43 protein-coding genes and 1 pseudogene (2 of these 44 only partly in view) are annotated in these 57671 nt (G+C 72.0%); 20 read left to right on the top strand and 24 right to left on the bottom strand.

Annotation, left to right across the window (positions count from 1 at the left end):
* Positions 1-522, bottom strand: partial view of a condensation domain-containing protein gene (locus AW270_RS18650; RefSeq protein ID WP_169807332.1) — the start only. 795 nt of this gene lie to the left of the window's left edge; only the first 522 of its 1317 coding nucleotides appear in the window; it begins with the start codon at positions 520-522; its stop codon lies beyond the left edge, outside the window.
* Between the two features lie 65 nt (positions 523-587).
* Between AW270_RS18650 and AW270_RS18645 the strand changes: the two genes are divergently transcribed.
* Together AW270_RS18645 and AW270_RS18640 are read left to right on the top strand one after the other, a co-directional pair.
* Complete coding sequence (locus tag AW270_RS18645; protein WP_061295929.1) at positions 588-6905, top strand: non-ribosomal peptide synthetase; 6318 nt, start codon at positions 588-590, stop codon at positions 6903-6905.
* Positions 6902-12229 carry a non-ribosomal peptide synthetase/MFS transporter gene (locus AW270_RS18640; RefSeq protein ID WP_061295926.1) on the top strand — a complete coding sequence of 1776 codons (5328 nt, stop codon included), beginning with the start codon at positions 6902-6904 and terminating at the stop codon, positions 12227-12229. Before AW270_RS18645 ends, AW270_RS18640 begins: the two co-directional genes overlap by 4 nt.
* Here AW270_RS18640 and AW270_RS18635 read toward each other — a convergent pair.
* The 3 genes from AW270_RS18635 to AW270_RS18625 form a co-directional block, all read right to left on the bottom strand.
* Positions 12220-12840, bottom strand: coding sequence for an HNH endonuclease family protein (locus AW270_RS18635; protein WP_061295923.1), 621 nt, complete (start codon positions 12838-12840; stop codon positions 12220-12222). The genes AW270_RS18640 and AW270_RS18635 overlap by 10 nt on opposite strands.
* 182 nt (positions 12841-13022) lie before the next feature.
* Complete coding sequence (locus AW270_RS18630; RefSeq protein WP_061295920.1) at positions 13023-14372, bottom strand: condensation domain-containing protein; 1350 nt, start codon at positions 14370-14372, stop codon at positions 13023-13025.
* A gap of 55 nt (positions 14373-14427) precedes the next feature.
* A complete protein-coding gene (locus AW270_RS18625; protein WP_061295917.1) occupies positions 14428-17436 on the bottom strand; it encodes a glycoside hydrolase family 48 protein in 3009 nt (1002 codons plus the stop codon).
* A gap of 281 nt (positions 17437-17717) precedes the next feature.
* On the opposite strand from AW270_RS18625, the gene AW270_RS18620 reads away from it, so the two are divergent.
* Genes AW270_RS18620 through AW270_RS18610 form a run of 3 tightly spaced genes read left to right on the top strand, consistent with a single transcriptional unit; the run spans position 17718 to position 20578 of the window.
* Entirely contained in the window at positions 17718-18461 is a 744-nt protein-coding gene (locus tag AW270_RS18620) for an NUDIX hydrolase (protein WP_061295914.1), read from the top strand.
* A 42-nt stretch (positions 18462-18503) separates the two neighbouring features.
* Entirely contained in the window at positions 18504-19334 is an 831-nt protein-coding gene (locus AW270_RS18615) for a hypothetical protein (RefSeq protein ID WP_061295911.1), read from the top strand.
* Between the two features lie 17 nt (positions 19335-19351).
* The gene (locus tag AW270_RS18610) at positions 19352-20578 is read left to right on the top strand and encodes an adenylosuccinate synthetase (RefSeq protein WP_061295908.1); all 1227 of its coding nucleotides are present in this window, start codon (positions 19352-19354) and stop codon (positions 20576-20578) included.
* A 9-nt stretch (positions 20579-20587) separates the two neighbouring features.
* Here AW270_RS18610 and AW270_RS18605 read toward each other — a convergent pair whose 3' ends face one another.
* Complete coding sequence (locus AW270_RS18605; protein ID WP_082801642.1) at positions 20588-22453, bottom strand: S41 family peptidase; 1866 nt, start codon at positions 22451-22453, stop codon at positions 20588-20590.
* A gap of 87 nt (positions 22454-22540) precedes the next feature.
* Positions 22541-23191, bottom strand: coding sequence for an endonuclease V (locus AW270_RS18600; protein ID WP_061295898.1), 651 nt, complete (start codon positions 23189-23191; stop codon positions 22541-22543).
* A gap of 22 nt (positions 23192-23213) precedes the next feature.
* Between AW270_RS18600 and AW270_RS18595 the strand changes: the two genes are divergently transcribed.
* The 3 genes from AW270_RS18595 to AW270_RS18585 are packed head-to-tail and all read left to right on the top strand — an operon-like array spanning position 23214 to position 27217.
* On the top strand, positions 23214-23795 hold the full coding sequence (locus AW270_RS18595) for a TetR/AcrR family transcriptional regulator (protein ID WP_063819247.1): 582 nt from the start codon (positions 23214-23216) through the stop codon (positions 23793-23795).
* Positions 23796-23828: 33 nt separating this feature from the next.
* On the top strand, positions 23829-26345 hold the full coding sequence (locus tag AW270_RS18590; protein ID WP_061295891.1) for a molybdopterin-dependent oxidoreductase: 2517 nt from the start codon (positions 23829-23831) through the stop codon (positions 26343-26345).
* Positions 26342-27217: an FAD binding domain-containing protein gene (locus tag AW270_RS18585; RefSeq protein ID WP_061295888.1), complete on the top strand. Its 876-nt coding sequence runs from the start codon at positions 26342-26344 to the stop codon at positions 27215-27217. The genes AW270_RS18590 and AW270_RS18585 overlap by 4 nt, the downstream gene beginning before the upstream one ends.
* On the opposite strand, the gene AW270_RS18580 is transcribed toward AW270_RS18585, so the two are convergent.
* From AW270_RS18580 to AW270_RS18565, 4 genes are read right to left on the bottom strand one after another with little or no spacing between them, the layout of a single operon-like run.
* Complete coding sequence (locus tag AW270_RS18580; RefSeq protein WP_061295883.1) at positions 27205-28497, bottom strand: AAA domain-containing protein; 1293 nt, start codon at positions 28495-28497, stop codon at positions 27205-27207. The two genes, AW270_RS18585 and AW270_RS18580, sit on opposite strands and share 13 nt — an antisense overlap.
* Complete coding sequence (locus AW270_RS18575; RefSeq protein ID WP_061295881.1) at positions 28494-29951, bottom strand: hypothetical protein; 1458 nt, start codon at positions 29949-29951, stop codon at positions 28494-28496. Before AW270_RS18575 ends, AW270_RS18580 begins: the two co-directional genes overlap by 4 nt.
* On the bottom strand, positions 29948-31021 hold the full coding sequence (locus AW270_RS18570) for a hypothetical protein (RefSeq protein ID WP_061295879.1): 1074 nt from the start codon (positions 31019-31021) through the stop codon (positions 29948-29950). Before AW270_RS18570 ends, AW270_RS18575 begins: the two co-directional genes overlap by 4 nt.
* Positions 31018-31740: a hypothetical protein gene (locus AW270_RS18565; protein WP_061296186.1), complete on the bottom strand. Its 723-nt coding sequence runs from the start codon at positions 31738-31740 to the stop codon at positions 31018-31020. Before AW270_RS18565 ends, AW270_RS18570 begins: the two co-directional genes overlap by 4 nt.
* 137 nt (positions 31741-31877) lie before the next feature.
* On the opposite strand from AW270_RS18565, the gene AW270_RS18560 reads away from it, so the two are divergent.
* From AW270_RS18560 to AW270_RS18550, 3 genes are all read left to right on the top strand, one after another.
* The gene (locus AW270_RS18560) at positions 31878-32732 is read left to right on the top strand and encodes a DUF6119 family protein (RefSeq protein WP_061295877.1); all 855 of its coding nucleotides are present in this window, start codon (positions 31878-31880) and stop codon (positions 32730-32732) included.
* Positions 32733-32802: 70 nt separating this feature from the next.
* Complete coding sequence (locus AW270_RS18555) at positions 32803-32997, top strand: hypothetical protein (protein ID WP_061295874.1); 195 nt, start codon at positions 32803-32805, stop codon at positions 32995-32997.
* Between the two features lie 92 nt (positions 32998-33089).
* On the top strand, positions 33090-33281 hold the full coding sequence (locus AW270_RS18550) for a hypothetical protein (RefSeq protein ID WP_061295871.1): 192 nt from the start codon (positions 33090-33092) through the stop codon (positions 33279-33281).
* Between the two features lie 31 nt (positions 33282-33312).
* Here the strand turns inward: AW270_RS18550 and AW270_RS18545 are convergent, their stop codons facing one another.
* Complete coding sequence (locus AW270_RS18545) at positions 33313-36357, bottom strand: AfsR/SARP family transcriptional regulator (RefSeq protein ID WP_061295865.1); 3045 nt, start codon at positions 36355-36357, stop codon at positions 33313-33315.
* Between the two features lie 193 nt (positions 36358-36550).
* Between AW270_RS18545 and AW270_RS18540 the strand changes: the two genes are divergently transcribed.
* Positions 36551-36823, top strand: coding sequence for a DUF2087 domain-containing protein (locus AW270_RS18540; protein ID WP_061295861.1), 273 nt, complete (start codon positions 36551-36553; stop codon positions 36821-36823).
* A 28-nt stretch (positions 36824-36851) separates the two neighbouring features.
* Positions 36852-37796: a YihY/virulence factor BrkB family protein gene (locus tag AW270_RS18535; protein WP_063819246.1), complete on the top strand. Its 945-nt coding sequence runs from the start codon at positions 36852-36854 to the stop codon at positions 37794-37796.
* Here the strand turns inward: AW270_RS18535 and AW270_RS38845 are convergent.
* The 10 genes and pseudogenes from AW270_RS38845 to AW270_RS18485 form a co-directional block, all read right to left on the bottom strand.
* The gene (locus tag AW270_RS38845) at positions 37714-38070 is read right to left on the bottom strand and encodes a hypothetical protein (protein ID WP_157522187.1); all 357 of its coding nucleotides are present in this window, start codon (positions 38068-38070) and stop codon (positions 37714-37716) included. The two genes, AW270_RS18535 and AW270_RS38845, sit on opposite strands and share 83 nt — an antisense overlap.
* A 20-nt stretch (positions 38071-38090) precedes the next feature.
* A complete protein-coding gene (locus tag AW270_RS18525) occupies positions 38091-38909 on the bottom strand; it encodes an SMP-30/gluconolactonase/LRE family protein (RefSeq protein WP_061295855.1) in 819 nt (272 codons plus the stop codon).
* Positions 38902-39828 (bottom strand): ABC transporter permease, encoded by a 927-nt coding sequence (locus tag AW270_RS18520; protein WP_061295852.1) that lies wholly within the window; start codon positions 39826-39828, stop codon positions 38902-38904. The genes AW270_RS18525 and AW270_RS18520 overlap by 8 nt, the downstream gene beginning before the upstream one ends.
* Entirely contained in the window at positions 39825-40751 is a 927-nt protein-coding gene (locus tag AW270_RS18515) for an ABC transporter permease (protein WP_063819259.1), read from the bottom strand. The genes AW270_RS18520 and AW270_RS18515 overlap by 4 nt, the downstream gene beginning before the upstream one ends.
* Positions 40752-40756: 5 nt before the next feature.
* A complete protein-coding gene (locus AW270_RS18510) occupies positions 40757-42205 on the bottom strand; it encodes a sugar ABC transporter ATP-binding protein (protein WP_061295844.1) in 1449 nt (482 codons plus the stop codon).
* Positions 42202-43284 (bottom strand): sugar ABC transporter substrate-binding protein, encoded by a 1083-nt coding sequence (locus AW270_RS18505; protein WP_082801641.1) that lies wholly within the window; start codon positions 43282-43284, stop codon positions 42202-42204. Before AW270_RS18505 ends, AW270_RS18510 begins: the two co-directional genes overlap by 4 nt.
* Positions 43285-43370: 86 nt before the next feature.
* Entirely contained in the window at positions 43371-44531 is a 1161-nt protein-coding gene (locus tag AW270_RS18500; protein WP_061295838.1) for an ROK family transcriptional regulator, read from the bottom strand.
* Between the two features lie 181 nt (positions 44532-44712).
* Positions 44713-45933 carry a glycoside hydrolase family 16 protein gene (locus AW270_RS18495; protein ID WP_061296183.1) on the bottom strand — a complete coding sequence of 407 codons (1221 nt, stop codon included), beginning with the start codon at positions 45931-45933 and terminating at the stop codon, positions 44713-44715.
* Positions 45934-46024: 91 nt separating this feature from the next.
* Positions 46025-46399: pseudogene (locus tag AW270_RS18490) on the bottom strand (phosphotransferase); the annotation flags it as partial.
* A gap of 37 nt (positions 46400-46436) precedes the next feature.
* Positions 46437-46766 carry a cupin domain-containing protein gene (locus tag AW270_RS18485; RefSeq protein ID WP_061295834.1) on the bottom strand — a complete coding sequence of 110 codons (330 nt, stop codon included), beginning with the start codon at positions 46764-46766 and terminating at the stop codon, positions 46437-46439.
* A 156-nt stretch (positions 46767-46922) separates the two neighbouring features.
* Here AW270_RS18485 and tnpA point away from each other — a divergent pair, with 156 nt between their 5' ends.
* The 3 genes from tnpA (at position 46923) to AW270_RS38840 (ending at position 48757) form a co-directional block, all read left to right on the top strand.
* Positions 46923-47345, top strand: a complete 423-nt coding sequence (gene tnpA / locus AW270_RS18480; protein WP_061295830.1) for an IS200/IS605 family transposase — start codon at positions 46923-46925, stop codon at positions 47343-47345.
* Positions 47346-47361: 16 nt separating this feature from the next.
* Positions 47362-48528 (top strand): RNA-guided endonuclease InsQ/TnpB family protein, encoded by a 1167-nt coding sequence (locus AW270_RS18475; RefSeq protein ID WP_245674757.1) that lies wholly within the window; start codon positions 47362-47364, stop codon positions 48526-48528.
* 70 nt (positions 48529-48598) lie between these two features.
* Positions 48599-48757, top strand: a complete 159-nt coding sequence (locus AW270_RS38840; RefSeq protein ID WP_157522184.1) for a hypothetical protein — start codon at positions 48599-48601, stop codon at positions 48755-48757.
* On the opposite strand, the gene AW270_RS18470 is transcribed toward AW270_RS38840, so the two are convergent.
* Both AW270_RS18470 and AW270_RS18465 read right to left on the bottom strand, forming a co-directional pair.
* Complete coding sequence (locus AW270_RS18470) at positions 48732-50336, bottom strand: arylsulfatase (RefSeq protein WP_061295827.1); 1605 nt, start codon at positions 50334-50336, stop codon at positions 48732-48734. The genes AW270_RS38840 and AW270_RS18470 overlap by 26 nt on opposite strands.
* A 184-nt stretch (positions 50337-50520) precedes the next feature.
* On the bottom strand, positions 50521-52959 hold the full coding sequence (locus AW270_RS18465) for a M14 family zinc carboxypeptidase (RefSeq protein WP_061295824.1): 2439 nt from the start codon (positions 52957-52959) through the stop codon (positions 50521-50523).
* A gap of 195 nt (positions 52960-53154) precedes the next feature.
* On the opposite strand from AW270_RS18465, the gene AW270_RS18460 reads away from it, so the two are divergent.
* From AW270_RS18460 to AW270_RS18450, 3 genes are all read left to right on the top strand, one after another.
* Complete coding sequence (locus tag AW270_RS18460) at positions 53155-53631, top strand: low molecular weight protein-tyrosine-phosphatase (protein WP_061295819.1); 477 nt, start codon at positions 53155-53157, stop codon at positions 53629-53631.
* 62 nt (positions 53632-53693) lie between these two features.
* Positions 53694-55388, top strand: a complete 1695-nt coding sequence (locus AW270_RS18455; protein WP_061295816.1) for a VanW family protein — start codon at positions 53694-53696, stop codon at positions 55386-55388.
* Between the two features lie 118 nt (positions 55389-55506).
* Positions 55507-56430, top strand: a complete 924-nt coding sequence (locus AW270_RS18450) for a helix-turn-helix domain-containing protein (protein WP_061295812.1) — start codon at positions 55507-55509, stop codon at positions 56428-56430.
* Between the two features lie 89 nt (positions 56431-56519).
* On the opposite strand, the gene AW270_RS18445 is transcribed toward AW270_RS18450, so the two are convergent.
* A complete protein-coding gene (locus AW270_RS18445) occupies positions 56520-56777 on the bottom strand; it encodes a DUF397 domain-containing protein (RefSeq protein ID WP_063819245.1) in 258 nt (85 codons plus the stop codon).
* A gap of 265 nt (positions 56778-57042) precedes the next feature.
* Here AW270_RS18445 and AW270_RS18440 point away from each other — a divergent pair, with 265 nt between their 5' ends.
* Positions 57043-57671, top strand: the 5' portion of a protein-coding gene (locus tag AW270_RS18440; RefSeq protein ID WP_061295809.1) for an AfsR/SARP family transcriptional regulator. The gene runs 358 nt beyond the window's last position; the window shows 629 of its 987 coding nt (coding positions 1-629); its start codon is at positions 57043-57045; its stop codon lies off the right edge, out of view.

Below are 57671 nucleotides of genomic sequence, written 5' to 3'. Positions count from 1 at the left end.
GGCGACGATGCCCAGCGAGCCGCCGTCGGCGGCGATGTGGTGACAGACCAGGAACAGCCGGTGCTCCTCGTGGCCCACCCGGAAGACGGTCAGCCGCAGCAGCGGCCCGGTCCCGACCGGGAAGCGCTCACCGCTCCTGGCCAGCGCCAGGTCCAGGGCCGCCTGTTCGGGCAGCCCGGCGAGGTCCAGGTACTCCAGCGGCGCGGGCAGCGCCGCGTGGACCACCTGCTCGGGCACCTCCGTGTACGTCGTCCGGAACACCTCGTGCCGCCGGATCAGCGCGGCGAACGCGCCGGCCAGCCGGGCGAGGTCCAGCGGCCCCGAGAGGGCCACGCCCAGCGTCACGTTGGGCGCGGCGCCCGGGTCGGACTGCTGGGCGAGCCAGATGCGGCGCTGTTCGTGGGAGCAGGGGAGCGGGCCGCCGTCCCGCGGAACCGGGGTGACCCCCTGCGGGGCGGCCTTGCGCGCCAGCAGCTTGGCCACGAGGGCGCGGCGCTTGTCGGCCTGTTCGGGCACTGTCATCCCGCGATTGTGGCCCACGTCCATGATCGCGGAGAAGTCCTGTTTCATCCCTGGGAGATGGCTGCATGATCGATACCACCCTGACGGACGTCCCGGCCTTCCTGGACCTCTTCGAGGCCCACGCGGAAGCGTCGCCCGGCCGGGTCGCGGTGGTGTGCGGGGACCGCACGCTGACCTACGGCGACCTCGACGCCGCCGCCCGAGGCGTGGCCCGGCGCCTCGCCGACGCCGGCGTGAACCCCGGCGACCTGGTCGCCCTCTACGTCGACAGATCGGCGGAGATGGTCGTCGCGTTACTCGGCGCGCTCAAGGCCGGAGCGGCCTACTTACCCATCGATCCGGGCTACCCCGCCGCCCGGATCGCGATGGTCCTGGAGGACTCCGGGGCTGCGGCCGCCTTGACCAGGCCGCATCTCCGCGCAGGACTCCCGGGGTTCACGGGACCGGTGGTCGAGGTCGACGGCGCGACGGCCGGCCACGGCGAAGCGGTCCGGCGCCGGGGCTCCCGGGCCTACGTGCTCTACACCTCCGGCTCGACCGGACGCCCGAAGGGCGTCGTCATCTCCCACCGGGCCCTGCTCAACTTCCTGTACGCCATGCGCGACCTCCTCGACGCCGGCGAGGACGACGTGTGGCTCGCGCTCACGTCGCTCTCCTTCGACATCTCCGGCCTGGAGCTCTACCTCCCCCTCGTCACCGGCGGGCGGGTCGTGGTCGCCGACGCCGCCACCTCCCGCGACGGCGCGCTCCTGCGCGACCTGATCGAGCGGGAGGGCGTGACCCACGTCCAGGCGACCCCGTCGGGCTGGCGGGTGCTGCTCGACGGCGGCGTCCCGCGGGTCACCGGCCTGGTCGGCGGCGAGGCCCTGCCGCTGCCCCTGGCCCGCAGGCTCGCCGCCCGCTGCGCCCGGCTGATCAACGTCTACGGCCCGACCGAGACCACGATCTGGTCGACGGCCTGGGAGGTGCCGAGGAACCCGGCCTCGGTGAGCATCGGCACCCCGATCCTCAACACGACCGTGCACGTCCTCGACGACGACATGCGCCCGGTCGAGGAGGGCGAGCTCTACATCGGCGGTCTCGGCGTCGCCGACGGCTACCTCCACCGGCCCGCGCTGACCGCCGAGCGGTTCGTCCCGGCGGCGCGCGGCGAGCGCCTCTACCGGACCGGCGACCTGGTCCGCCGCCGCGACGACGGCGGGCTCGACTTCCTCGGCCGCGCCGACACCCAGGTCAAGCTCCGGGGACACCGGATCGAGCTGGGCGAGATCGAGACCGTGCTGGAGGAGCTCGACGGCGTCCGGCAGGCGGTCGTGGCGGTCCACGACGAGGTCCTGGTGGCCTACGTGGTCGGCGACGGTCACGGCGATCTTCCGGCGGCGCTGAGAGAGCGTTTGCCCGCGTACATGGTGCCGTCGGTCGTCGTCCCGCTCGACGCCCTTCCGCTGACGCCCAACGGCAAGGTCGACCGGCTGGCCCTCCCCGCGCCGGTCCGGGGCACCGGGGAGATCGCGCCCCGGACCGCCACCGAACGCGTCGTCGCCGAGGCGTTCGCCGAGGTGCTCGGGATCGACCGGGTCGGCGCGGAGGCCGACTTCTTCGCCGTCGGCGGCCACTCGCTGCTGGCGACCAAGGTCACCGCGCGGCTCACGCGGCGGCTCGGGGTGGAGATCCCCGTCCGGGAGCTGTTCGGCGCGCCCACCGTGGAGGCGCTGGCGGCGGTCCTCGACGGGCTCGACACCGTGTCGGTGCCGCTGGAGCCCCGGCCCGCCGGGTCGCCGGTGCTGCTGTCGCCCGCGCAGGAGCGCCTCTGGTTCCTGCACCGCTTCGACCCCGGCGACGCGTCGTGGAACCTGCACCTGACCCGCCGCCTGCCCGGCCACACCGACCCCGACGCCCTGGGAAACGCCCTGGAGGCCGCCCTCCAGCGGGCCGTCGACCGGCACGAGGCCTTGCGCACCCGCTTCCCCGACGCCGACGGCCGCCCGGTCGCGGTCGTCGAGGAGCGCTTCCCGCTGCCGCTGGAACGTCTCACCGCCGCGAGCGAGGAGGAGGCCAGGGCGCTGCTGTCGGCGCGGGTCAACGCCCCGTTCGACCTGGCCGCCGCGCCGCCCGTGCGGGCCGCGCTGGTGCGGGTGGCCGGTGAGCACGTGCTCTGCGTGGTCTTCCACGGCATCGTCGCGGACGAGTGGTCGATCGACGTCCTGGCCCAGGACCTCGCCGAGGATCGGGAGCCTCCGGCGGTCCAGCACGGCGACGTGGTGGCCTGGCAGCGCGGCCGGGAGGCCGCCGGCCTCGGAGCCGACGCGCTCGCCCGCTGGCGCGACCGGCTCGCCGGTCTGCCGGTGCTCAACCTGCCCGCCGACCGGCCCCGCCCCGCCGTCGCGTCCAGAAGGGGCGCGGTCGTCCGGACGGAACTGCCGATCCCCCCGCTGGAGACCCTCGCCCAGAGCCAGGGCACCACCCTGTTCACCGTGCTCCTGGCCGCCTACCAGGCGGTGCTGTCGGCCGAGACGGGCCTGCACGACTTCGCCGTCGGCGCCCCCACGGCGGGCCGGGGCCGGGTCGAGCTGGAGCCGGTGTTCGGCCGCCTCGGCAACGTCCTGGTCCTGCGGGCCGACCTGTCGGGCGACCCCACGTTCGCCGGGCTGCTGGCCAGGGCGCGGGCGACCGTGCTGGCCGCGATGGCCGACGAGGAGGTCCCGGTCGAGCGCCTGCTCGCCGAACTCGACCTCGGCCGCGACCTCGGCCAGAGCCCGCTGTTCCAGACCATGCTGACCCTCGACGACCGGCCCGAGGGCGTCTTCCCCCTCGACCACGTCCCGGCCCGGCACGACCTCGCCGTCGAGGCCTGGCGCTCGGGCGACGCGCTGACACTCGACCTCACCTACGACGCGGCCCTGTTCGACGCCGCCCGCGTCGAGGCGCTGGCCGCCCGCCTCACCGGCCTGCTCACCGCCGTCGCGGCCACCCCCGACCGGCCCCTGTCCGAGCTGCTGTTCCCCGGCGTCACCCTCGGCGGGGCGGCCTGGCGGGCCGAGGGGCTGGCCACCGCTCCCCGGGTCGAGGCCGTCCCGGTGACCCGCACGCACCGGGCCCCCGAGACCGCCGCCGAACGCCGCATCGCCCGCGTCTTCGGCCAGGTCGTCGGCGTGGACGACGTCGGCGCCGACGACGACTTCTTCGCCCTCGGCGGCCGGTCGCTGCTGGCCCCGCGCGCGGCGGCGCTGCTGTCGAAGGCGTTCGGCGTGCCGGTGCCCGTCCGGGCGCTGTTCGCCCACCCGACCGTCGCCGGGCTGGCCGCCGCCATCGGGACCGACCCCGGCGTGGTGCCGCTGGAGCCCCGCGAACCCGGCACCCGGGTGCCGCTGTCGGCGGCGCAGGAGCGCCTGTGGTTCATGGACCACTTCGACCCCGGCGACGCGTCCAGCAACATGTACCTGGCCCGCCGCCTGCGCGGCCCCCTCGACGCGGCCCGCTTCGCCGAGGCCTACCGCGCGCTGGTCGACCGGCACGAGTCCCTGCGCACCCGCTTCCCCGCCGACGACGGGCAGCCCCGGCTGGTCATCGACCCGCCCGGCGGCGGCGTGATCGAGTGGGTGGCCCTGCCGGAGGACGCGGTCGCCGACTTCTGCGCCGAACTGGTCAACACCCCGTTCGACCTGGCGGCGGCACCGCCCGTCCGGGCGACCCTCATCCAGATCACCCCCGACGACCACGTGGTCTGCGTCGCGATGCACCACATCGTCGCCGACGGCTACTCGGTCAACGTGATGATCACCGAGCTCGCGGCCCTGTACGAGGGCCGGGAACTCCCGCCGCTCCCGGTGCAGGCCGGCGACGTGTCCCTGTGGCAGCTGCGGCGCGAGGCCCTCGACGAGGGCGCGGCGGCGCTGGCCCACTGGAAGGAGAAGCTGTCCGGGGTCCCGGCCCTGGAGCTCCCCCTCGACCGCCCCCGCCCGCTCGACGGCGCTCGGATCGGGGCCGAGCTGAGCGTCCAGGTGCCCGCCGATCTGGTCGCCCGGCTGGAGGCCATCGGCCGCGACGGCGGCGCGACCCTCTTCATGGTCCTGCTCGCCGCCTACCAGGCGGTCCTGTCGCGGCACACCGGCCAGCACGACTTCGCGATCGGCTCCCCGACGGCCGCCCGCGAGCGCGTCGAACTGGAGTCGGTGATCGGCTACCTGGCCCACACGCTGGTCCTGCGCGCCGACCTGAGCGGCGACCCCGGCTTCGACGAACTCCTGCGCCGGACGTGGGCCACGCTCGTCGACGCCCTGGCCCACCAGGACGTCCCGGTCGAACGCCTCAAGTCGGTCCTGGGCGTGCGCCGCGACCTCGGCCAGTCGGCCCTGTTCCAGACCATGCTCATCCTGCACAGCCACACGGCCGAGGGGGCCCTGCCCGAGACCTTCGGCGGCCTGCGCCACGAGCCCTACGACGCCGGCGCGATCAAGACCGCCTTCGACCTGACCCTCACGGTCTGGCCGGTCGCCGAGGGCCTGAACTTCGTCTTCGACTACGACCTGGCCCTCTTCGACACCTCCACCGTCGAACGCTTCGCCCAGCGCCTCGTCGCCTGCCTGCACGAGATCGCCGAGGACCCCGCCACCCCGCTGTCGGCCCTCACGATGCGCACTCCGGAGGACGACGCGGCCCTGTCCGAGTGGGGCGCGGGCCCCGAACTCCCCCTCCCCGAAGGCACCCTGCTCGACCTGATCGAGCCGAGCGACCGCATCGCGGTCGGCGACCTCACCTACCGCGACCTGCTGTCGTCGGCCGACGCGCTCGCCGGGGAACTGACCGCTCTGGGAGTGGGCCGCGGCGACATCGTCGCCATCCTGGCCGAACGATCGACCCGGGCGCTGACCGGGATGCTCGCGGTGATGAGGACGGGCGCGGCCTACCTGCCCCTCGACCCCGCCTACCCGGAGGCGCGGATCGCCTTCGTCCTGGACGACGCCCGGCCCAAGGTCCTGCTGGCCGACCGCGAGCCGTGGGGGAGCGGAGACCTGCCTGTCATCCGTCTGGACACTCCGGAGACCGGCTCACGCCTGGATCACGACATGCCGGCCGGGCCGCTGCCGGGTGATCCCGCTTACGTCCTCTACACCTCCGGGTCGACCGGCAGGCCGAAGGGCGTCGTCGTTCCCCATCGGGCGCTGCTGAACTTCCTCGTGTCGATGCGGGAGCTTCTCGGGTCGACGTCCGACGACGTCTGGCTCGCGCTGACGTCGCTGTCCTTCGACATCTCCGGGCTGGAGCTCTACCTGCCCCTCGTCACCGGCGGCCGGATCGTCGTCGCCGATCCCGCCATCGCGCTCGACGGGCAGGCGCTCGCGCGGCGGATCTCCGAGGCGGGGGTCACCCACGTCCAGGCGACCCCGTCGGGCTGGCGGGTGCTGCTGGAGGGGGACATGCCGCGGGTCACCGCGCTCGTCGGCGGGGAGGCGCTGCCGCCGGGGCTGGCCAGGGAGCTCAAGGCCAGGACCGGCAGGCTGGTGAACGTCTACGGCCCGACCGAGACCACCATCTGGTCGACCGCCTGGGAGGTCCCCGACGATCCGGGGGAGATCTCGATCGGCCGTCCGATCGGCAACACCACCGTCGCGGTCGTCGACGCCGGGCTCAACCCCGTGCCGCCGCGCGCCCCCGGTGAGCTGGTCATCGGCGGGCTCGGGCTGGCCGACGGCTACCTGCACCGGCCGGAGCTGACCGCCGAACGGTTCACCGGCGGCGTCTACCGGACCGGTGACCTGGTCCGCTGGACCTGGGACGGCACCCTCGAGTTCCTCGGCCGCAACGACGACCAGGTCAAACTGCGCGGCCACCGCATCGAGCTCGGCGAGGTCGAGTCGGTGCTCGAAAGCCTCGACGGCGTCACCAGGGCGGCCGTCGCGATCAAGGGGGACGTGCTGGTCGCGTACACGGTGGGAAGAAGCACGGGCCTGCGGGAGGAGCTGGTCGAGCGGCTCCCGGCCGGTTACGTGCCCAGTGTGTACGTCCCGATGGACGCGCTGCCGCTCACCCCGAACGGCAAGCTCGACCGGCTCGCGCTGCCCGAACCCGAACCGCAGCGGCAGGCGAGCTTCGTCGCGCCCCGCACCGACGCCGAGGCGCTGGTCGGCGACGTCTGGAGTGAGCTCCTCGGCATCGAGGGGATCGGCGCGTTCGACGACTTCTTCCAGCTCGGCGGCCACTCGCTGCTGGCCGTCCGGGTGGCGGCGCGGCTGGAGAGCACGGTCGGCGTCGCCGTGCCGATCCGGACGCTCTTCACCTGCACCACCGTCGAGACCCTCGGCCAGGCGGTCGAGGACCTGCTGCTGGCCGAGCTCGGCGACCTGTCCGACGACGAGGCGCTCGCGCTGCTGGAGGAGTCATGACCCAGGACCTCTCCGCCGCCAAGCGGGCCCTCATCCAGCAGCGGCTCCGCCGCCGCACCGCCAAGGCCGTCATCACGCCCCGGGAGCCGGGCGTCGTCCCGCCGCTCTCGCACGCGCAGGAACGGCTCTGGTTCCTGGAGCAGTACCGGCCGGGGACCACCGCCTACACGGTCCCGTTCGCGGTCTGGCTGGAGGGCGAGCTGACCGCCGACCAGATCGCCGACGCGCTCCTGGAGGTCACGGCCCGCCACGAGACCCTGCGCACCCGGTTCACCACCAGCGACGACGGCCTGCCGGAGCTCGTCATCGACGACGAGCCCACCGTCGACCTGACCGTCCGCGAGGCGGAGACCGCCGAGGAGGCCCGGCGGCTCATCTCGGCCGAGCTGGCCAGGCCCTTCGACCTGGCCACCGGGCCGCTGCTGCGGGCCACGCTCGTCCGGCTCGCCCCCGACCAGCACGTGCTCCAGCTCGCCGCCCACCACACCGTCACCGACGGCTGGTCGGGCGACGTGCTGCTCGGCGACATCCTCAGCCGCGTCGCCGGACGGGACCTGGCCCCCCTCCCGATCCAGTACGGCGACTACGCCCTCTGGCAGCGCGGCAGGGTCGGCCAGGCCGACATCGACTACTGGCGCGACCGGCTCGCGCACGTGCCGCCGCTCGACCTGCCCACCGACCTGCCCCGGCCGCCCGAGCAGAGCGCCAAGGGCGCCGAGCACGCCTTCCGGCTCGACGCCGACCTGGTGGCCGCGCTGACCGAGATGGGCAGCGCGCGCGGGGCGACGCCGTACATGATCTTCCTGACCGCGCTCCAGGTGCTGCTGGGCCGCTGGTCGGGGCAGGACGACTTCGCCATCGGCACCCCCGTCAGCGGGCGCGGCCAGCCCGAGCTCGACGGGCTGGTGGGGATGTTCGTCAACACCCTCGCCATGCGCGCCGACCTCGACGGCGACCCGGCCTTCACCGAGCTGCTCGACCGGGTGAAGGACTCCGCGCTCGACGCCTTCTCCCACCAGGAACTCCCGTTCGACCAGCTCGTCAACGAGCTCAACGTCGAACGCGACGTCAGCCGGACGCCCATCTTCCAGGTGCTGTTCGCGCTGCAGAACTACCAGACCGGCCCGGCCGGGGCCGACGTCGTCAAGGTCACCGGCTTCTCGGCCGAGGTGACGGCCGCCCGCTTCGACCTGGCCCTCTACCTCTTCGAGGGCCCCGAGGGCATGGGCGCGTCGTTCATCTACTGCACGGACCTGTTCCGCCCGGCCACGGTCGAACGGCTGGCCGGGTCGTTCGCGACGCTGCTGCGGTCGATCGCGGCCGACCCCGGGGCCCGGATCTCCACGCTGAACCTGCTGCCCGCCGACGAGGCGGCCAGGGTGCTGGAGTTCGGGGAGTCGACCCCGCCGAAGCCGCTGGAGGCGGCGCTGCTGCACGAGGTCGTCACGGTCTCCGACGCCGCCGCGGTGGTGTTCGGCGACGCCACGCTCACCTACCGGGAGCTCGACCGGCGGGCCAACCACCTGGCCCGGCGGCTGCTCGACCGGGGCGTGCGGCCCGGTGACCGGGTCGCGGTCTGCCTGGAGCAGTCGGTGGACATCGCGGTGGCGATCCTGGGCGTGCTGAAGGCGGGGGCGGCCTACGTGCCGGTGGACCCGGAGCTGCCGGCGGCGCGGATCGCGTACATGGTCGAGGACGCCGGGATCACCCTCGCGGTGACCACCCCCGGGCTCCAGCCCGAGGGGGTCACCGGCATCCACCTCGACGGAGGCGGGGCCGACACCGCGCCGGAGACCGGCGTCACCCCCGACGACCTGGCCTATGTCATCTACACGTCCGGGACCACCGGCCGCCCGAAGGGCGTCGCGGTGCAGCACCGGGAGGTGCTGGTCTACCTGGCCGGGGTGCACGAGCGGTTCGCGGTCGAGCCAGGCTCGGAGTTCGCGCTGCTCCAGTCGCTCGCCTTCGACTTCGGCATCACGGTCTTCTACCTGTCCCTCATGACCGGCGGCTGCCTGCACCTGCTGCCGCCGAAGACCGCCGCGCCCGACCTGGCGGCATATTTCAAGATCTATCCGGCGGACTACCTCAAGATCACCCCCTCCCACCTGGCCGCGCTGCTGGCCGAGGCCGAGCCGGCCGAACTGCTGCCCCGCAAGCTCCTCATCCTCGGCGGCGAGGCGGCCCCGGCCGAATGGGCCGCCGAACTGGCCACCCGAGTCAGGGTCGTCAACCACTACGGCCCCACCGAGGCCACCGTCGGCGTCACCACCCACGAGGTCGGCGCCGAACGCGGCCTGCTCCCGATCGGCCGCCCGCTCCCGGGCGCGACGGTCCGCCTGCTCGACGCCAACGGCGGGCCGGTCCCGATCGGCATGCCGGGCGAGATCCATCTCGGCGGCGCGCGCCTGGCCCGCGGCTACCTCGGGCGCCCCGCGCTGACCGCCGAGAAGTTCGTGCCCGATCCGTACGGCCCTCCCGGAGCCCGCCTCTACCGGACCGGCGACCTGGGGCGCTGGCTGGAGTCGGGCGAGCTCCAGTTCCTCGGACGCCGCGACCTCCAGGTCAAGGTCCGGGGCTACCGCGTCGAACTCGGCGAGATCGAGACCCTGCTGGGCGCCTACGAGGGCGTCGCGCAGGCCGTGGTCGAGCTGAGGGACCAGCGCCTGGTCGCCTACCTGGCCGGGACCGGCGACACCGCCGCGCTGCGGAGCCGGCTCAAGGACCGCCTGCCCGACTACATGGTCCCGGCGCGGTACGTCTGGCTCGACCGCCTGCCGCTCAAGTCCCACGGCAAGGTCGACAGGGGCGCGCTGCCCGACCCGGCGGCGGTCGTCGAGCCGACGGCCGAGTTCACCGACCCGGAGACCGAGCTGGAGGAGCTCGTCGCCGGGATCTGGGCCGCCGTGCTGGGCCTGGAGCGGGTCAGCGTCACCGACGACTTCTTCGACCTCGGCGGCCACTCGCTGCTGGCCATGCAGGTCGTCGCCCGGCTGCGCAAGGCCGGGCACGTCGCGACCCTGCTCGACCTGTTCAAGCACCCGACCGTCCGCGACCTGGCCCGGCTCCTCGACCCCTCCGCCGAACGCGGGAGCGCGGGCCTGCTGCACCGCCTGACCCCCTCACGGCCGGTGAGGGCCTCGGTCGTCTGCGCCCCCTACGGCGGCGGCAGCGCGATCATCTACAAGCCCCTGGCCGACGCACTCCCCGCCGACTGGGCGCTGTTCTCGCTGGCCGTGCCGGGCAACGAACTGGGCGAGGAACCCCGACCGATGAAGGAGGTCGCCCGCGAGTACGCCGAGGAGATCCTCGCCAAGGTCCCCGGCCCGATCGTGCTGTACGGCCACTGCGGCCTCGGCGGCATGATCAGCATCGAGGCGGCCCGCCACCTGGAGGCGGCCGGGCGCGCCCCCGAGGCGGTCTACCTGGGCGGGGCGTTCCCCTTCGCCCGCCCGAAGGGCCCCTTCTCCCGGGTCGGCCAGTGGCTGGAGGAGCTGGGCGGCGACCAGGGCCGCATCAACGCGCTGTCGGCCGCCGGTCTGGACGTCGCGGAGTTCGATCAGGAGGAGCTCAAGCTCATCGTGGCCAACCGCAGGACCGGCACGCGGGAGGCCGAGGAGTACTTCACCGAGGTCTTCGAGCAGGAGCTGCCGCCCCTGTCGGCCCCCGTCATCGCGGTGGTGGGGGAGCGCGACCCCGCGATGGAGTACTACCAGGAACGCTTCCGCGAATGGCACTGCGTGGCCGAGACGACCGCCTGCGTGGTGCTCGACGAGGCCGCCCACTACTTCGTGAAGTACCGCAACGACGAACTGGCCACCATCGTCACCCACACCCACCGCGCCATCGGCGACGGCACGACGGAGACCCTGGAGAGGACCACCGGCGAGGAGACCTGGTGGCTGGAGGGCCTGTCGACCCTCGGCGCGCCCCGGGGAGAGGAGCCCCGGGAGATCCACGTCGGGCCGAAGCCGGGCATGAAGCGCTTCGCCGCGCTGGCCGCCGGGCAGCTCGTCTCCATCACCGGGACGGCGCTCACCGAGTTCGCGCTGCCGCTGTGGATCTACATGACCACCGGCTCGCTGGTGAACTTCGCGCTGTTCTCCGTCCTGGCGCTGGTGCCCGGGATGCTGGCCGCGCCGCTCGCGGGCGCGGTCGTCGACCGGTTCGACCGGCGCAAGGTCATCCTGGCCGGCGACGTCGCGGCGGGCGGCACCCAGCTCGCGCTCGGCGTGCTCGTGTGGACCGGGAACCTGTTGGTCTGGCACGTCTACCCGCTGCTCGTGCTGCTCTCGCTGGCGCTCACCTTCCAGCGGGTCGCCTGGGCCGCCTCGGTCCCGCAGATCGTGCCGAAACGGTTCCTCGGGCACGCCAACGGGCTCATGGGCATGGTCGGCGGCCTGGCCAACCTCGTGCCGCCGCTGGCGGCGGCCGGGCTCATGTCGGTCGTCGGGCTCGGCGGCATCCTGGTCATCGACGTCGTCAGCTACTCGGTCGCCATCCTCACCGTCACGCTGGTCAGGTTCCCGAAGACGATGGGCTGGCGGCGGCGCGAGCCGCTGCTCACCGAGCTGGTCAACGGCCTGAGATTCACGTGGGGCAACCGCGGCATCCGGAGCATGCTGCTCTTCTTCGCCGTGGTGAACCTGTTCATGTCGCCGCTGTTCCTGCTGGTCTCGCCGCTCGTGCTGAGCTTCGGCGACCTCCAGGACGTCGGCCGGGTCACCTTCGCCGGCGGGCTGGGCGTCTTCATCGGCGGCCTGCTCATGACCATCTGGGGCGGCCCGCGCAGACGCCGCCTGCGGGGTCAGCTCTGGTCGACGGTGGCGCTGTCGGCGGGCGCGGTCGTGGTGGGGGCGCACGAGAGCCTCGTCGTGATCGCCGCCGGGGTGTTCGGGATGTTCTTCTCACTGACCGTGCTGAACGGCATCTACAACACGATCATCCAGGTCAAGGTGCCGCAGCGGTTCCACGGCCGGGTCTTCGCGCTGAACCAGCTCGTCGCCTTCTCCACCCTGCCCCTCGGCTACGGCCTGGTCGCCCCCTACGGCACCGCCCTGCTCGAACCGCTGATGGTCGAGGGGGGCCTGCTGGCCGGGTCGGTCGGGCTCGTCATCGGCACCGGCGAGGGTCGCGGGATCGCGCTGATGTACGTGCTGTTCGCGCTGGTCATGGCCACGGCGGTGCTGGTGTCCCGGTTCATCCGGGTGCTCTGGTACTTCGACGACCAGGTCCCCGACGCCCTCCCGGACGACCTGATCGGCCAGGAGATGCTGAAGGGGGCCGGACGGACCGGCCCCCTGGCGGTGCGGGGTCAGCAGTAGCCGAGCATCGAGTTGAGGGCCGTCTTCTCCGCCGACTGGAGCTTCAGGGAGTACTTGTACTTCACGGTGATCCAGGACTTGGCGTAGGTGCAGTAGAAGGCGGTCCTCGACGGCTTCCACGCCGCCGGGTCCTTGTCGCCCTTCGACTGGTTGACGTTGTCGGTCACGGCCCAGAGCTGGGGGCTCGACAGGTCGTTGGCGAACTGCTCGCGGCGGCTGGTGGTCCAGGCGTTCGCGCCGGACTTCCAGGCCTCCGACAGCGGGACCATGTGGTCGATGTCGACGTCGGCCGCGTTGCTCCAGGTGGCGCCGTCGTAGGGCGAGTACCAGCTGCCGGAGGTCGCGGCGCAGGAGGAGTTGACCACGACGCCGGTGCCGTCGCGCTTGAGCACCTGCTCCCGGGTGTTGCACGCCCCGGAGACGGTGCTCCAGTGCGGGAACAGGTCGCGGTTGTAGGAGCCGGCGTTGGCCTCGCCGGCCACGGTCAGGGCGTTGAGCTGGCTGACGGCGGTGGCGTAGGAGGGGATGCCCGGAGGGGTGGCCGAGGCGGGGGTGGAGAGCAGGGCGAGAGTGGCGATCGAAGCCGCACCTAAGGACAGGGCACGCCGCACGGGGGTCTCCTTGGGAGGTTGTGAACCTTGTCAAGGGGACTCTCACATTTTTGACAATGTCCCGAAATATCAGGCTTTGACCACCGGGCGGGCGTGTCTTCGTGTGAACCCGCTCAAGCCAACTTCGGCAAAAACCCCAGTTCACCGCCCGGCCACCTGGCCGCCGCCCCCTGGCCGAAATGTCAGCGCAACACCTCAAGGTCCATGGGTCTGGTGTCCCGGAACGCCGACTCCACGACGAGCTCCTCGACGCCGCGCATGAGCGTCACCATCCGCTCGCGCGGGAACCGGCACGTGTCCGCCGTCAGCCCGATCGCGAGCGTGCCGGCCTGCCGGGTGACCACGAAGCAGAAGTCGCAGTTGAAGTGCTCCACCCCCGGCAGCCACTCGACCTCGGCCGGGCCCGGGTCGCCGTCGATCGCCGAGAGGGCCACCCGCTGCTCGACCGGCCGGACGTCGTTGAAGCAGCACGACGGGTAGACGCGCACGTCCCGCTCGGCGCTGACCTTCTCCACCATGGCGTCCCAGGCGCGCTGGTCGTACTGGGCGTGGCGGTAGGAGCGCATCGCGTCCGAGTGCGACTGCTCCAGGGTCTTGGCGAGCGGCGCGAGCGGGTCGATGTCGAGGGTGAACAGGCCGAGCTGGGTGAGCGTGGCGACCAGGTCGCGGGTGGCGGGGCGGTAGCGGTTGTGCACGATCGGGGTGATCGCGCAGACGTCGTGCCCCTGCAACGCGCCGAGCAGCGTGGACACCGCCGTCATCAGGACCGTCCCGGTGCTGACGTGGTGCCGGGCGGCGACGACCGCGACGGCGTCCTCCAAGGCGCGCGACTCCAGCACGGCCCGGCTCCAGCGCGGCTCCGCCGGGGGGCCCACCACGGCGGGGAACATCGTGGGCGGGATGCGGCGGTAGCCGTTCTCCCAGTGGGCCAGCGCCGCCTCGGAGCGGTAGCGGCCGACGCCCGACTCCTCCTCGGCCACCAGGTCGAGCAACTGCTGCGACGGCGGCGCAGGGAACCCGCCGCGCAGCAGCAGGTTCCGCAGCTCGCGGGCCACCAGGTCGGCGGCGTAGTCGTCGGCGGCCAGATGGCACAGCACGAACACGACGTGCCGCACCATGCCGTCGACGACGATCAGGCCGAACCGGGCCGGCCACTCGTCGTCCGGCGAGAACGCGGTGCGGGCCAGCTCGGCCAGCAGCACCTCGGCCACCTCGTCGGCCTCGTCGTCGGCGCACTCGGCCACCCGGACCGGCAGCCTCCCCTCGCCGTGAACGACCTGGTACGGCTCGCCGCCGGCGTCGACGTGGGTTTTGGCCCGCAGGGCCTCGTGCCGCAGGACCATCGCGGCCACCGCCCCGACCGCGTCCTCGATCGGGAAGGGGCCGCGCCCCCGGGCGAAGGCGATCAGGCGTCCGATGTTGAAGAAATGGGCGTTGGCCGGGCCGGCCTGCTGGATCGCGTCCCAGATGGCGCGCTGCCCCCAGGCCAGCCGCGCACTCCCTTCCCGGCCCCCGGCGAATTCTGCTTTCACTGCGTACTCCAGAGAAACCGGCGCGGGCCCGGTCAGGCCCGCGCCGGTCAGATCGTCAGCCCGCCGGGAACAGCGTGCCGTAGTCGGCGAAGGCCATGGCGATGTCCGCCTGGGCCCAGAACCGGTGGTAGGTGAACGTCGGCACGGCTCCGCCGTCCAGGTATGCCTGGACCTTGGGCCATTCCGGGTCCTGCAGGTAGAAGGACCGGATGCCGAGGAACGACTTGCCCGGGACGATCGTGTCGCCGTTGGGCATGACGCCGCTGAAGCCCGAGGGGATGTAGACCCCCTGGCCGGTCGAGGCGTTGTAGACGTCGTCGAAGCGCTGGTAGTCGGCGCGCGGCTCGGGGATCGCGATGCCCTTGCTGGTCTTCGACAGCAGCAGGCGGTCGATCAGCCCCTTGGCCGTGGCCTTGGCCTGGGTGCCCAGGGTCGAGCCGTTCTCCTTGGCCGCGTACCAGATCAGCGTGCGGGCCAGGGACGCGGCCACGCCGACGTCGGTGCCGGTGTTGCGGATGGACACGTGCAGGCCGGGGTTGTCGGCCGGGACGCAGGTCGCGCAGTTGAAGCTGGCCGACGGGGCGCCCGACCAGTCCATCTCGTTGGGGATGGCGAAGGTCGCGCCGCTGCCCAGGGTCGTGTTGGAGATCACCCACGGGACCCACTTGTCGAGCACCGACTTGGCCGTCGTGTTGCCGGTCACGTAGTAGAGCTCCGCGAGGCGCTGCATGCCCCAGGCCTGGAAGCCGAACCACTGGTTGGAGGGCGGGTCGTGGTAGACGGGGTCGACGTCGTAGGTCTGCCCGAAGAACTGCGGCAGGTTGCTCGGCCGGGCGGCGTAGGCGCCGTCCCACGAGTTGGTCGCGCCGCCCGCGATGCCGCCCTCGGCGGACTGGAGCCACTTGTAGAACTGCACCTGGCGGGTGAGCGAGGTGGTCCAGTCGGTCGCGGCCGTCGGTGACTGCGGGCGCAGCGCGGCCGGGCCGGACGAGCTGAGCACCCAGGCCGCCAGCGGGTTCTGGTAGCCGCCGTGGTTGTGGCTGGAGCCGATCCGCCACGCCCACGTGCCGTCCAGCGCGCCGCCCCAGGCGAAGTACCAGTTCAGCAGGTACGCCGAGCTGCTCTTGCCGGAGCCCGCCGTGCACGTCGGGGACGCGCAGCCGGGGTTCTTGAAGTACTTGTCGTACATCGCGTAGCGCAGGTAGTCGCCGAGCTTGCCGGCCTTGGTGAGGGTGGCCGAGATCTGCGACTGGTTGCCCTGCTCGGTGGCCCACTGGAGCGCCCAGTAGGCGGCCTGGACGGCGCGGGCGTCGGCGTCGGGCGCGTTGGTGTAGCGCCACTGCGGGGCCGCGGTGCCCTGGATGAACAGCGGCTGGAAGCCGCCGCCGGTCTGGCCGTACCGCTGCGTCTCGCACGAGGGGTGCGGGATGGTCTCGAAGACCGACTCCTGCGGGCCGCGCTGGTAGGTGTTGATGTAGGTGACGCGCTTGGTGTTGTCGCCGCACTCGGTCAGGCTGCTGCCGCGGCCGGTGCCGAAGCCGTAGACGTCGTCGACGTCGATCAGCCAGTGCATGGCGTACATGGTGCGGTTGCCGTAGGTCGACTGGAGCTCGTTGGCCAGCGGGTCCTGACCGGCGACGACGCTGGTGGAGAGCGGCGACGGGTACTGGTTCGGCTGGTTGAACTCGGGCGCGTAGTCGGCCGGGTCGCTCGGGTTGTACGCGGTCTGCCCGCCCGGCTGCCCCGCCGTCGACGGGATGATGTACTGCTCCATCAGCGCCCACGAGGCGTTGAACGGGGCCCAGTTGCGGGTGATGCGGCCGTACTGCGCCTCCAGCCAGATCAGGTAGGAGAACGCCTCCGACGTGGTCTCGTGACCGTGGTCGGGCGCCTCGACGAGCAGCGTCTCCACCGAGTGGTAGGGGATGCCCTCCGGCGACAGGTAGCCCGAGGCGCTGGCCTTGAGCTTGTTGTACTGCGTCTGGAACTCGGTGATGTAGGCGTTGCTCGTGTTCTCGTCGTCGGCCTCGGTCGCGGTGACCGCCACCGAGGTCAGGCCGGTGGACGCCACGGTGAAGGTGCGCGAGCCGTTGACGCTGTCGGTGTCCTGCGCTGCGCTCAGCGTCACGTTCTGCGCCGTCGCGAAGTTCGACGGGGTGAAGGTCAGCGAGGTGCCGCCGGTCGCGGTCAGGTCGGCGTCGCCGCCGGAGGCCGCCGTGGTGGTCACGGTGACGTTCGAGGTGGGCGCGATCGCCAGCCGGACGCTGAAGATGGCGGTGTTGCCCTCGGGGACCGTCAGCGCGGTCGGCGAGACGACGAGCGACTGGGTGGTGCCCGGGTCGTCGTCGGCCTCGTTCGCCGTGACGTTCACGCTGGTCAGGCCGCTGGAGGCGACCGTGATCGTGCGGGAGCCGTTGGTGCTGTCGGAGTCCTGCGCGGCGGCCAGCGTCACGTTCTGCGCGGTGGCCCAGTTCGACGTCGTGAACGTCAGGCTCGCGCCGGAGCTCACGGTCAGGCTCGTGTCACCCGAACCGGCCGTCGAGGTCACCGTGACGTTCGACGTCGGCTGCGCCTGGAGCCGGACCGAGTAGGTGGCGGTGCCGCCCTCGGGCACGCTCACCGTGGTCGGCGTCACGATCAGCGCCTGCGGGGTCGGCGAGGGGGACGGCGACGGCGACGGGTTCGGGCCGTTGCAGACCGTCCCGTTCAGCGAGAACGAGGTCGGGTTGGTGTTGGCGCCGCTGTACTGGCCGTTGAAGCCGATCCCGACGTTCCCGCCGGAGGCGAGGTTCTGGGCCCACGACGGCGCGACGACCGTCACGTTCGCGCCCGACTGGGACCAGGTGCCGTTCCAGCCCTGCTGCACGGTCTGGTTGCCCGGCCAGGTGTAGGTCAGCCGCCACGGGCTGACCGCGTCGCCGAGGTTCTGGATCGTGATGTTGGAGCCGAAGCCGGAGCCGTTGTCCCACTGCTTGGCGTAGGTCACCTGGCACGCGATGGCGGCGTTGGCGGGGAGGGTCGGAACGGTGGCGAGCGCGACGGCCGCCACGAGGGCGGTGAACACCGCCGTGACGCGGAACCGCCATGACCGCAGCCGGAATCTGGGTGGTGGAGCTGGAGGTCTCATCAGCAGGTCGTCTCCGGGGCAAGGGGGGTGGGCGGCTCTCAATGTGGGCGCGTTTCCGTCCCGAGTACAGGGTGTTTCGGCAACGTGACGGCCCTGGGTGAGCCGACGTGGGACGCCGTCCGGGGGATGGGTGAAACGTTCAGAATCGCGGCTTGTGCGACTCGGGGCGGAGGGTTATCCTCATTTTCAGAAGTACTCAGATTGAGAAAGACGGTGGAATGGAAGAGGCGGAATGGCTGAACTCCTATGAGCCGCGCGACTACCCGCCTGTGGGCGTGACGGTCGACCTCGTCATCCTGACCATCCGCGACAAGGAGCTCCACGTCCTGCTCATCGAACGCGGCCAGCCGCCGTTCGAGGGCGAGTGGGCGCTCCCGGGCGGATTCGTCCTGAATGACGAAGATCTGCCGGACGCCGCCGCCCGAGAGCTGAGAGAGGAGACGGGCCTCACCCAGAGCGACCTCGACCGTGTCCACCTGGAGCAGCTGAAGACCTTCGGCAAGCCCGGCCGCGACCCGCGACCCCTGCGCGTCTACACCGTGGCCTACCTGGCCTTCGCGCCCCGGCTGCCCGAACCCGTCGCCGACACCGACGCCAAGAACGCCGCTTGGATCCCCCTGGCTGCCACCGGGGAGATGAAGCTGGCCTTCGACCACTCGGAGATCCTCGCCGCGGGGGTCGAGAGGGCCCGCGACAAGCTCGAGTACAGCCCGCTGGCGACCAGGTTCGTCGGCCCCGAGTTCACCATCTCCGAACTGCGCACGGTCTACGAGGCCGTGTGGGGCGAGCAGCTGCACGCCGCCAACTTCCACCGCAAGGTGCTGTCGGTGCGCAACTTCGTCGAGGAGACCGGCCGCACGACCGAGCGCGGGGGAGAACGTGGGGGCCCCCGTGCCCGCCTCTACCGGCCGGGCGACGCCACCCAGCTCCACCCGGCCTTACTGCGCCCGACCACCGAATGAAGCTCGAAGCCACCGAAGAAGTCACCGAAGGAGCCACCGCACATGGGATGGGGCCACTGGTCCGACGATGAATACCAGGCCGCGCGGATCTACCGCGAGCAGCGCGGCCTGGCCGCCTTCGGGCACAACGAGACGATGCGCCACCAGCCGCGCGACACGTGGCGGGTGCACCAGGCGCTCGACCCCTACAACGTAAGGGTCCGCGAGGCCCGCGACTCCCAGGAACACCCCGAGAGCATCGCCGTCGCGGTCTTCTTCGACGTCACCGGATCGATGCAGCGCGTCCCCCGGGACCTGCAGGAACGGCTGCCGAACCTGCTGTCGGCGGTCACCGCGCTGATCCCCGACGCCCAGATCCTCTTCGGCGCCGTCGGCGACGCCACCTGCGACCGCGCCCCGCTCCAGATCGGCCAGTTCGAGTCGGACAACCGGATGGACGAGGACCTGCGCCGCATCCTCCTGGAGGGCGGCGGGGGCGGCGGCAAGCAGGAGAGCTACGAACTGGCCCTCTACTTCCTGGCCCGGCACACCGCGCTCGACTGCCACGAGAAGCGCGGGGTGAAGGGCGTCGCCTTCATCATCGGCGACGAGATGCCCTACCCGTCCGTGGCCGGCCACCAGGTGGCCGGGCTGTTCGGGGAGTCCCTGGTCAAGGACGTCGGCATCGAGACCATCGTCAAGGAGGCCTCCCGCACCTGGGACATCAACATGATCATCCCCGGCGGCACCTCCTACGCGGGCGACCAGCAGGTCAGCGGCCTGTGGCGCGCCCTCCTCGGCGACCGGGTGATCGAGCTCGACGACATCTCGTCGATCTGCGAGACGATCGCCCTCACCGTCGTCGACCGAGTCATGTCCCAGAAGGCCCACTAGCGAGAGTGGACGCCGCCATGGAAGATCACATCATCGTCGCCGACCTCGGGTACGGCGACGCGGGCAAGGGCACCATCGTCGACTGGCTGTGCTCCCGCAACCCGGTGCGGGCGGTCGTCCGCTACAACGGCGGCGGCCAGGCCGGCCACAACGTCGTCACCCCCGACGGCCGCCACCACACCTTCGCCCAGTTCGGCGCGGGGACGTTCTGGGGCGTGCCGACGTTCCTGTCGCGGTTCATGATGATCGACCCGCTGCGGCTGGCCAGCGAGGCCAACCACCTGCGGTGGATGAGCGTGCCCGACCCGATGGGCCTGCTCACCGTCGACCCCGAGGCGCTGGTCACCACGCCCTTCCACAAGCGCGTCAACCAGCACCGGGAACGTTCCCGTGGGGAGCACCGCCACGGTTCGTGCGGCATGGGCGTGGGCGAGACGGCGTCGTACGCGCTGGAGAACCCCGACTTCGCCATCCGGGTCGCCGACTGCGGCAACCCCTGGGTGGTGCGGCGGCTGCTCACCCGGCTGCGCGACTGGGCCTCGGCCGAGATCGGCCGGCCGATCAAACTGCCCACGGTCGACGACGTGACCGAGGTCTACCGCCAGTTCGGGGCGACCGTCCGCACCGGCCGGCTGCCCTCGGGCGGGCCGCTCGTCTTCGAGGGCGCGCAGGGCGTCCTGCTCGACGAGTGGTACGGCTTCCACCCGTACACGACCTGGGCGACCACCACGTTCACCAACGCCTTCGAGCTGCTCGGCGAGGCCGGCATGGACGACGCGAAGCGGCTGGGCGTCGTCCGGACGTACATGACCCGGCACGGCAACGGCCCCTTCGTGACCGAGGACCCGACGCTCGACCTGCCCGAGCGCCACAACAGGACCGGCGAGTGGCAGGGCCCCTTCCGCACCGGCCACCTCGACCTCGTCGCGCTGAAGTACGCGGCGGGCGTCTGCGGCGGCGTCGACGAGATCGCCCTGACCCACATGGACGTGGCCGAGGAACACCCCGAGCTCAAGGTCTGCCGCGAGTACGCCGACGGCCTGACCCTGGTGCCCGGCGGCAACCTCGACCACCGGGCCAAGGTGTCCGAACGCCTGCTCACTGCCCGCCCGGTCCTGTCCCCGGCCCCCGAGTCGTGGCCGGGACTGGTCGCCCAGGAGCTCGACGCCCCGGTCACGGTCCGGTCGAGCGGCCCGACCTGGCTCGACAAGAAGGTCCGCCGGCCCGCCGCCGGTCGCCGCTAGGCGGTGGCATCAGGCGGTGGCGACCGCCACGAGGTCGCCTCGGAGGAACCCTTCGGCCCTGACCCGCTCCCCTTCCAGGGGCAGGTCGCCGGGGCCGTCGGTGACGTCGGCTGAGCCACGGGGGCGTCCGTCGACGTAGAAGTCCACCCGGTCGAGACCGAGTGTGTCGTAGTGGAGGGTTCCCCCGGCGAGGCTGATCCGCAGGCGTCGCCGGGGGAGCTTCGCCAGTTCGCGCCCGGCCGTCTCCATGAGGTCGGGGTTGCCGCCGAGGAGGTCGGCGACGGTGAGCCGGTGGCGCACCTGCGGGACGACGCCGAGGTCCTCCAGCGGGGTCCCGGCCGACTCGCCCACCCGCAGGGTGCGCCTGATGGCGACGCTGATCTCGGCCCCGGCCGGGAGCTTCCGGTAGGGGCTGCCGGGCACGTCCTTGAGGTCGTCGAGGAGGTCGGCCTGGCCGACCACGTTCGCGCCGCCCGCGCCGGTGTTGCCGTCGGTGCCGATGATCGTGCCGATGCCGTGGTCGGCGAACCCGGCGGCGAAGATGTCGGAGGTCGAGTAGCAGCGGGCGTCGGTGATCAGCACGACGGGCCCGTGGTAGAACTGCCCGAACGCGTTGACGAGCTCCTCCGAGCTGAGCGGGAACGCGTCGGAGTAGACCGCGCCGGTCCGCACAGCCAGCGCCAGCGACCTCTCCCAAGGGGCGTAGTCGCCCGTCGTCCGGGCCAGCAGCAGGTTCAGCGGCGAGCTGATCATCTGGGCGGGTTCGGGCTGGACGCGGCGGTGGGTGAGGAACTGGAGCAGGATCTCTCCCGCCACGATGTGGCCGCCGGGGTTGCCCCGGATGTCGATGATCAGCCCCTCGCCGGGGAGCGAGGTGACGATCGAGGCGAACGCCTCGACGTGCGCCTGGACGGCGGCCACCCACGCGGCCTGCGAGGTGAACCGGCCGAGGCTGAACCCGGTGATCCTGACGTGGCCGAACGTGCCCGAGGCCGTCTCGACCTCGCGCCACAGGAAGATCCCGGTGGCCGTGTAGCCCGAGGGGCCCGCGCCGCCGGGCGGGAACAGGAAGCCCCGGATGGAGGCCAGTTCCTCGCCCTCGATGTCGACCCCGCGCGGCGCGACCCCGCCCACCGGCGGAGCCGGGACGGTGCGGCGGAGCACCAGCCACGGCAGGGTGAGCTCCCGGGGCTTGCCGTCGAGGTCGACGTACGAGAGCGTGACCCACTCCTCGTCGGGGGGCAGGTGCCCGGCCAGCGCCCGCTGGGTCAGCGAGTCGAGCCCCCGCGCGTGGCGGGCGGCCAGGTTGCTCCCGGCGTAGCGCTCGCCGTTGACGTCGGCGGCGCGTCCCACCGGGACGCCGTTCCAGTGGGTGACCGTGACGCCGACCGCAAGGTCCGAGCCGACCGGCAGCAGGGCGGCGTTGACCTGGGTGACGACGTAGCGGGGCGCGCCGTCCTCGAAGGCCTCCTCGATCCGGAACGGCAGGAACGCCGCGTGGTCGGCGAACGGGGCCGGGAGCCGGTAGCCGGTGTGCAGGTCGCGGACCGAGTGGAAGATCGACTGGAGCTCGAAGTGGAACGCCCACTCGGGGCCGGGGTCCTCCTCCCCGCTCAGCCGCGCGTCGAGGAGCCGCAGCCGCTGGACGGGGTTGACGCCGTGCATGGCGACCTTGAGCGGCAGGTGCGCGAAGTTCTGCTCGAAGACCAGCAGCGCCTGGCGGACGATGAGACGCCGCTGGTCGAGGGTGAGGGTGCCCGCGGTGGCGAGGAAGCCGGCCAGCGTGCCGGGGACGACCGTCCAGACGGGCTGGGGCGCGGCGGCCTCCGGCCGGGGATCGGCCGCCGCGGCGGCCAAGACAGCTGTGACGTCCATGTCGGAGGCCTCCTGGTGGCCTGGGGAGGTGATGTCGGAAATCCACCATGGCCGCCGGGAATGTCCCCGGGGAGAGTAGGGCCCTACTCAGGTCCGGGAGAGGCGGTCGGCCAGCCTGATCGGCTCGGGCAGCCGGAACTCCGGGGCCAGCCGCAGCACGTGGGCGCATGCGTTGTCCAGGCTCATCCGGTGTCCCTGGGACACGTACACCGGCTTCACCCCGGTCCGGGTCCGCAGGGCCCGGCCGACCGTGTCGCCGTCGAGGACGATCGGCGTCCACGACCCCCGGGCCTGCGGAGGTTCGGCGGAGGTCCCCACGAACGCCGTCTTGGCCACCCCGATCGACGGCAGCCCCGTCACCACTCCCAGGTGGCAGGCCAGCCCGAACCGGCGCGGGTGCGCGACGCCGTAGCCGTCGCAGACGAGCAGGTCAGGCTGGACCGACAGCCGCGAGAGCGCGGTCAGCAGCGGCGGGATCTCGCGGAACGCGAACAGCCCCGGCACGTAGGGGAAGCGCGCCCTCTCCCGCGCCACCGCCTGGTCGACGACCCGGAGGGACGCGTCGAGCACCACGACGGCTCCGGTCACCGTCTCGTCGCCGGCGTAGCCCACGTCGAGCCCGGCCGTGAACCGGACCTCGGCCGGGCCGGCGGAGGAGAGGTCGGCCAGCGGGCGCAGCCGGTTCTGGATCGCTGTCGCCTCGTCGACGGTGGCCGGTTCGTCCCAGGTCATGCGCATCAGGCCACCGTAGACTGCCGGAATGACACGAGCGGGAGGTACGCGTGCGGCGCTGCTCGAAGCAGCCCTCGCCGTGTTCAACGAGCGTACCTATGGCGACACGCCGGTGGCCCTGGTGGCCGACCGGGCGGGGGTGTCCGTGGGCACCCTCTATCGGCATTTCCCCAGCAAGGAGGCGCTGGGCAACGCCGTCTACCGGCTCTGGAAGGAGCGGCTGGCCGAGCGGCTCGCGGCCGAGCGGGTCGACGACGCCTCCGCGGAGGCGGTGTTCGCGGCGATGTTCCGGACCTTCGTCGGGTTCGCGGCCGACCATCCGGAGGCGTTCGCGTTCCTGGAGCTGCAGCAGCACGAGGGCTATCTCGACCTCGACAGCCGGACCACGTCGACGTCGATGGACGAGATGGCGGTGGATTTCGTCCGGCAGGGGCAGAAGGCCGGGGAGATCCGGGCGGGTGACCCGCAGATGCTGGTCGCCCTCGTCTACGGCGCGCTGGTCGGGCTGGTGAAGGCCCGCCGGGGCGGCCTGGTGCTCGATGAGGCCGATCTGGAGGCGGGGCGGGCGGCGTGCTGGGCGCTGCTTGACAACGACCGCCCTGCGGAGTGAACATTCACTCCGGATAGGAAAGGGGAGCCCCCCATGCGCCTGACGTTCAACGGCAGTCCGCGCGAGCACGACCCCGCGCCCGACGACACCGCCGCCGAGGTGATCAGGACGGCGTTCGGGGCCACCGGCACCAAGGTCTCCTGCGGCGCGGGGGTCTGCGGGGCCTGCACGATCCTCGTCGACGGCGAGCCGAAGGTGTCGTGCCTGCTGCCGGCCGCCCACCTCGACGGGGCGTCGGTCACCACCGTCGAGGGGGTCGGTGGTGACCACCCCGTGCAGCGGGCCTTCGTCGAGTGCGACGCGCTCCAGTGCGGGTTCTGCACCCCCGGGTTCGTCACCGAGGCCGTCGCCTTCCACGACCGGTGGCGCAAGGAGCGCGACGAGCCGCCCTCCCGCGAGGAGGTGGCCGGCGCGCTGACCGGGCACCTGTGCCGGTGCGGGGCGTACGAGAACATCCTGACCGCCGTCCAGAAGGCCTGCGCGGGCGCGTTCGACGACCGGGAGCCGGTCCCGGCCCGGGTCGAGGCGCCCGACAAGGTCACCGGCGCGGCCCGGTACACCGTCGACGTCGTGCTCGACGGGATGCTCCACGGCGCGATCGTCCGGTCGGCCCAGCCGCACGCCCGGGTCTCCTTCGAACTGCCCGAACCGTCCGTGCTCCTCCTCGACGGCGGCGTGGTCCGCTACACCGGCCAGCCCATCGCCGCGGTGGCCGCCGAGACGCCCGCCGCGGCGCGGGCGCTGGCCGACAGCGTCAGGATCGCCTACGAGCCGCTGCCCTCGGTCGTCGACCCCGAGGAGGCCCGCCGCCCGGACGCCCCGGTCGTCTTCGAGGGCGACCAGCGCAGGAACGCCCCGTCGAGCGCGGAGGGTTCCGGGTTCCCGGGCCGCTGGAAGGGCAACGTCCGGTCGGGCTACCCCTCGGCCTGGCGCGGGCGCACCGCGCGGCGGCGGCTCGACGCGGCCGAGGAGCGGAAGGCCCCCGGCTACTTCGCCGCCACGTTCACCACCGCCGGTCAGTCGCACACCGCGCTCGAACCCCACGTGACCGTGGCCGACTGGCGGGCCGACGGGCTGACGATCCACACCTCCACCCAGGGGCTCCCGCACATCAAGGCCGCCGCCGCCAAACGGTGGAGCCCGCCCAGGGTCGAGGTGATCGCCCACCACGTGGGCGGCGGGTTCGGGTCGAAGCTCTCCCTCGGCGCCGACGCGGTGGCCGCCGTCGAGCTGTCCAGGAAGACGGGCCGCCCGGTGAAGGTCGAGATGTCCCGCGCCGAGGAGCTCACCGACACCGGCTACCGCCCCGGCACCCGCTCGGAACTGCGGATGCTCGGCACGCCCACCGGCGGCCTGGCCGCCATCGCGCTCGACGTCTCCGGGCACGGCGGCGTCTCCACCGGCTCCATGGTCGCCACCCTCGGCCTGATGATGTACGGCCGGGGCCCGCGCCACTTCCGCGACCGCGACGTCATCGGCAACGCGCCCCCGGCCAGCCCGTTCCGCGGCCCCGGCGGGCCGCCGTTCGCCTGGGCCGTCGAGCAGGGCGTCGACGAGATCGCCCACCGCCTCGGCGCCGACCCGCTCAAGCTCCGCCGCACCTGGGACGGCAACGTCCGCCGCCGCGCCCTCTACGAGATCGCCGGAGAGCTGCCCCTGTGGCGCGACCGCCCGGCGCCCGGCCAGACCGGCCGCTACCGGCGGGGCGTCGGGGCCGCCGCCGCCAACTGGATCTACACCGCCGACCTCGACACCAAGGTGGAGCTCACCGTCCGCGACGGCCGGATCGTCGCCCGGACCGCCACCCAGGACATCGGCACCGGCGTCCGGACCGTCATCCGCAACGCGGTCAGGGAGGTCTTCCCCGACGCCGAGATCGTCGTCGAACTCGGCAGCGCCGACGCGCCCCACGGTCCCGTCGCGGGCGGCAGCCGGTCGACCGCCTCGGTCGGCCCGGCGGCGCGGGACGCCGCCACGAAGCTCGCCGGCCACCTCGGCGGCAAGCCCGTCGGCGAGGCCGAAGGGGTGAGCGTCCTTGGTCAGCGGCCCAAGGACAGGGGCGGCTCGGCCGTCCCGGTGTCCATGGACCATCTGCGCATCGGGCGGGGGCTGGCCGGGGCCGTCCACGTGACCGAGGTCGAGGTCGACACGCTGCTCGGCCGGACGCGGGTCGTGCGGGTCTGGGGCGGCATCGCCGTCGGCACCGTCTTCTCGCGGCAGACCGCCCGCAACCAGTGCGAGGGCGGCATCATCCAGGGCATCGGCTACGCCCTGTACGAGGAGCGGGTCACCGACCCGCGCACCGGCGTGGTCCTGTCGGCGAACCTGGAGGACTACCGCCTCCCGGGCATCGCCGACACCCCCGAGATGACCATCCACTTCCACGAGGACGGCTGGGACCACGTCCCCGGCGGCGGGGTCGGCCTCGGCGAGGTCTGCACCATCTCGGTAGCCGCCTCGGTCGCCAACGCGGTCTTCAACGCGACCGGGTTCCGCCCGCTCGACCTGCCCATCCGCCCCGACCGCCTGCTCGAAGGGATGGCCCGATGACCGCCGAATACCGTGCCGGTGGCACGGACCTGATGGAACGCCGCGCGTCCGGCCGCTCGACGGGCCCTCTCATCGACCTGTACGACCGGGACCTCCGCTCGATCGACCGCACGCCCGACGGCGGGTTCCGCGCCGGCGCGATGGTCACCGTCGACACCCTCGCCACCGATCCGGCGCTCACGACGGCCTATCCGGCGCTGGCCCTGACGGCCGGAGCGCTGGCGACCCCGCAGATCAGGCGCGCCGCCACGCTCGGCGGGGTGCTGCTCCAGCGCACCCGCTGCCGCTACTACCGGAGCGAGCACTACGAGTGCCTGAAGACCGGCGGCACCGGCTGCCCGGCGCGCGGCAACCCGGGCGAGCGCGCGGTCGTGCTCGACGTCGGGCCGTGCGTCGCGCCCCACCCGTCGTCGGTGGCCCTCGCCCTGCTCGCCTACGACGCGGACGCCGAGATCGAGGATCAGCAGCCGCGCAAGGTGGCCGACCTCTACGGCGACGGCGCCCGCGACCACCTGCTCGGCGACGGCGAGCTGCTGACCGCGATCGTCCTGCCGCCCCCGGCCGAGGGCGAGAAGGCCGGGTACAAGCGGGCCATCGGCCGCGCTTCCGCCGAATGGCCGCTGGCCGAGGCGGTCGCCCGCCTGACTGTCGGCGACGGCGTCGTCGTCCGGGCCGGGGTGGCCGTCGGGGGAGTGGCGGCGGTCCCGCTGCGGCTCCCCGACGTCGAGCGCGCGCTCGTCGGGCAGCCGCCGTCGCAGGAGCTGTTCGCGCGGGCCGCCCGCCTCGGCTGGACGCCGGCCTTCCCCGAGACCGCCTACAAGATCCCGCTGACCGAGACCCTGATCGCCGACGTCCTGGCTCAGGCCTTGTAGTTCTCCAGGTGTGCCAGCACGGCGTGGTGGGCCGCCCACCCGTCGGGGAACTTGATCGGCACGTTGAGCTGCACCCGGGGGCTCATCGGATGGTGGTCGAGCAGGTCGGCGATCCCGGCCCTGGCCACCACCACGCACGCGTGCCGGTGGCGTGAGGTCAGCACGCACAGCCGCCCCGACTCCAGGTGGAACGCCGTCGCGTCGCGCCGCCCCGACAGGGGGTGGAGCACGATCGTGACGTCGTATTCGCGGCCCTGGAGCCGGTTGGCGGTGTCGACCGTGACGCCCTCGGGCGGACCGGCCAGCCGGACCGCCGCCACCTGGTCGTTGTGGGCGCAGCCGATCGCGATGCGGTCGGGCGTCACCGGGTGGGAGCCGTGTTCGTCGTGGGCGACCGCGCCGCGCTGGACCAGGCGGCGGGCGATCTCGGCGCAGGCGTGCGCGGCCTCGGGGTCGGTGCGGACGGTGTGGCGGCTGGGCAGCTCGTGCAGCGCCCATCCGGTGGAGGCGGCGATCTCCACGGTCCGGTCCCAGACCGACCGCAGGCCCGGCACGGTCAGCTCCAGCCGCCGGGTCCCGTCCTCGGTCCCGGCGGTGAAGCCGCCCGCCGGGTAGAACGCCTCCGACACCATCGGGGCCGCGCTCGCGGGCAGCCGCCACGACACCGGCAGCCGGTGGGTCCGCAGCCCGTTGAGCCGCTGGGTCACCGCGACCGCGCTCTGCAGCGGGTCCCACTTCAGGCCCGTCCACCGCTCGCTGTCGACCACGCTGAACGGGTCGAGCTGCCCCGGGTCGCCCACGAACAGGGCGTGGCCGTCGGCGAACAGCCGGGCCACGCCGAGGAGCTTGTCGGAGCGCATCTGGTAGGCCTCGTCGACGATGGCCCAGCGCCAGCTCCGGTCGGCGACGTAGGCCCACTTGTCGGCGGTGGCGGCGACGACCTGGCAGCCGTCCACCTGGGCGATCTTGCTGCCGGTGGTGACGGAGTCGTGGCGGCGGACCCGCTCGGGCGGGTCGAAGCCCTCGGCGTGCAACCGGCCGACGGTGAGGTCGGGCGCCCGTCTCGCGAGGCGGTCGACCAGGTCGTCGACCTGCTCGTTGGTCTGGGCCACGATCATCAGCCGCTCGCCCTTGCCGGCGATGGCGGCGGTCGTCTCGACGACCAGCGTGGTCTTCCCGGCCCCGGGGGGCGAGTCGACCACCAGGCCCGGCGAGGACGCGCTGGTGTAGTCGGCCAGGATCGTGTCGGTGGCCGCCCTGGCGGCTTCGGCGGGCGTCATGACCAGGGCTCCACGGCGTCGTCGTCGGTCGGGACGTATTCCGGCGGGGGGCCGCCGTGGGTCCACGGCGTCTCCTCGCGCGGCGGCAGCGGCGCGCGGCGCGACTCGCCGGGGTCGAGCTCGGTGTAGCAGATCACGGTCCCGACCCCGGGCACGCTGCCCTCGGCGGGCAGGGCGCCCCGGCCCATGCCGTCGTCGATCTGGAGGGTGATCATCCGGTCGGAGAGGGAGGTGATCGTCGCCGACTGGCGCGGACGGGAGGGCGATCTCACCTTCTTGCCGCGCGACAGGCGTACCGGATCGGACGTCTCGATCGTCACCAGGGGGCGCGGGACCTCGCGCTTCCCGCCCGGCGGCACGATGCGCCGGGTCAGGTCGACGGCCACGACCTCGCCCGCGAACGCCACCCCGTCGGCCCGGTATTCGGCCATGACGAGCGGGTCGTCGAAGGCGCGGGCAGCCTCGAACGACTGCTGCGCCGCCTCCAGCCGGGCCAGCCGCTTGGCCGCCGCGACCGCGCTGTCGCGCTTGCCCTGCGGCAGGCCGCCGCCGTCGATCCAGGCGCGGTGCATCGCGACGTGGACGCGGTCGCGCTCCCAGCGGGAGGTCGCGCCGGGCGACTCCTTCAGCGCCGAGAGCAGCCCGATCGCCTGCCACATCCGGTCCCACGTCGGGCGCAGCTGCCCGTCGAGCGCCTTCTCGACCTGGCCGGTCGAGCCGGTCTCGTCGTAGTGGGCGATCGCCTTCTGGAGCTCCTGCCGGTCGAACTCCGGATGGGTGTCGGGCCCGGCCGGCGGGGTCAGCGGGTCGTCGGCCAGTGCCGCCGCCTCGGCCCCGGTCATCCCCTCGGGCGGGTCGATCCAGCCGAGCAGCGCGGCCAGGTCGCCGTCCTCCACGGCGCTCTGGCCGGTCACCCAGTGGGCGGTCAGCAGGTCGGTCATCGCCACCATCAGCGACGACCCGGCGAACTCGCTCTGCTCGGCCAGGAACGTCAGCCACCGGCCCAGCACCGGCACCGCCGGGTCGACGGCGTAGGGCCCGGTCGTGCGCCGGAACCGCGACGAACGCCCCAGCTTGGCGGTGAACTCGACCCCGCCCGCGCTCGGCACGACGATCTGCGGCGCGTCGAGGCACCGCTCGAACGGCGTCTTCGCCTCGACCGTCTCGACCTGCCGGGAGATCCGGTCGATGTACGGCAGCAGCACCGCCCCCAGGTCCGCGAGGAACTGGAACCGCAGGTCGCGGTTGCGCGGCTGGGGCACCACGAGCAGCGTCGGGTGGCGCGGATCGGTGCCGACCATCGCCCCCAGCGGCGCGGCGGCCTCCCCGGCCAGCCGCAGCGGCACGAACACCATCGGCGCCTCGGCCAGGTGGACGTGCCGCACGGTCGCGCGCGGCAGCGCCCGGCCCCGCTCCCGCGCCCGCACCTTCACGTAGGAGTGGAGCAGGCTCACGCGACCGCCTCGTCGTAGATGCGCGCGACGTGGCGGAGCCGCTCGGCGATCTCCGCCTGGTCGGCGGCCACCGGCTCGCCCGGCGTCGCCACCCGCAGCGCGGCGGTCACCGACTCGATGCCGCCCAGGTCGTCGCGGACCACCCGGCCCAGCGCGTCGACCTGCTCGTTCAGGTGGGCCTCCTTGCGGCACAGATGCGACAGCTCGCATGCCGACAGGCACTGCGGGGCGTAGCGGGCCGGGACGGCGGCCACCGCCGCCTCGATCTCGCCGGGCGACAGCCGGTCGAGGTCGAGGCTGAACCCCTCGGGCAGCCGGTCGAGGATCGCGTCGATCCTGGTCAGCCGGGAGAGCTGGCGGGCCAGCGTGACGAGCTGGTGGCGCACGTCGACGGTGGTCGCCGTCGGCTCGTTGGTGAAGTCCTTCGGGCAGATCAGGATCACGTCGTGGGAGACCAGGTCGGCGCCCACGAGGTCACGCAGGGCGTGGACGTAGACCGCCGCCTCGCGCGCCGCCGCCGACACCTTCGGGGTGTCGGCCTGGTCGTCGAGGATCGCGAACGACTTGATCGCCACGATGTGGAACATTCCGCCGAGCTGGAAGGCGATGACGTCGGGCTCCAGGTAGACCCGCGCGCCCGCGACGTCGAGCCGCAGCAGCGGCCGGTCGAGGATGGTCGCCCGGCCCCGGCCCTCGGCGGTCTGCCGGATGATCCGGCGGGTGTGGCCGTGGCGCGCGGCGTGGCCCTCGGCCCCGCCGACGTCCTCGAGGTTGACGTAACCGGCCTCCTCGATCGGCAGGCCGAGCAGCCCGCGCAGCAGCCGCAGCAGGTGGGCCGCGCCGTTGGCCTTCACCAGGTCGGTGAACTGCTGGTTGCGCTGGATCGCGAACGGCGACTGGCCCCACCGGTCGTCGAACCGCAGCCGCTTCATCAGCAGCGGCTTGTCGATCGCCGCCGCGTCGAGGACCGCCCGCCGGTCGCACGCCGGGTTCGCCGCGAGGGCGGCGATGCTGCGCGCGTTGTGGTCCTGACCCGGGGTGCGCCCCCGGATCGCGTCGAGGCGGGTCACGCCGACCTCACCGTCCTGACCCCGGAACCGAAGAGCCGCTCGACCGGCTTGAGCCGGTCGGCCGCCCGCGCGGCCGCCTCCCGCCTGTCCATCTGATCCCTCTCCTGGTGTACGGCCAGCTCCGCCTCCGCCGCGGCGATCACCTTGGCCGGGTCGGCCGGCCCGAAGGCGTCGCCGCCCCCCGGGATGTTCCGCGCGAGCTGCCCCAGCAGCCGGAACGCCCCCGCCGAGGCGCTCTCCAGCCGCATCAGGTGTTCGGCGAGCCGGACGGCCGAGGTCAGGAAGTCGGTGCGGGGGCTCAGCGGCCCGATGATCCGCTGCGGCAGGTCCCACGTGCTGAGCGCCAGTAAACCCCGGGCCGGTGACAGCAGTTCGGAGGTCAGCGCCGCGCACAGGTAGTAGGGCCGCGCGCCGGGCGCCGACCGGTAGGACTTCTCCTCGTCCCGCCGGAGGCTGGTGAGCTGGGTGTTGGCCATCTGGCCGCCGAAGAACGACTCGTCGACCGCGACGATCATCTTCGCGGCGGTCGGGGCGCCGAGCAGGGTCAGCGCCCGGTGGACCTGTTCGCGCACCGGAACCAGGGGGGGCTGGGCCGAGGGTTGCTCGACCGCGGTCTCCCACTGACGTTCGGTCTCCCGCAACCGGGCCCACAGCGCCCGCGCCTCGGCGTGCCGTCCGGCCGCCGTGGCCTGCCGGATGGCCGTCCTCAGCTTTCCCATCTGTTCTTCCAGCCCGTCCAGATCCACGTTTCCGCACCTTAACAGCGCCCCCACGGAAAGCCAAGCTATTCCAGTTGCTTCCAGTAAATTCCAGCATTATCTTCTGCGACTGTGAACCGCGAGAAACGAGGAACCTCATGAGCCGCTGCGAGCCCCCCTTACCCCGGGCCGTCCTCGACGCCCGTCTCGACGCGGCGATCGGCGACGACGCCGTGACCTGGCAGATCGTCGTGCCGCCCGCCTGCCGCGCCGCGCTGCCCCGGGCCGACCGCTTCCGCGTCAAAATCGGCAGCGTGTCGGGGAACCGCGACAGCGTCGACCTCTCCTACGTGCTCCAGCGCGTCCTGCTCCAGCGCGAGGGCGAGCGGGTGGCCGCGCTCCGTTCAGGGACCATCCGCATGTACGCCGGCTCGAAGGACATCGGGGGAGCCCGGGTGCCGGCCTGGCTCCAGGCGGTGGTCGACGACCGGTGGGCCCTGGTCGACGGCGACTGGTCCGCCCTCGACCCCGCCGCCATGGCCGCCGCGCTCGACGAGATCCGCCCTCTCTTCGGGACCCGGCCCGACCTGCCCGCCTGGCGCCCCGGCGACTCGCCCGCCGCCTACGCGGCCAACGCCGGGAACCTCCGCCCCGGCCTGCTGCCCCTCGGCGGCGAGTTCGGCGACCTGCTCACCGAGACCGGCGACCTGGTCCACGTCACCACGGTCGCCGACCTGGGGTCCGCCGTCCGGCGGGCGGTGGAGTCGGCCCGGTCGCTGGCGACCTCGCGGGAGGCGCGGGCCCGGTTCGCCGGCCGGGTCGAGTCGGCGAGCCTGGGCCGCCGCCGGGTCGGCACCAGGTTCCGCCCGCGGTCGGTGGTGTTCGCCCTCCTGACCGCCACGCCGGTGCCGCCGGAACGGCTCTTCCCGCTGGTCCGGCCGGTCCTCGCGGCGGCCGTCCGGGAGCTCGCGGAGCTGGGGGTGGACGTCGCGATCTCCGTACAGCGCCCATGATCAGTGGATATACGCGCCCTATACGTCGGCGTGCCACGCTGGCGTCTCACCTCATACGGGGGAGCCGCCCATGAACAAGAGCACGAAAGCAGGGCTGATCGTCCTCGCGCTGACCGCCGGCGCGCTGGGCGCGGTCAGCGCCCCGGCCTCGGCCCGGTCGGACGGGTCGCCGTGGCCACCGCCCGCCAGCGTGTGCGACACGAACATGCACTGGGGCAACGAGGGCTGCAAGGGTCCCGGTGGCGGTGGTGACGACGGCACGTGACGGCTCCTGGACGCGACCGCCGTCGCGACGGGGGCCGGCGGCGGTCGCGGTGGAACGAGTGCTGGAATCTCAACTTCGACGGGGGAACGGACATGCACAAGATCAAAAAGGCGCTGGTCGCCGCCGCACTGACCACCGGGGTGCTGGGAGCCGTCAGCGGCCCGGCTCTCGCGGCGCCGGCGGGCCCGCCGGTGCCTCCGTGCGAGATCGACTCGGAGGGCACCTGCACCATCAAGCCCGACCCGAACATGCACTGGGGCAACCAGCGTCCGCCCAACGGCTGACCAGTGGCTGACCACCGGGATGTGAGCGCGCCTACTCGGGGCGAGGGGTCAGCCTCGCCGCCAGCTTCGCGGCCTCGGGGGAGTCGAGGCCGGCCAGCAGGGAGTGGGCCGTCTCCCACAGGGCCCGCGCGGCCTCCTCGTCACCCGACCTGCGGAGGGTGACGGCGAGGGCGTCCATTGCGCGGGCCCGCCAGGTCGGGTTGCCCATCTCGGCGAACAGCGTCACCGCTCGTTCGAGGTGGGGGACCGCGGCGGCGAGGTCGTCGCCGGACTCGTAGAGGGAACCGAGCCCCAGCGAGGCGCTGGCCTCGGCGAACTGGTCGCCGACCCGCTGCGCGGCGGCGACGGCGGCCTTCATCGACGTCTCGGCTTCCGGCCGCTCCCCGGAGGCGAGCTGCGCCTGGCCGAGGCCGCGCAGCAGATAGGCCTCCCCGACGAGGTCGCCGATCGAGCGGACCAGCGGCAGCGCCGCCGCGAACGCGTCGCGGGCGGGCTCGGGGCGGTCCTGCCGGATGTAGGCGTCGCCCAGCCGGAACAGCGCCTGCGCCTGGCCGCGCCGGTTGCCGATGTCCTGGAAGGTGCGCAGCGCGTCGCGCAGCAGGGACTCGGCCTCGGCGAACCCGCCCTCTTCGAGCCTGATCTGGGCCAGCCCGATCCCGGCGTGCGCCTGGGCGGCCCGGTCGCCGGCCTCCCTGAGCAGGTCGGCGGCCTCCTTGTAGCGGTGGTGGGCGCGTTCGGGCGTGCCGGTGATGCGGTCGAGCAGAGCCAGGTTGCGCTGCGCCAGGCCCACGCCGTGGTCGCTGCCGACGCCCTCGAAGCGGGCCGAGGCGTCCTCCAGCAGTTCGGCCGCGGGGGTGTACTCCTGGCGGAAGAGGGCCAGGCTGCCCAGGCCGTACACCATCGCGGCCTCGCCGAGCGCGTCGCCCGCGGCGCGGGCGGCGGCGAGCGCGACCTCGTGGGTGGAGCGCCAGTCGTCGAACAGGCTGCGCGCCTCGAACAGCGTCACGCACGTCATCGCCAGCTCCCAGGCCAGCGACGCCAGCCCCAGGTCGGCGGCGTGCGAGACGGCCGACACGAGCCCGGCCCGCTCGGCGGCGAGCCACTCGATCGGCTCGCCCAGCAGCGCGTCGGCCAGCGCCGGATCGGGCGCCCGGCGGGGCGTGGCGCCGCGCAGCACGGCGAAGTCGCCGCCGTATTCGCGGCGGTGGGCCTCCTGGGCCAGCGACAGCCAGGTGCCGAGCGAGCGGGCCATGGCGTCGGCGCGGGTGGCGGCGTCGTCCTCCTCCAGGGCGCGCTCGCGGGCGAACAGCCGGACCAGGTCGTGGAAGCGGTAGCGGACCCCGCCCGCGCCCTCCTGCGCCACCACTTCGAGCAGCTGCGCGGCGACGAGCTGCTCGAACAGCTCGCCGAGCGGCTCGCGGCCGATGTCGAGCAGCGGCCCGCCGGCCCACTCGCCGAAGTCGGGCACGCCCAGCAGGCTGAGCCGCCGGAACAGCGCCGCCGCCGCCGGGTCGAGGTCGCGGTAGCTGAGCCCGAAGTTGGCCCGCACCCGCACCCCGCCGTGGCTGAGCTCGCTGAGCCGGTTCCGCTCGTCGGCGAGGTGACCGGCCAGGACTCCGGCCGTGAGCCGGGTGCGCCCGGCCAGCCGCGCCCCGGCGATGCGCAGCGCCAGCGGGAGCCCGCCGCACAGCTCGCTCAGCCGGGCCAGCTCCGGATCGGCCGCGTCGACCGCGCCCCCGGCGAGCCCGGCCAGCACCGCCACGCCCTCCGAGTCGCCCAGCGTGTGCACCTGGAGGATGTCGGCGCGTTCCTGCGCCACCAGCCCGTCGAGGCCGTCGCGGCTGGTCACCATGACCGCGCACCCGGGGCTGCCGGGCAGCAGCGGGCGCACCTGCCCGGCGTCGCGGGCGTTGTCGAGCACGAGCAGCACCCGCCGCCGCGACAGCACGCTGCGCAGCAGCCCGGCCCGCTCGTCGATGTCGTCGGGGATCCGGCTGCCCGGCACGCCGAGCGCCCGCAGGAACCGGTCGACCACCTGGCGGGGCGCGAGCGGCTCGGCGTCCTCGGCGTAGCCGCGCAGGTCGACGTAGAGCTGGCCGTCGGCGAACCGCCCGGCCACCCGGTGGGCCCAGTGGACGGCCAGGCCCGTCTTGCCGACGCCGCCCATCCCGGTGAGCCCGAGGAAGGCGGGCACCCCCTGGCGCTGCCGCAGCTCCAGCAGCCGGTCGAGCTCGGCCAGTTCCCCGGCCCGGCCGACGAAGTCGGCGACGTCGTGGGGGAGCTGCGCCGGGGTGGGGAACAGCATCGGCCCGCTCTTGGGCTCGGCCGGGCGCGGCGCGGACGCGCCGGAGTCGCCGCGCAGGATCTCCTCGTGCAGCGCCCGCAGTTCGGCCCCGGGCTCCAGCCCGAGCTCCCCGATGAGGACGCGCCGTCCCTCGCGGAAGGTCTCCAGGGCCTCGGCCCGCCGCCCGGCGCGATGGAGCGCCAGCATCAGGTGGGCCCGCAGCCGCTCCCGGGTCGGGTGTTCGGCCACTAGCGCGGTGAGCTCGCCGACGAGGTCCTCGTGACGCCCGAGCGCGAGGTCGGCGGTGATCCGCAGCTCGGCCGCCCGTAACCGGGCCTCCTCCAGCCGTGTCGCGGCGGGCCAGATGGCGGGGTGGTCGGCGAGGTTCCCGTAGGCGGGCCCGCGCCACATCTCCAGCGCCCTGGCCAGCAGCCGCCGCCCGGTCGCCGGGTCGCCGCCGTTCATCGCCCGCGCGCCCTCGGCCGTCAGGGCCTCGAAGTCGGCCGCGTCGAGCTCGCCGGGCCCGACCGAAAGGGCATATCCGGATGGGTGGCGCACCACCCGGTCGCGGTCTCCGAGCGCCTTGCGGAGGTGGTAGACGTACAGGCGGAGGTTCTCGTGCGCGGACGCGGGCGGCTCCTCCCAGAGCGCGCCGATGAGGCGGCTGCCCGTCGTCGGGGCGTTGGCGTTGCCGATCAGCACGGCCAGCAGGAGCCGCTGCTTCTCCGACCGCAACGGCACGGGTTCGCCGCCGACCGTGATGTCGAGCGGACCGAGAACACGTAGCCTCATCGCCACCTTCGGGGGTGATCTCGTGGGGTGTCCTGCACCTTACCGGTCGATCGATATACACGCTCTATACGGCAACAGAACGGGTCAAGCTGGCCGATTATCCCCATTTCGGTCCTGACCTGGGAAAGTATGCCATTTATCGAGAGTTTATGCCGACTGAAAAAGCCGTTGCGGACCCTCCTAGGATCGGGGGATGACCACCGAAGTCACCCCAGAGGTCATCGACCGCTTCCTGCGCGACGGCCGCCTCATCCAGATGCCCGCCAAACACGTCGTGCGGATGGCCGTGCTCGACCGCATCGCCCAGTCGTCGTTCGAGATCGGCGTCCGCTACCCCGAGAAGGAGGTCAACGAGATCCTCGGCGGCTTCTTCGACGACTACGCCGCGCTGCGCCGCTACCTGGTCGATAATGACTTCCTGTCCAGGGAGAACAACGTCTACTGGCGCAGCGGCGGCACCGTCTGAAATGCCGCCCTCCGGGTAATAAGGGGCCATGCGGGTGAGCGGATGGGGCGAGTTCGTCCGGCGTCATCCCTGGCTCGACCACCACGTGCGCGCGGCGATCAGATTCGACCGGCTCGGCGGGGGCCGTCTGTCGGCGGGCATGACCTACTACGCGTTCTTCGCGATCTTCGCGCTCGGCCTGCTGGCCTTCGTCATCATGGGCCACCTCTGGGACACCCCCGGAGCGCTGGCCCAGGTCGCCGAGTACCTCAGCGACACCTTCCCCCGGCTCGACGTGACGGCGCTGCGCGACGCCCGCGACGCCGCCGGCTGGATCGCGCTGTTCGGCCTCCCGCTGACCGGGCTGTTCTGGATCGACTCGATGCGATCGTCCAGCCGCACGATGTGGGGGCTCGACGAGCATCCCGGCACCTTCGCGGTGCGGTGGGCCATCGACATGGCCGTGCTGGTGACGCTCGGGGTGCTGCTGGCGACCTCGCTGGCGTTCTCGTTCGGCGCGCAGTCGGCGCTGTCGTGGCTGACCGGCCACACAGTCGGACCCGACGCCCCGGCGTCGCGCCTGGCGCTCCAGGCCGCGGCGGTGTGCCTGGGGTTCCTGGTGAACCTGCTGCTGTCGACCGCCCTGCTCACCCTCGCGCCGCGCCTGCGGCTGTCGTTCCGCCGCGTGATCGGGCCCGCCCTGATCATCACGGTCGGCCTGGAGGCGCTGAAGACCCTCGGGCAGTTCTACTTCAACATCAGCTCGTCGAATCCGGCCTACACCGTGGTGGCCAGCGCCGTGGGCATGCTGCTGTTCCTGAAACTGCTCAACATGCTGATCCTGTACGCCGCCTCGCACGCCGCCACCAGCTCCCACGGCACCGTGGTCGACCTGGCGAACCGCCGGCGCCTCAGGCCAGCCGCATCCAGTTCTGGCCACGCTGCACAACCCCAGCCCGATTCGTCCGAATCCCTCGTGAAGCCAACTCCGTGATCAACCGGCGCGGGTCCCGCGGCGTGACCGCCGGGACGACGCGGGCCCCGACGTCGATCCACAGCGCCATCCGGCGCGAGGGCCGGTCGCGGTCGAGGTTGTACCAGTGCACGAAGTCGCCGGTGCCCCAGAGCCGCCGGCTCCCGTGGGGCAGCGGCACCGCGTTGACCGCCCTGATGGCCCTCAACGCGATCCGCTTGTCGCCGCCCCAGAGGTAGTACGTCCTGATGATCAGCTCGGTGTCCGTGCAGGTCACCAGACCGTCGTCATACATAATCCGAACATATACCCAGGTCAGCCCAGGTAGGCGTGGGCGGGCAGGCCCCGTGCGCCGGGGTCGGCCAGCAACACCCGGCCCGACAACGGCCGTGTCCCGGCGGCGGTGGTGATCGCCAGGACGTCGAGGTCCGGCCCGGCGAACGCGCAGCGGGTCGGCCGCTCCACCGGGACCCTGAGCACCCGGTCGATCGTGCCGTCGGGGGCGTACCGGACGATCCTCGCGCCGTTCCACTTGCAGTTCCAGACGCCGCCCTCGGCGTCGACGGCCAGCCCGTCGGGGAAGCAGTCGTCGTCGGTGGCGAAGACGCGGCCGCCGGTCACCTCCCCCTCCTCGATCGTGTACGCCGTGATCCGCGCCGCCGTGGAGTCGACGTGGTAGAGCGTGCGGCCGTCCGGGCTGAAGGCGGGGCCGTTGGAGCAGGTGACCCCGCCGAAGACCCGGGTGAGCGTGCGGTCGGGGTCGAGCCGGTAGAAGGAGCCGGTCGGCTTCTCCTCCGCCAGGTTCATCGACCCGAACCAGAACCGGCCCTCGGCGTCGGCCGCGCCGTCGTTGAGCCGGTTCTCCGCCGCGTCCTCGACCTCGGCGGCGATCTCCAGGGTGCCCTCGTCGACATCGGCGAAGGCGACGGCGTGGCGGAGCGTGGCCACGAGGCCGTGCCGCCGCAGCGCCACGGCGCCGACCGGGCCCGGGGTCTCCAGGGTGATCGTGTCGCCGCCGGTCCAGGGTTTGGCGTGGATCCGGTGGCCGAGGACGTCGACCCAGTAGAGGCGCTCGCCGTCCCACAGGGCGCTCTCGCCCAGGCGGCACGGGATGTCGCTGAAGACGTCAATCATGGGCTCTCTCCCGGCCGTAGGCGAACAGGATGGCGAGGATGACCAGGCCGTAGATCATGAGCCGGCCGTGCTCGGGCACCTGCTGGGCCCGCAGCACCGTCGTGACGGCGACCAGCGTGAGCGACCCCGCGACGACGCCGACGTAGTCGCCCCGGCCGCCGAGGATCGACACCCCGCCCACCACGACCGCGGCGATCGACTCGAACAGGTAGGGATCCCCGAGCCCCAGCGAGGCCTGCCCGCCGTAGCCGACCAGCATGATCCCCGCCAGCGCGGCGAACCCGCCCGACAGGGTGTAGAGGGCGACGGTGACCCCCTTGACCCCGACCCCGGACAGGAAGGCGGCCCGGGGGTTCACGCCGGTCGCGTACACCCGCCGCCCGAAGACGGTCAGCCGCAGCAGGACCGTCACGAGCAGCGCGACGCCCAGCCACACCAGCAGCGCGGCCGGGACGGTGCCCGCGAACAGGTCCCGGAGCGGCGAAGGGGCGTAGTGGCCGCAGTCGTCGCAGGTCAACCCTTGGGAGAGCCCCAGCGTGAGACCCTGCAGCACGCCGTTCATGCCGAGCGTCATGACGACGGCAGGCACCCCGAGCCAGGCGATCCCGAGCCCGTTGACCAGCCCGGCGGCCAGCCCCGCGCCGATCGCCAGCGCGAGCGCGAGCGGCAGCCGCCCGGACGCCCCCAGGCTCGTGGTGGTGAGCACGATCGCCGCCGCGTTCAGCACCCACGGGATCGACAGGTCGATCCCGCCGACGAGGACCACCAGCATCTGCCCGGCCGCGACGAACCCGGTGAAGCTCGCGACGACCAGCACGGCCCGCAGCCCCGGCCAGGACGCCAGCCCCGGGGTGAGGACCGCTCCGACGACCAGCACCGCGGCCGCGACGGCGGCGGCGTAGAGGGCACGGCGGTTCACGCGGTCCTCCGGCGGGCGAGCAGGGCGGCGGCGGTGCCGAGCAGCACCGCGACGACGAGGAACAGTCCCTGGAAGAGCGACTGGTAGAGCGGGTCGATGCCCGCGAAGAACAGCACGTCGATGACCAGCGTGAGCGCGACCGCCCCGGCGACGGCCCCCATGGCGCTGCCCCGGCCGCCGCTGAACGCCACCCCGCCCACGACCACCGAGGCGATGGACGTGAGGATGAACGGTGCGCCCGCGTTGGCGTCGCCCGCCGTCGTGGTGGACACGTAGAACACCCCCGCCAGCGCCGAGCACAGCCCGGAGAGGGCGTACACACCCGCCTTGACGCGCTCGACCGGGACGCCCACCGCGCGGGCGGCCGTCTCGTCGCTGCCCACGGCGTAGACGCGCATGCCGAACCGGGTCCGCCGCAGCACCCACCAGCCCGCCACCACCAGCGCCAGCCAGGCCAGCCCCGTGGGGACGCCGGGGTTGGACAGGACCGCCCTGACCCCGGGCAGGATCGACCCGCCCGGGACCGGCAGGATCCAGAGGGCGGCCCCGGTGTAGATCGACAGCGTCGCCAGCGTGGTGAGAATGGGGGCGATCCGCCCGAACGCCACGATCACCCCGTTGACCAGCCCCGCCGCCGCGCCCAGCGCCAGCACGGCGAGGATCCAGCCGGGGGTCCCGCCGGTGGCGGCGGTGACGGCCACGCAGACGCTCACCACCCCGCCCACCGACAGATCGATGCCGCCGGTGATGACGACGAGACTCTGCCCGACGGCGACCAGCACGAGCGGCATCGTCGTGTTGAGGATGGCCAGGTAGTCGAACGACCCCGGGGGCCTGCCGAGGCTGGTCGTGTAGACGGCGAAGTAGGCGACGGCGGTCGCGGCCAGGACCAGGTAGCCGAGCCGCTCCTGGAGATCACGCATCGAGATCACGCATCGGCGCTCTCCCTGATCGAGGCGGCGACGATCTGCTCCGCGTCGCCGACCGGGCCCGCGAGCTCGGCCGCGATCCGGCCCTCGCGCAGGACCAGGACCCGGTGGCACAGATGGGCGATCTCCTCGGTCTCGCTGGAGTGGAAGAGGACCGCCTTGCCGCTGCGGGCCAGGCCGGCGATCAGGTGGTAGATGTCGTGCTTGGTGGCCGCGTCCACGCCCCGGGTGACGTCGTAGAGCAGGTAGACGTCGGCGTCGGCCAGCAGCCAGCGGGCCATCACCGTCTTCTGCTGGTTGCCGCCGGAGAGGGTCCCGGCGGCCTGGGAGGTCGCGCGGCCCGCGCCGATGGCCAGCTTCGCCGCCACGCCGGAGATCTCGGCCTTCTCCGCCCGTCGGCGGATGAATCCGGCGCGGGAGCGCCGGGCCAGCGTGGTGAGCGCGATGTTGTCGCGGATCGACAGCGGCAGCAGCAACCCTTCGGCCTTCCGGTCCTCCGGGACGTAGGCGATCCCCGCCCTGACCGCGTCCGCGGGCCGCCGGAACGACCTCTCGGCTTGGCCGACGAGGAGCCGGCCCGCCACGGGCCTGCGGGCGCCGAACAGCGTCAGGAAGAGGTCGCGCTGGCCCTGGCCCGCCAGGCCGCCCACGCCGAGGATCTCGCCCCTGCGCAGGTCGAACGAGACGTCGCGGAGGTGCCCGCTCGTCAGCCCCGTCACCGTGAGGGCCTTCTCGCCGGCCTCGATCCCCGAGACGTCCGGGTAGGTCGCGTCGAGGGTCCGGCCCGTCATCAGGGTGACGGCCTCGTCCTCGGTCAGGCGTTCCCGGGTCGCGACGTGGGTTCCGTTGCGGAAGACGGTCACCCGGTCGGCCAGGCGTTCGATCTCGCGCCAGCGGTGGGAGGTGAAGACGACGCACGCGCCGGCGTCCCGCAGCCGCCGCATGTGCCCGGCGAGCCAGTCGACCTCCCGTTCCGCCAGCGCCGCCGTGGGTTCGTCGAGGAAGACCACGTCGGGCTCCGTGGCCAGCACCCGGACCAGCTCCACCACCTGTCTCTGCGACACGGACAGGTCGCGGGCGGGGGAGCGGGGGTCGATCTCGCTGACGCCGTACAGAGCAAGGACGCGCGAGGCCTCGGCGGTGAGGTGGCCGCGGCGGACCAGGCCGAGCCGCCCCCGGGGCGGCGCGGCGAGCAGCAGGTTCTCGGCCACGGTCAGGTCGGGAAGCAGGGACAGCTCCTGGAAGGCGGTCGCGACCCGGCCCCGGACCGCGACCGACCCGGCGTCGGCCCGGAGCACCCCGCACAGCACCTTGATCAGGGTGCTCTTGCCGGCTCCGTTCTCCCCGGCCAGCGCGTGGATCTCCCCGGGACGCGCCGCGAACGACGCGTCCCGGAGCGCCTGGACCCCGCCGAACGCGCGGTGGATCCCGGTGGCCTCGACCGTCATGGGGTGCCGAGCTTGACGTCGAGGGTCTTCCCCGGGCAGGGGGTGCCGTCGGTGGCCGCCTCCTGGCACAGGACCAGGATCGCGTCCGGGCCGGAGTCGGTGAAGTCGGCGAAGAAGCTGTCGGGCAGGTCGGGGAAGACGGTCTCGCCCGGGGTCAGAGCCGAGCCGGTCACCACCGGGAACGGGATCGTCAGGTTGCCCTTCTCACGCTCCTTCGTGATGACCGCCCGCGCCAGTTCCAGCGCCACCACCGACAGGTAGGGAGGCTGGCCGATCGACATCCCGGTCACCTGCGGGGTGAGGGTCCCGGCCATGTACTTGCGGAAGCCGTTCTCGGCCTCGCCGCCGAACACCGGCATGTCCCGCTTGGCGTCGGCGAAGGCCTTGATGACGCCGTCGGTGCCGCCCGACACCCAGACGCCGTCGACCTCCGGCAGGCTGGGGAGCTGCGCCGCCGTCACCCGCTGGGCGGTCGCCGAGTCCCACATGCCGCTGTACTCGGCCACCACCTTGACGCCGGGGTTGGCCGCGAAGACCTCCTTGGCGCCCTTGTTGCGGTCGTTGTCCGCGCCGGTCCCGGCCACACCGGTGACCATCACGACGTTGCCCTCGCCGCCGATCTGGTCGACGACGAACTGGGCGAGCAGCTGCCCGAACTTCACCTGGTCGGTGTTGACCGTGATCCCGCAGGGATGATCGACCGTGTTGTCGAACGACACCACCACGATGCCCCGGTCACAGGCCTGCTGGACGACGCCGTTGAGCCCGCTCGTCGAGGCCGCGTTGATCACGATGCCGTCGACGCCCTGCGAGATGAGGTTGGAGATCTGCCGCGACTGGGTCGACACGTCGTTGCCGGCGTTGAAGACCGAGCACTCGACCGCGGCGGCGTAGGGCGGCATCGCGCAGGCCGCCTTGAAGACGTTCTCCATCTCGACCCGCCACTGGTTCCCGATGAACGAGTTGGACAGGGCGATCTTCAGTCTGCCCGCCGGCGCGTCGGCGGGAGGCTCGGCGGCCGTCCCGCAGGCCGTCGCCAGGACCAGCATGAAGAGCATGCCGAGGCGAGGTAAATTCATGACTGCTCCACTTTTCGTGTCGCCGCCACGGGCCCACCCCGTGGCGTAAAAGGCCTGGCTCCCGGCGGCAACCGGGAGCCGGGCCGTCACTTCCCGGTATGCCTGACCGGCAGCGGGAACCTCTCGTCGTCCCGCAACACGACCGCGGCGGCGCCCATGGCGACCACCACGTCCTGGCCGAGCTCGCCGGCGATGAAGGGCGGCAGCACCTCCCCGGCGTGGATGGCCCTGCGGGCCATGGACTCCCGCAGCGGCCCCAGCAGGATCTCCCCGGCGGGCGCGAGGTTCCCGCCCAGGACGATCAGCTCGGGGTCGAGCAGGTTGTAGAGGTTGGCCGCGGCCAGCCCGATGTGCCGGCCCGCGTCGGCGATGACCCGGCGGCAACCGAGATCCCCGTCGTGGGCGAGCGTGATGACCTCGCCGATGGACAGTTCGCGTCCATGGCTCCGGCGCAGGTTCTGGGTGATCGACGCGGCGTTGGCCAGCGTGTTGAGGCAGCCCCGGCCGCCGCACTCGCAGATCTCGCCGTTCTCGTCGATCGTGGTGTGGCCGAGCTCCCCGGCGGTGCCGTTCGCCCCGGCGTACAGGGATCCGTTGAGGATGAAGCCGACGCCGATGCCGGCGGCGGAGTAGACGTACGCGACGTCTCTGAGCCCGCGCGCCGCGCCCCACGTGGCCTCCGCGACGGCGGCCAGGTTGGCGTCGTTGTCGACGGCGAGCGGCAGCCGCAGCGCCTCGGCCGCGGCGGCGTAGGGGTTGACGTCGACCCACGGCTTCAGCGTGGTGGCCCGGCCGCTGCGCCCGGTGCCCCGCTGGATCGGCCCGGGAATCGCGACCCCCACCCCGAGAACGCTCTCCCGAGGCCGCCCGTCGAGCAGCCGGTCGACGAGCTCGCCCACCACGACGAGGGTCTTCTCCGGTTCGGTACGGTCGTCGACGGCGATCTCCCCGTGCGAGAGCAGCCGCCGGGAGACGTCGCAGACCGCCGCCCGGACCACCCCGTTGGCGATCTCGACCCCCACCGCGACCCCGAGCCGGGGATGGAGGGAGAGCAACTGGGCGGGCCGCCCGGCGCCCCGGACCGGCCCCTCCGTCTCGGTGACCACCCCCGCGCCGACGAGTTCGTCGACGACCGCGGTGACGGTCGAGCGGGAGAGCCCCGTGCCGGCCAGTTCCCGGCGCGACAGCGGGCCGCGTTCCCGCAGGGCGCGGATGACGCGGGCACGGTTGGCGGTCCGCTGGGACAAGGCTCACCCCCTCACAGAGAACGCTCTCTCGAAGTGAACCGAGTATCGGCCGGGTGCCGAAAACCGTCAATACTCCACCGGCGATCCGGCGAGTCACGACTGAATTACGCCTGGAACAGGCAGAACCACGACGAAAAAAGAGGGCATCCGGGTCGCGGATGCCCTCTTTCCCGGATGGACGCTACGAGCGGGACCACTTCTGGTTGGAGGCGCCCGTGCAGTCCCACAGGTGGAGCTGTGCTCCGTTCGCGGTGTTGCGGTTGGCGATGTCGACGCACCGGTTGGCCGCGATGTTCACCAGGTCACCCGCGCCCGACAGGGTGAAGCGCTGGGCCGCGGTGCCGTTGCAGGTGTAGAGCTGGATCGCGGTGCCGTTGGCCGTGCCGGCCGCCGCGGCGTCCATGCACTTGCCCATCGCGCGGACGGTGCCGTCGCTGTTGATCGACCACTGCTGGGCGGTGGTGCCGTTGCAGTCGTACATCTGGAGGCGGGCCCCGTCGACCGGGTTGGCCGCCGGGATGTCGATGCACTTGCTGTTCAGCGCCGACCGCAGGTTGGAGCCGGTGCCGCCGCCGCCGTCGTTCTGCCAGGCCGAGACGCGGACGTAGTCGATCAGCATGGTCTGCGGGAACTGGGTGGTGCCGTCGGGATAGCCCGGCCAGTAGCCGCCGACCGCCACGTTGAGGATCATGAAGAACGGGTGGTCGAAGACCCAGGCGTTGCCGCGCAGGCTGGAGGGGGTGACGCGGAAGTACTCCGAGCCGTCCAGATACCAGATGATCAGGTTGGGCGACCAGTCGACGCGGTAGGTGTGGAAGGCGTCGGCGAGCGGCGCGCCGGTGTTGCGGTTGCCGCCGACGGCGGTGCCGCCGGAGTAGCCGGGCCCGTGGACGGTGCCGTAGACCGTGTTGGGCTCCTTGCCGACGTTCTCCAGGATGTCGATCTCGCCGCCGTTGGGCCAGGTGCCGCCGCCCAGCATCCAGAACGCCGGCCAGATGCCCTGACCCCTCGGGATCTTGATCCGGGCCTCGAAGCGGCCGTACGCCTGGGTGAACCTGTCGGCCGTCAGGATGCGGCCGGAGGTGTACTGGCAGGTGCCGTAGTGGCACTGCAGGTTGGACGGGTTCTCCCGGCGCGCGGTGATCGCGAGGTTGCCCGCGCCGTCGTGGTAAACGTTGCGGGTCGAGTTCGTGTAGTACTGCTGTTCGTTGTTGCCCCACCCGCCGCCGCCGATGTCGAACTTCCACTTCGACCCGTCGATGGACGTCCCGGCCGGCGCGTTGAACTCGTCTGACCAGGTCACGGGCCCGATGGCGGCCTGGGCCGCAGGCATGGCCACCAGCCCGCTGACGAGCGTGGCGGCCGCGGTTAACAGGGCTAGGAGCAGCCGGGGTCGGCGCATGAGGGTCCTCCGGTCGTGCTTCACGGCTTAAATTAAGAGGATGTAACACCCCTGTCACATGGGTTGTCAATAGTAAAGTTTCCTAATGGATCTAGGAAAGGTCCCAGAGCAGCCGGTAGGCGATGCGCACGGGGTCGGGGGTCACGCCGTACCCCTCGTAGACCAGCCCGTCGTAACCGGGGCCGAAGTTCCATTCCATGCTCCAGGCCGCCACGGCGAGATCGGCCCAGCGGTCGGCCACGCCGAGCGAACCCAGGTCGACGTGCCCGGCGAAGGAGCCTCCGGCGTCGATCAGCGTGTTCGGCACGCACGCGTCCCCGTGGCAGACGACCGGCCGGTCGACCTCCGGCGGTCCGCCGAGCAGGGCACGGGCGGTGGCCACGTCCAGATGCCGCCGAGCTGGTTGCGCCAGACCGGTGTGACGGGATCGCCCGCGGCCAGGGGCAGCACGGCGGGCGGCAGGTCGACAGGGTCGACGGGCGGCCCGGCGATGGGCGGCCGGGTCACTGGCCCGAGGGGCCGCGTGATCCGTAGGCCGGGCCGAAGACCACCAGGAGGGTCAGGTCCTCCGTCACGTCGACGAAGCGGTGGTCCTCGCCCGCCGGGACGAAGACGACCGCCCCCGGCCCGACCGCCGCCTCGCCGCTCGACGCGACCACGCGGGCCCGGCCCGAGGTCACGACGTAGATCTCGTCCTCGGTGTGGGGGCTCTGGTCGTCGACGCCGCCCGCCGGGATGCAGTAGGTCCCCACCGACAGGTCGGGCGTGCGCAGGTGCTCGACCCAGTCGTTGCTCGCGCCCGCCCACACGCCGGCGCCTTCGATGATCTCCATCACTGCCTCCCGAGGGGACCGGCGGCTTCAGCCGTGGGAGGAATCGGGAGCGGGAGGGCCGCCAAGGCCCGAGCGTGCAGTGACCCGTCAGATTCGGGCATCAGAGATCTCCGTTCATCACGCGCGTTAGATACATGACACTTTTATAGTGATCGTGTGACTCGTCAGGTGCGCACCTCCCCCGGTGCGGCGTACGACCTCGGGTACCAGGTCGTGTGGTGCCCGAAGTACCGCCGCCCCGTTCTGGGCGGTCGGGTGAAAGACCGCCTGGAGGAGCTGATCCGCGCCAAGGCCGACGAGCACGGCTGGGAGATCGTGGCGCTTGAGGTGATGCCCGACCAGGTGCACCTGTTCGTCAAGCCGCATCCGAAGAACTCGCCGTCGTATGTGGCCAACCAGTTCAAGGGGTTCACCTCCCACCACCTGCGCGCCGAGTTCGCGCACCTGCGTTCCCAGTTGCCCACGCTGTGGTCACGGTCCTACTTCGTGGCCACCGTCGGCGCTGCGTCCGCCGAGACGGTGCGGCGGTACATCGAGACGCAGTACGAGCGGCCCGCCAAGGGCGGTGGCCGTGCGTAGGTCTTACAAGTTCCTCATGCGTCCGACCGCGCACCAGCAGGCCGCGCTCGCCGCGTGCCTGGACGACCACCGCGCCCTGTACAACGCGGCCCTTGAGGAGCGGCGCGAGGCGTACCGTCGCTCCAGGGTGTCGATCCGGTACGGCGACCAGTCCGCCCAGCTCAAGGCGATCCGCGCCGGCGACCCGGATCACGCGCGGTGGTCGTTCTCCTCCCAGCAGGCCACGCTGCGCCGGTTGGACAAGGCGTTTCGCGCATTCTTCGACCGCGTCAAAGCCGGGCGCACGCCGGGGTTCCCCCGTTTCAAGGGACGCGACTGGTTCGACACCGTCGAGTGGCCCAAGGACGGCGACGGCTGCCGGTGGGACTCCCAGCCTGAGCACCCCACCACGACCTATGTGCGACTTCAAGGCGTCGGGCATGTCCGAGTGCACCGGCACCGCCCGGTGCGGGGCCGGGTGAAGACGATCAGCGTGAAGCGGGAAGGCTCCCGCTGGTACGTCATCCTGTCGTGCGACGACGTGCCCGCCGAAATCCTGCCCGCCACGGGTGCGGTCGTCGGCGTGGACATGGGTGTGGCGTCGTTCCTGACCACCTCGGACGGCGAGCAGGTCGGCAACCCGCGACACCTCGCGGCGGTCGCCGGGGAGCTGGCAGCCGCTCAGCAGGACCTCGCCCGTAAGAAGCGCGGGTCCAAGCGCCGCCGTAAGGCGGTCGCCCGCGTCGCCGCCCTGCACGGCAAGGTCCGCCGTCAACGCCTCGACAGCGCGCACAAGTCCGCACTCATGCTGGTGGCCGACTACGACGTGATCGCGCATGAAGCGCTCCAGGTCACCAACATGACCAAACGGGCAGCGCCCAAGCCGGACGGCGCGGGCGGATTCATGCCCAACAGGGCAGCCGCGAAATCCGGGCTGAACAAAAGCATCCTCGACGCGGGTTGGGGGGTGTTCCTGACGATCCTGTCGCACAAGGCTGAAAGCGCCGGTCGAGAGCTGATCGCAGTGAACCCCGCCAACACCTCCCGCACGTGCGCCCGTTGCGGGCACTGCGCGAAAGAGAACCGTGCCACCCAAGCCGAGTTCCGATGTAGGGCCTGCGGGCACGCCGCACATGCCGATGTGAACGCGGCGATCAACATTCTCAGGGCAGGGCTTGCCCTTCGTGAAGCCGCAGCGGCTTAGCGAGAAGCCGCCTCCTTCAGGGGGCGGAGGAGTCACCCCCGAAGGGCACGTCTGCGGGACGGTCATGCTGGTGGACGGACAGCTCAGGTTCTCGCACGCGCTCGACGGGCAGATCGTCGAGTCGCTCGCCCGCTCGGCGGGCTGGTCCACCCCGTCGCGGATCTTCGACGGCCTGACGGGGTGGAGCAACGGCTACCTGGCGTTCATACGGGAGCCTGCTGGACCTTGACGCGGAAGTGGACCTCTTCGCCGTTGACGGTGAAGCGGGCGTGGGCGACCTTGGCCCTGCCCGGGAAGGTCGCGACGAAGGACTCGCCCTTGGACAGCAGCTCCTGGCCGACGCCCTTGTCGTCGGCCGTGCCGAGGTAGAGGCGGACCTTGCGCCACGGGCCCGTCGAGCCGTTGGCGAGGGAGACCACCACGCCGCCGGCCTCCTCGCGGGCCGTCAGGCCGTAGGGGATGCGCGGGTCGGTGCCGATCGAGCCGTCGAGGAGTTCGAGGAGTTCCTCGACCAGGTTCGGGTGGCGGTGGGCCACGTTGTGGCGTTCGCCGCGGTCGCCGCGCAGGTCGTAGAGCTCGATGCGGCCCTCGGGGCCGGCGCCGGCGATGTTCGGGTCGAAGCGGATCAGCTTCCAGTGGCCCCGGCGGATCGCCTGCATCTTCCTGGGGCGGTTCCAGATCAGGAAGTCGTGGCCCGCGTAGTCGTCGCCGGTCAGCAGGCCGCGGATGGAGCGGCCGTCGAGGCCGGCCGGCTTCGGCACGCCCGCGATGTCGGCCACGGTGGGCAGGACGTCCCAGAGCGCGACCGGGTCGTCGACGACCTTCGGGGTGAAACCGGGGTTCCACGCGATCATGGGGATGCGGATGCCGCCGTCGTACAGCTGACGCTTGACGCCCCGGTAGGGGCCGTTGGAGTTGAAGATGTTCGGGTCGACGCCCTTCTCGTGGTGCGGGCCGTTGTCGGAGGTGAACAGGACCACCGTGTCGTCGGCCACGCCCGCGTGGCGCAGGGCGTCGAGGATGTCGCCCACGTGGGAGTCGAGCCGGGTCACCTGGGCGGCGTGGCGGCGGTTGGCCTTGGTCCACGGCTCGTCGGCGTAGCGGCCCGCGTCGCCCGGGATCTCGCTGGGCGAGTGGGGCAGGATCGTGGAGAAGTGGAGCAGGAACGGCTTGCCGTCCTTGGCCGACTCCTTGATGAACTTCACCGCGCGGTCGCGCAGGAAGTCGGGGGAGTACGTCGCCCCGTCGAACGCGACCATCTCCCGGTTGTGCCACAGGTAGGTCGGCCAGTACTGGTGCGCGTGCGCGTGCGTGATGTAGCCGTAGAACTCGTCGTAGCCGCGCACGTTCGGGTGGGAGTCCTGGTCGGGCTGCTCGGGCCCGAAGCCCCACTTCCCGATGAGCGCGGTGCGGTATCCGGCCAGCCGCGCGACCTCGGCGAATGTCAGGTCGTCGTGGTTGAGCGCGCGCTGCGGGCCGCCTTCGGGGTTCTCGCGGACGGTCCCGTGGCCGGTGTGCAGGCCGGTCAGCAGGGAGCAGCGCGACGGCGCGCAGAGCGAGGAACCGGCGAAGGCGTTGGCGAAGCGCACGCCCTGCGCCGCCATGCGGTCGAGGACCGGGGTGGCGATGATGCGCTGGCCGTAGGGGCCGGTCTCACATCCGCCCAGGTCGTCGGCGAGGATCAGGACGATGTTACGCGGAGCGCGGGCGCGTGCCTCCGCCGGCTGGGCGGTACCCGCGGAGGCCAGCCCGGCGGCGAGGACTCCGCCGGTGCCCGCGAGGAATCCTCGCCTGGTAGTGGACAGCATTGATCCTTGGCTTCTGGTGAGGGCAGGGGGAGGCCGTAATGCGGCCTGCCGTGCTGGAACGTACCTGATCTGATCTTTTCACGCCACCTGTCGGGAAACTCTCATCAAGTGGTCCGAAAAGCGATCCATCTGGAAACGACGGTGGCCGCCGGGAACCGCCCGGCGGCCACCTGATGAAGGCGGGTCAGCCCACCTTCACCGTCTTGCTGCTGTAGTTGCCCGTGCCGGTGCCCGGGTCGTAGTTGCGCTCGACGTTGCCGGCGATGTCGACCGAGAACCAGTTGACGGTGGTGTCCTTGTCGACGGTGATGTGCGCCGCGCCCTCACGCATGCCCGCCTGCTCCAGCTTGGTGCTCTGGAGCGTGGGCTTGCTGCCGTCGAGGGTGTAGTAGACGTTGGCCGCCTCGTTCACCGAGAAGGTGAAGGTCGCGGTGCCCTCGCCGCTCGACACCTTGACCAGGCTGGAGGTGGGCCGCTTGCTGTCGTCGGCGAACTCGCTGGCGACCTTCAGGATCGCGATCTGGCCGTTGGCGAACTCCATCGCCTCCTGGTGGCCTTCGGCGAACGGCGGCTGGAAGCCGACCGGGTCGAAGCGCTTGGTCACCGGGTTCCAGAGGTCGGCGCCGACCTCGAAGTCCCAGCCGATGATGCCGCGGTTGTACCAGTGCTCGTCGGCGCTGTTGCCGGCGGCCGAGTACAGCACGTCCGGGACGGGACCGGTGCGGCCGGGCCAGATGCCGGTGCCGCGCCAGGCCTGGACGGCCGAGAGGATCTCGGACGAGGCGTCCCAGAAGTAGTTCTCGGTGCCGTAGTCGACGCGCGGCAGCAGCTCACGGCCGGCCGCCTTGTAGGCGCCCGGAGGCCACATGAAGTAGCCGCCGTACGAGTGGGTGTTCATCGCGAACTTGATGTTCGGGAACTCGTTGGTCAGCCAGACCTCGTTCTTGGCCTCCGGCTCCGACAGCTCCGCCGGGCCGGCGTAGGTGTCGCTGGTGCAGGAGGACGAGGCGCCGCTGTAGCCGTCGGTGAGCGAGCCGACGGAGAAGTTGCGGTTGAGGTCCACACCCCACGAGTTGCGGCGGGCCGGGTCGCCGTTGTTCTCGGGGCAGTGGTTGGTCATGTTGCGGCGCATCGAGTTGTAGTCGTAGAAGCTGTAGTGCGCGCCGTCGGGGTTGGCGACCGGAAGGATGAAGATGTCGAGGTCGTCGACGAGGTCCTTGGTCTCGCGGTCGGTGGCGTAGTTGCGCAGCAGCCGCTCGGCGGTCTCCAGGCAGGTGATCGAGGTCACCCACTCGCGGGCGTGCTCCTGGCAGTACAGGAAGACACCCGTCTTGGAGCCGTCGCGGGTCTTGCCGATCCGCAGCACCTTCGTCTGCCACGGGTCGCGCGAGATGCTCGCCGGGGCCTGGAGGTTGTCGGTCAGCGTCGTCGCGGCGGCGGTGGGCGCCACGGCCGCGCCGGTGTTGGTGCGGTAGAGGCTGGCCCGCACCAGGGCAGCGGCGGGCGCGCTGGCGTTGATGGCGTCCACGACCTGCTTGGACGTGCTGTTCACCGCGCCGTTGGCGTCGGTGCCGAGGCTGACGGTGATGGCCTTGGCGTTCACCGCGACCGACAGCGGGCTGCTCGCGCTACCCGGGTTGGTGAGCGCGGTGGTGATGCCGTTGCCGCCCTCCGAGCCGTAGGCCTTCGAGCTCACATAGAACGCGGAGGCGCCGGTGCCGCCGAACTGCGCCTGAGCCGCACGGCGGTAGCCGTTGGTCAGGTTGGGCATGTCGACGATCTCGGAGATCTTGGGGAACTCGGCGGCGAGGCCGACGATGCGATTGGTCAGCTCCGTCGGGTCCATGTAGTGGTCGATGAAGTCCGACACGTAGTGGGGGCTGGGCGACTTCTGCGGCTGGCCCAGCCACTGCTTCACGTCGACCGTGGCGGCGCCGCCGCGGTTGCTGGTGATCGTCACCTTCGAGGGAGCGGTGTTGATCGGCAGCGGCGAGTTGAAGCGGTGGTACATGTACTGACCGGCGTCGGTGAAGCGGCTCATCGTGGCGGTGCCGCCCGAGCCCGGCTCGGTGCCCGGCCCGTTGTCCCAGGTCACGGTGAGCACGGTCTCGGCGTCGACGGCGCTCGACTTGACCTCGACCGACAGGAACCGCTGGCCGCCGGTGTTGGTGAACCACTCCGACCGCAGGACGGTCAGCTTGTCGCTGTCGGCGGCCTCGGCGGCGGCGATCCGGGCGAGCGCCTGGCGGCGCTGGGCGGTGTTCTCGGCGAAGTCGCTCTGGTCGCTGATGCTGCCGCGCAGGTCGTAGCCCTGGTCGCGGAGCGCCTGGGCCTCCTCCGGGCTCAGCACCGCGTGGATCTCGATGCCGTCGTCGGTGGGCTTCTTGTACTCGGCGAGGTCGACGCCCATGTCGTTCAGGCGATCGACGGCCGCCTGGTCGGGAACGACGATGCGAATCAGCGCGACACCGTCCTGGGTGCCGGAGGGCTGCCGGTCAGGGGCGACCGCACCGACCGGTGGCACCGGGTCGGCGAGGCTCGGCAGGGGGCTGAGCACCAGGGCGAGTGGGATGGCGAGGCCGACCGCCAGCTGGCGGCTCCTCCTTCGGGGAACGATCCTCACTGAAGTTCCTCCATGTGGGCGTGCCTGCCGGGCGAGGTTCTACCGGGCGGGAGAGGGCACGCGAGTATTTTTGAAGTCTTCGCCCATGAGATGATCACCGTCAAGGTGTCGAAACAACCGATTTAGGAAGTTTCGATAACTAAATGGTCTATTCGGACATAAAGCTACAAAGCGCCCAAGTGTTAAGGTCTCGTCGTGGTCTTTCGCGTGACTTTCGTCTGTACGGGCAACATCTGCCGCTCCCCGATGGCCGAGCACATCCTCCGCCGGCGACTGGAGGACGAGGGCCTCGACGTCGAGGTCGACAGCTCCGGCACCCAGGGCTGGCACACCGGCAAACCCGCCGACCACCGCACGGTCGCCGCGCTGCGCCGGGCCGGATACACCACCGCCCACAGCGCCCGCCAGTTCCGCGCGCTCTGGTTCGGCCGCTACGACCTGATCATCGCCCTCGACGGCGGGCACCTGAGGGACCTGCGCTCGATGGCCCCGACCGAGGCCGACCGGGCGAAGGTCCGCCTGCTCCGCGAGTTCGACCCGGCGGCCGACTCGCCGGACGTGGCCGACCCCTATTACGGGGGCCGCGCCGATTTCGAGCAGGTCCGCACCCAGATCGAAGCCGCCGCTCCGGGGCTCATCGCCGAAATAAAAGCCCATATGTCAGTACGCTGACCAGCGCGCCATGGACACGTCCTTCTCGTCATAAAATGACCGAAATTGGCGGGGAGGCGGCTGTGACGTACGTGAAGAGTGAGACCCACCCACCTCTCGCTCCGCGGCGGCGCTCCAGAACGCCCCTGCTCATCGCGGGTGTGGTCGTGCTCGGCCTGGTCGCCGCGGTGGCCGGCCCGGCCGTGGCCATGGCGGGCGAGTTACCCCGCAACACCTACGTCGCCGGCATCCACATCGGCGGCCTGGCCCCGGCCCACGCGCACGCCAGGCTGACCTCCGAACTCGCCGCCAGGGCCGCCCGGCCGATCGCCGTCACCGCCGGGGAGAAGACCACCCCGGTCACCCCCGGGGACGCCGGGCTCGCCTTCGACATCCCCGGCACCGTGGCCGACGCCCACGGCGGCGTCGTCACCTCGCTGCGGTCCCTGTTCGCGCGGCGCGACATCCCCCTCAGGCTGACGGTCGACGAGGACCGGCTGAAGGCCTCCGTCGCCGGGATCGCCGAGGGCGTCGACCGCCCGGCCAAGCAGGGCGGCATTCTCTACCGGGGGACCACCCCGAGGGTCGTCGCCCCCGCCGACGGGCGGGCCGTCGACCGGGCCGCCGCCGCCACCGGGCTCCGGCAGGCCTACCTCGACGGCGCGCAGGCCGTCACCTTCCGGATCGCCGTCGTCGAACCGCGCGCCACGGCCGAGGAGATGCGCCGCTTCGCGCAGTCCACCGCAGCCGGGGCGGTCGGGCCGATCACGCTCACCAACGGCGGCCGCTCGGCCGAGCTGCCGGCCGGGGTCGTGGCCGCCAACCTGCGCTTCCTCCCCGACGAGCAGGGCGAGCTGAAGGCCCGGTTCAACGCGCGCAAGGCCCTACGGGGAGTCGAAGACCGGCTGGTCGACGCGGCCAAGGCGCCCAAGGACGCGTCCTTCAAGATCGTCAAGGGCAAGCCGGTGGTCGTGCCGTCGCAGACCGGCCAAGGGGTCGACGCGGCCGCGCTGAAGACGTCGGTCGAGGAGGCCGTGACCGGGGGCGGGAGCCGTACCGTCGAGGTGTCCTTCACCACGAGCGAGCCCGAGCTGACGACGGAGAAGGCGGAGAAGCTGGGGATCGTCGAGAAGGTGTCGACGTTCACCACGCAGCACCCCTGCTGCGCGCCGCGCGTCACCAACATCCACACCATCGCCGACATCCTCGACAACCACCTGGTGATGCCGGGGGAGACGTTCTCCCTGAACGGCACCGTGGGCAGGCGCGACACCGCGCGCGGGTTCGTCTCCGCGCCGATGATCTCGGGCGGCCGGTTCGTCAACGACGTGGGCGGCGGCATCTCGCAGTTCGTGACGACCATGTTCAACGCCGTATTCTTCGGCGGCTTCGAGGATGTCCAGCACATGGCGCACATCTACTACATCTCCCGCTACCCGGCCGGGCGCGAGTCGACGGTGTCCTACCCGCAGCCGGACTTCCGGTGGAAGAACGACTCCAAGTACGGGGTGCTGGTCACGACGTCGTACACCTCGACCTCCGTCACCGTGACGTTCTGGAGCACCAAGCGCTGGGACATCGAGGCGGAGAGCTCCGGGCCGTACGACGTGCGGACCGCCGAGCCGATCACCGACTCGGGGCCCGACTGCATCCCGATGGCGGGCGCGCAGGGCTTCTCGATCGACGTGACGCGGGTGTTCAAGAAGGACGGGAAGGAGACGCGGCGCGAGAAGTTCCACACGCGCTACGCTCCCGAGCCGGTCCTGACCTGCGAGTAGCGCCGAGGACCCGACTGGGATCGACTCATTCTGAATCGCTACCGTGCACGATAGGACTCTTCGCAGGTGTTGACGCTGTCGTGGTCCTCTGATTGACTCCGCATAGATCTGGGGGAAAATGAATCATCGGGATCGCTGGGAAGACGGTGGGGCCGCCGATGGGGCTGAGGAAGACGGGAGCGAGTCCCGAACCCGGCGACACCGCCTCGCCGCCGAGCTCCGCGGTTTGCGTGACCTGGCGGGGCTGTCCGGCCGTCAGCTGGCCGACCTCATCCAGGTCAGCCAGTCGAAGGTCTCCCGGATCGAGTCGGGGGCCACGACCCCCTCCCTGCCCGAGGTGCGGCGCTGGGTGGAGGCCGTGCAGGCTCCACCGGAGACCTACGAACGGCTGGCCGACCTGACCCAGGCGGTGGTGTACGAAGTGCACACCTGGCGTGGGGCGACCCGCGGCAAGGGGCACCTCCAGGAGGACATCCGGCGGCGGGAGTCCGACGTCGCGCTGGTGCGCAACTTCCAGTGCATGGTGGTGCCGGGCCTGCTCCAGACGGCGGCCTACGCGCGAGCGGTGTTCGGCCTGTACGAACAGCCCTACGAGAAGGGGGACCTCGCGGCGGCGACGGCCGCCCGCATGCGGCGCCAGGAGGCGCTCTACGACGAGGATCGACGCTTCGAGTTCCTGATCACGGAGAGCGCGCTGCGCCTGCGGCCGGGGCCGGGCAACCCGCTCCCCGCCCAGCTCGACCGGATCGCCTCGGTGAGCACGCTGGAGACGGTCAGGATCGGGGTGATCCCGCAGAACGTCACCGCCCGGTTGGTGCCGCTGCACGGATTCGTCATCTATGGGGGCGACGACGACGGCCCGGACGACCCGGACACCTTCGTGGAGGTGGAGACCGACCACGCGCGGCTGACGATCGCCGACGCGGACGTCGACCGCTATCGCACGCGGTGGTTTCTGCTCGCCGAGACGGCGATATTCGGCGACGACCTGCGCGCATTCCTCGGCGAGCTGAGCCGCGAACTCCGTAATTCGGAAAAGTAACAATATAGGTGGATATGCACGACACTTGATGCCGTTTCTCAGGGTGGGGGGTGGGGGCCGCGCTCGGGCGGGCGCGGCCCCCACGGGATTCAGCGGGTCCGGCGGTTCCAGAGGATCCTGGCCCACGCCGGGCGGGCGAAGCCGCCCTCGCGGATCTCGAACTCACCCTCGCGCACGCCGTCGCAGAAGGCCCGCCACTCGCCGGGGGTGAACGAGAGCGCCGGGCCGCCCGGGTCCTTGGTGTCCCGGACCTTGACGACGCTGACCACCTCCACCTCCACGCACTCGCCCACGGACCCGCTGAAGCTGCTCTTGCGCCGGTCGGACGCGCTCGTCGCCTTGCTCATCTGTGACCTCCATCGGCCTGGCCGGGGCGGCCTGTCCGCCCTCGACATCTCCAGACTGGCAATGGCTCCTGGGTGGTGATCTTGGTTTTCCCTGGGAGATGTCCGGGTGCATTCCCGGCGTTTCTCTAGCACTCCCCAACCCCTGGAATTTCCGGCACGTTATGCGCTATATCAATAAATGCATCGTTTGATCTGCCAATCATCTGACGAATGGCTAAATTCCATGGAAAGTCTAACTTTGGTGGACATATCACTTTTAGGCCCGGTGTCTCTGCGGGTCGACGACCGGGACGTCAAGCTCACAGACAAGACGAGCATGGTCGTCTCCGCCCTTGCGATCGAGAAGGTGCTGACCACCGGCCAGATGATCGAGTGGATCTCCAAGACCAGCGAGATCGAGGCCACCGAGGCGGCCGTCTACGAACACGTGGGCGACCTGCGGGCGGCGGTCAACCAGGCCGCTCCCGGCCTGGAGAACCTGATCCCGCCCAAGGCCAAGCGTCACTATCGGCTCAACGGTGACGTGGCCACGATCGAGATCGACGCGGAGAGTTTCGTGCGGCTCCTCGAACAGGCGCGTGACGCGCGTCCGCGCGATCTTGCCGAATTCGTCCGGCTGTCCCGTGCGGCCATCGCGATCTGGGGTTCCAGCTACCGGGGTATCCACGGTGGCGAGCCTCTCGCCGGTCTGCGTGGCCTGAAGATCGACCAACACCGGAGAAGACTCCAGGGGTTGTTCCGCAGCGCCCTGCTCGACTGCCTTGAGGCCGAACTCGACCTCGGGCGGCACCGGCAGGCCGTGCCCGAGCTACAGGCTCTGGCGCACGGGGTCGATCTCGACCAGCGAGTCGTCTACCTGCTCATGCTCGCCCTGCACCGTGAGGGCCGGTCCGA

It is taken from the genome of Herbidospora cretacea, assembly GCF_001570605.1.
Lineage (GTDB): Bacteria > Actinomycetota > Actinomycetes > Streptosporangiales > Streptosporangiaceae > Herbidospora > Herbidospora cretacea.
The sequence above is the reverse complement of the archived record's forward strand: the minus strand, read 5'-3'. Positions and strand labels throughout refer to the sequence as shown.

Bases quoted from the DNA above. Each gene is read 5' to 3' on its own strand.
- AW270_RS18645 (WP_061295929.1), top strand. From the start codon at position 588: ATGATCGATACCACCCTGACGGACGTCCCGGCCTTCCTGGACCTCTTC.
- AW270_RS18640 (WP_061295926.1), top strand. From the start codon at position 6,902: ATGACCCAGGACCTCTCCGCCGCCAAGCGGGCCCTCATCCAGCAGCGG.
- AW270_RS18620 (WP_061295914.1), top strand. From the start codon at position 17,718: ATGGAAGAGGCGGAATGGCTGAACTCCTATGAGCCGCGCGACTACCCG.
- AW270_RS18615 (WP_061295911.1), top strand. From the start codon at position 18,504: ATGGGATGGGGCCACTGGTCCGACGATGAATACCAGGCCGCGCGGATC.
- AW270_RS18610 (WP_061295908.1), top strand. From the start codon at position 19,352: ATGGAAGATCACATCATCGTCGCCGACCTCGGGTACGGCGACGCGGGC.
- AW270_RS18605 (WP_082801642.1), bottom strand. From the start codon at position 22,453: ATGGACGTCACAGCTGTCTTGGCCGCCGCGGCGGCCGATCCCCGGCCG.
- AW270_RS18600 (WP_061295898.1), bottom strand. From the start codon at position 23,191: ATGCGCATGACCTGGGACGAACCGGCCACCGTCGACGAGGCGACAGCG.
- AW270_RS18595 (WP_063819247.1), top strand. From the start codon at position 23,214: ATGACACGAGCGGGAGGTACGCGTGCGGCGCTGCTCGAAGCAGCCCTC.
- AW270_RS18590 (WP_061295891.1), top strand. From the start codon at position 23,829: ATGCGCCTGACGTTCAACGGCAGTCCGCGCGAGCACGACCCCGCGCCC.
- AW270_RS18585 (WP_061295888.1), top strand. From the start codon at position 26,342: ATGACCGCCGAATACCGTGCCGGTGGCACGGACCTGATGGAACGCCGC.
- AW270_RS18580 (WP_061295883.1), bottom strand. From the start codon at position 28,497: ATGACGCCCGCCGAAGCCGCCAGGGCGGCCACCGACACGATCCTGGCC.
- AW270_RS18565 (WP_061296186.1), bottom strand. From the start codon at position 31,740: ATGGGAAAGCTGAGGACGGCCATCCGGCAGGCCACGGCGGCCGGACGG.
- AW270_RS18560 (WP_061295877.1), top strand. From the start codon at position 31,878: ATGAGCCGCTGCGAGCCCCCCTTACCCCGGGCCGTCCTCGACGCCCGT.
- AW270_RS18555 (WP_061295874.1), top strand. From the start codon at position 32,803: ATGAACAAGAGCACGAAAGCAGGGCTGATCGTCCTCGCGCTGACCGCC.
- AW270_RS18550 (WP_061295871.1), top strand. From the start codon at position 33,090: ATGCACAAGATCAAAAAGGCGCTGGTCGCCGCCGCACTGACCACCGGG.
- AW270_RS18545 (WP_061295865.1), bottom strand. From the start codon at position 36,357: ATGAGGCTACGTGTTCTCGGTCCGCTCGACATCACGGTCGGCGGCGAA.
- AW270_RS18540 (WP_061295861.1), top strand. From the start codon at position 36,551: ATGACCACCGAAGTCACCCCAGAGGTCATCGACCGCTTCCTGCGCGAC.
- AW270_RS18535 (WP_063819246.1), top strand. From the start codon at position 36,852: ATGCGGGTGAGCGGATGGGGCGAGTTCGTCCGGCGTCATCCCTGGCTC.
- AW270_RS38845 (WP_157522187.1), bottom strand. From the start codon at position 38,070: ATGTATGACGACGGTCTGGTGACCTGCACGGACACCGAGCTGATCATC.
- AW270_RS18525 (WP_061295855.1), bottom strand. From the start codon at position 38,909: ATGATTGACGTCTTCAGCGACATCCCGTGCCGCCTGGGCGAGAGCGCC.
- AW270_RS18515 (WP_063819259.1), bottom strand. From the start codon at position 40,751: ATGCGTGATCTCCAGGAGCGGCTCGGCTACCTGGTCCTGGCCGCGACC.
- AW270_RS18510 (WP_061295844.1), bottom strand. From the start codon at position 42,205: ATGACGGTCGAGGCCACCGGGATCCACCGCGCGTTCGGCGGGGTCCAG.
- AW270_RS18505 (WP_082801641.1), bottom strand. From the start codon at position 43,284: ATGAATTTACCTCGCCTCGGCATGCTCTTCATGCTGGTCCTGGCGACG.
- AW270_RS18495 (WP_061296183.1), bottom strand. From the start codon at position 45,933: ATGCGCCGACCCCGGCTGCTCCTAGCCCTGTTAACCGCGGCCGCCACG.
- AW270_RS18485 (WP_061295834.1), bottom strand. From the start codon at position 46,766: ATGGAGATCATCGAAGGCGCCGGCGTGTGGGCGGGCGCGAGCAACGAC.
- AW270_RS18475 (WP_245674757.1), top strand. From the start codon at position 47,362: ATGCGTCCGACCGCGCACCAGCAGGCCGCGCTCGCCGCGTGCCTGGAC.
- AW270_RS18470 (WP_061295827.1), bottom strand. From the start codon at position 50,336: ATGCTGTCCACTACCAGGCGAGGATTCCTCGCGGGCACCGGCGGAGTC.
- AW270_RS18450 (WP_061295812.1), top strand. From the start codon at position 55,507: ATGAATCATCGGGATCGCTGGGAAGACGGTGGGGCCGCCGATGGGGCT.
- AW270_RS18445 (WP_063819245.1), bottom strand. From the start codon at position 56,777: ATGAGCAAGGCGACGAGCGCGTCCGACCGGCGCAAGAGCAGCTTCAGC.